Source organism: Staphylococcus sp. 11262D007BW, from assembly GCF_053547815.1.
In genome coordinates this window covers 1672477-1730147 of record NZ_JBPWPJ010000001.1, presented here as the reverse complement: position 1 = coordinate 1730147, position 57671 = coordinate 1672477, and the positions used below count along the sequence as shown (strand labels likewise).

General features: G+C 36.1%; 53 protein-coding genes (2 of these 53 only partly in view). 32 read left to right on the top strand and 21 right to left on the bottom strand.

Features of this window, described 5'->3' with window-relative positions:
• Positions 1-643, top strand: partial view of an NAD(P)-binding domain-containing protein gene (locus tag ACEE93_RS08655; RefSeq protein WP_449155866.1) — the 3' portion only. It extends 497 nt beyond the left edge of the window; 643 of the gene's 1140 nt are visible here — the last part of the coding sequence; the start codon falls outside the window, past its left edge; the stop codon is at positions 641-643.
• A 44-nt stretch (positions 644-687) separates the two neighbouring features.
• Positions 688-1068, top strand: a complete 381-nt coding sequence (locus ACEE93_RS08650) for an NUDIX domain-containing protein (RefSeq protein WP_449155867.1) — start codon at positions 688-690, stop codon at positions 1066-1068.
• Between the two features lie 190 nt (positions 1069-1258).
• On the opposite strand, the gene ACEE93_RS08645 is transcribed toward ACEE93_RS08650, so the two are convergent.
• Positions 1259-1648, bottom strand: a complete 390-nt coding sequence (locus ACEE93_RS08645) for a hypothetical protein (RefSeq protein ID WP_449155868.1) — start codon at positions 1646-1648, stop codon at positions 1259-1261.
• Positions 1649-1800: 152 nt separating this feature from the next.
• On the bottom strand, positions 1801-2856 hold the full coding sequence (locus tag ACEE93_RS08640; RefSeq protein ID WP_449155869.1) for a PucR family transcriptional regulator: 1056 nt from the start codon (positions 2854-2856) through the stop codon (positions 1801-1803).
• Between the two features lie 409 nt (positions 2857-3265).
• Here ACEE93_RS08640 and ACEE93_RS08635 point away from each other — a divergent pair, with 409 nt between their 5' ends.
• Complete coding sequence (locus ACEE93_RS08635; protein WP_449155870.1) at positions 3266-3409, top strand: LPXTG cell wall anchor domain-containing protein; 144 nt, start codon at positions 3266-3268, stop codon at positions 3407-3409.
• Between the two features lie 110 nt (positions 3410-3519).
• Here ACEE93_RS08635 and ACEE93_RS08630 read toward each other — a convergent pair whose 3' ends face one another.
• Positions 3520-4308, bottom strand: a complete 789-nt coding sequence (locus ACEE93_RS08630) for a putative hydro-lyase (RefSeq protein ID WP_449155871.1) — start codon at positions 4306-4308, stop codon at positions 3520-3522.
• Between the two features lie 152 nt (positions 4309-4460).
• Between ACEE93_RS08630 and ACEE93_RS08625 the strand changes: the two genes are divergently transcribed.
• A complete protein-coding gene (locus tag ACEE93_RS08625; RefSeq protein ID WP_449155872.1) occupies positions 4461-6101 on the top strand; it encodes an alpha-keto acid decarboxylase family protein in 1641 nt (546 codons plus the stop codon).
• A 161-nt stretch (positions 6102-6262) separates the two neighbouring features.
• Complete coding sequence (locus tag ACEE93_RS08620; RefSeq protein WP_449155873.1) at positions 6263-6973, top strand: HAD family hydrolase; 711 nt, start codon at positions 6263-6265, stop codon at positions 6971-6973.
• Positions 6974-7055: 82 nt separating this feature from the next.
• On the opposite strand, the gene ACEE93_RS08615 is transcribed toward ACEE93_RS08620, so the two are convergent.
• The 5 genes from ACEE93_RS08615 to ACEE93_RS08595 all read right to left on the bottom strand — a co-directional run bounded on the left by ACEE93_RS08615 (position 7056) and on the right by ACEE93_RS08595 (position 12822).
• Positions 7056-7484: a 6-pyruvoyl trahydropterin synthase family protein gene (locus ACEE93_RS08615; protein ID WP_449155874.1), complete on the bottom strand. Its 429-nt coding sequence runs from the start codon at positions 7482-7484 to the stop codon at positions 7056-7058.
• Between the two features lie 48 nt (positions 7485-7532).
• A complete protein-coding gene (locus ACEE93_RS08610; protein WP_449155875.1) occupies positions 7533-8138 on the bottom strand; it encodes a GNAT family N-acetyltransferase in 606 nt (201 codons plus the stop codon).
• 169 nt (positions 8139-8307) lie between these two features.
• The gene (locus ACEE93_RS08605) at positions 8308-8736 is read right to left on the bottom strand and encodes a pyridoxamine 5'-phosphate oxidase family protein (RefSeq protein ID WP_449155876.1); all 429 of its coding nucleotides are present in this window, start codon (positions 8734-8736) and stop codon (positions 8308-8310) included.
• A gap of 71 nt (positions 8737-8807) precedes the next feature.
• Entirely contained in the window at positions 8808-10196 is a 1389-nt protein-coding gene (locus ACEE93_RS08600; protein WP_449155877.1) for an alanine/glycine:cation symporter family protein, read from the bottom strand.
• A gap of 679 nt (positions 10197-10875) precedes the next feature.
• The gene (locus ACEE93_RS08595; protein WP_449155878.1) at positions 10876-12822 is read right to left on the bottom strand and encodes a fructose-1,6-bisphosphatase; all 1947 of its coding nucleotides are present in this window, start codon (positions 12820-12822) and stop codon (positions 10876-10878) included.
• Between the two features lie 297 nt (positions 12823-13119).
• Here ACEE93_RS08595 and ACEE93_RS08590 point away from each other — a divergent pair, with 297 nt between their 5' ends.
• The 3 genes from ACEE93_RS08590 (at position 13120) to srtA (ending at position 16511) form a co-directional block, all read left to right on the top strand.
• Complete coding sequence (locus ACEE93_RS08590; protein ID WP_449155879.1) at positions 13120-14304, top strand: MFS transporter; 1185 nt, start codon at positions 13120-13122, stop codon at positions 14302-14304.
• A gap of 179 nt (positions 14305-14483) precedes the next feature.
• On the top strand, positions 14484-15752 hold the full coding sequence (locus tag ACEE93_RS08585; protein WP_449155880.1) for an MFS transporter: 1269 nt from the start codon (positions 14484-14486) through the stop codon (positions 15750-15752).
• A 159-nt stretch (positions 15753-15911) separates the two neighbouring features.
• On the top strand, positions 15912-16511 hold the full coding sequence (srtA, locus tag ACEE93_RS08580) for a class A sortase SrtA (protein ID WP_449155881.1): 600 nt from the start codon (positions 15912-15914) through the stop codon (positions 16509-16511).
• 51 nt (positions 16512-16562) lie between these two features.
• On the opposite strand, the gene scdA is transcribed toward srtA, so the two are convergent.
• The 5 genes from scdA to ACEE93_RS08555 form a co-directional block, all read right to left on the bottom strand.
• Positions 16563-17237 (bottom strand): iron-sulfur cluster repair di-iron protein ScdA, encoded by a 675-nt coding sequence (scdA, locus tag ACEE93_RS08575; protein ID WP_449155882.1) that lies wholly within the window; start codon positions 17235-17237, stop codon positions 16563-16565.
• Between the two features lie 124 nt (positions 17238-17361).
• A complete protein-coding gene (locus ACEE93_RS08570) occupies positions 17362-18057 on the bottom strand; it encodes an amino acid ABC transporter permease (RefSeq protein WP_449155883.1) in 696 nt (231 codons plus the stop codon).
• A gap of 12 nt (positions 18058-18069) precedes the next feature.
• A complete protein-coding gene (locus ACEE93_RS08565) occupies positions 18070-18750 on the bottom strand; it encodes an amino acid ABC transporter permease (RefSeq protein WP_449155884.1) in 681 nt (226 codons plus the stop codon).
• Complete coding sequence (locus ACEE93_RS08560; RefSeq protein ID WP_449156501.1) at positions 18740-19594, bottom strand: transporter substrate-binding domain-containing protein; 855 nt, start codon at positions 19592-19594, stop codon at positions 18740-18742. Before ACEE93_RS08560 ends, ACEE93_RS08565 begins: the two co-directional genes overlap by 11 nt.
• Positions 19591-20343, bottom strand: a complete 753-nt coding sequence (locus tag ACEE93_RS08555) for an amino acid ABC transporter ATP-binding protein (protein ID WP_449155886.1) — start codon at positions 20341-20343, stop codon at positions 19591-19593. Before ACEE93_RS08555 ends, ACEE93_RS08560 begins: the two co-directional genes overlap by 4 nt.
• A 210-nt stretch (positions 20344-20553) precedes the next feature.
• Here ACEE93_RS08555 and ACEE93_RS08550 point away from each other — a divergent pair, with 210 nt between their 5' ends.
• Entirely contained in the window at positions 20554-21645 is a 1092-nt protein-coding gene (locus ACEE93_RS08550) for a Glu/Leu/Phe/Val family dehydrogenase (RefSeq protein WP_449155887.1), read from the top strand.
• Between the two features lie 834 nt (positions 21646-22479).
• On the opposite strand, the gene ACEE93_RS08545 is transcribed toward ACEE93_RS08550, so the two are convergent.
• The 3 genes from ACEE93_RS08545 to pflB all read right to left on the bottom strand — a co-directional run bounded on the left by ACEE93_RS08545 (position 22480) and on the right by pflB (position 26790).
• Positions 22480-23541 carry a PTS transporter subunit IIC gene (locus ACEE93_RS08545; protein WP_449155888.1) on the bottom strand — a complete coding sequence of 354 codons (1062 nt, stop codon included), beginning with the start codon at positions 23539-23541 and terminating at the stop codon, positions 22480-22482.
• 217 nt (positions 23542-23758) lie between these two features.
• Positions 23759-24514 carry a pyruvate formate-lyase-activating protein gene (pflA, locus tag ACEE93_RS08540; RefSeq protein WP_449156579.1) on the bottom strand — a complete coding sequence of 252 codons (756 nt, stop codon included), beginning with the start codon at positions 24512-24514 and terminating at the stop codon, positions 23759-23761.
• A 26-nt stretch (positions 24515-24540) separates the two neighbouring features.
• The gene (pflB, locus tag ACEE93_RS08535) at positions 24541-26790 is read right to left on the bottom strand and encodes a formate C-acetyltransferase (protein WP_449155889.1); all 2250 of its coding nucleotides are present in this window, start codon (positions 26788-26790) and stop codon (positions 24541-24543) included.
• Between the two features lie 281 nt (positions 26791-27071).
• Here pflB and ACEE93_RS08530 point away from each other — a divergent pair, with 281 nt between their 5' ends.
• The 3 genes from ACEE93_RS08530 to ACEE93_RS08520 all read left to right on the top strand — a co-directional run bounded on the left by ACEE93_RS08530 (position 27072) and on the right by ACEE93_RS08520 (position 29502).
• Positions 27072-27731, top strand: coding sequence for an NAD(P)-binding oxidoreductase (locus ACEE93_RS08530; protein ID WP_449156500.1), 660 nt, complete (start codon positions 27072-27074; stop codon positions 27729-27731).
• A 163-nt stretch (positions 27732-27894) separates the two neighbouring features.
• The gene (locus ACEE93_RS08525) at positions 27895-29046 is read left to right on the top strand and encodes a hypothetical protein (protein ID WP_449155891.1); all 1152 of its coding nucleotides are present in this window, start codon (positions 27895-27897) and stop codon (positions 29044-29046) included.
• A 198-nt stretch (positions 29047-29244) separates the two neighbouring features.
• Complete coding sequence (locus ACEE93_RS08520; RefSeq protein ID WP_449155892.1) at positions 29245-29502, top strand: hypothetical protein; 258 nt, start codon at positions 29245-29247, stop codon at positions 29500-29502.
• Positions 29503-29604: 102 nt separating this feature from the next.
• Here ACEE93_RS08520 and sdaAA read toward each other — a convergent pair whose 3' ends face one another.
• Genes sdaAA through ACEE93_RS08505 form a run of 3 tightly spaced genes read right to left on the bottom strand, consistent with a single transcriptional unit; the run spans position 29605 to position 32258 of the window.
• Positions 29605-30504: an L-serine ammonia-lyase, iron-sulfur-dependent, subunit alpha gene (sdaAA, locus tag ACEE93_RS08515; protein ID WP_449155893.1), complete on the bottom strand. Its 900-nt coding sequence runs from the start codon at positions 30502-30504 to the stop codon at positions 29605-29607.
• Positions 30505-30522: 18 nt separating this feature from the next.
• Positions 30523-31200 carry an L-serine ammonia-lyase, iron-sulfur-dependent subunit beta gene (gene sdaAB, locus ACEE93_RS08510; protein ID WP_449155894.1) on the bottom strand — a complete coding sequence of 226 codons (678 nt, stop codon included), beginning with the start codon at positions 31198-31200 and terminating at the stop codon, positions 30523-30525.
• 14 nt (positions 31201-31214) lie between these two features.
• Entirely contained in the window at positions 31215-32258 is a 1044-nt protein-coding gene (locus tag ACEE93_RS08505) for a PTS sugar transporter subunit IIC (RefSeq protein ID WP_449155895.1), read from the bottom strand.
• Between the two features lie 434 nt (positions 32259-32692).
• Here ACEE93_RS08505 and ACEE93_RS08500 point away from each other — a divergent pair, with 434 nt between their 5' ends.
• Positions 32693-32872: a hypothetical protein gene (locus ACEE93_RS08500; RefSeq protein ID WP_449155896.1), complete on the top strand. Its 180-nt coding sequence runs from the start codon at positions 32693-32695 to the stop codon at positions 32870-32872.
• Between the two features lie 106 nt (positions 32873-32978).
• Here the strand turns inward: ACEE93_RS08500 and ACEE93_RS08495 are convergent, their stop codons facing one another.
• Positions 32979-34466 (bottom strand): aldehyde dehydrogenase family protein, encoded by a 1488-nt coding sequence (locus tag ACEE93_RS08495; RefSeq protein WP_449155897.1) that lies wholly within the window; start codon positions 34464-34466, stop codon positions 32979-32981.
• Positions 34467-34956: 490 nt separating this feature from the next.
• Between ACEE93_RS08495 and ACEE93_RS08490 the strand changes: the two genes are divergently transcribed.
• The 10 genes from ACEE93_RS08490 to cobA all read left to right on the top strand — a co-directional run bounded on the left by ACEE93_RS08490 (position 34957) and on the right by cobA (position 44491).
• On the top strand, positions 34957-35961 hold the full coding sequence (locus tag ACEE93_RS08490; protein WP_449156499.1) for a PTS transporter subunit IIC: 1005 nt from the start codon (positions 34957-34959) through the stop codon (positions 35959-35961).
• A 116-nt stretch (positions 35962-36077) separates the two neighbouring features.
• Positions 36078-37592, top strand: coding sequence for an SLC13 family permease (locus ACEE93_RS08485; protein ID WP_449155899.1), 1515 nt, complete (start codon positions 36078-36080; stop codon positions 37590-37592).
• A 132-nt stretch (positions 37593-37724) separates the two neighbouring features.
• Positions 37725-37910 (top strand): hypothetical protein, encoded by a 186-nt coding sequence (locus ACEE93_RS08480; RefSeq protein WP_449155900.1) that lies wholly within the window; start codon positions 37725-37727, stop codon positions 37908-37910.
• Between the two features lie 156 nt (positions 37911-38066).
• The gene (locus ACEE93_RS08475) at positions 38067-38882 is read left to right on the top strand and encodes a formate/nitrite transporter family protein (RefSeq protein ID WP_449155901.1); all 816 of its coding nucleotides are present in this window, start codon (positions 38067-38069) and stop codon (positions 38880-38882) included.
• A 112-nt stretch (positions 38883-38994) separates the two neighbouring features.
• Positions 38995-39537 carry a GNAT family N-acetyltransferase gene (locus tag ACEE93_RS08470; protein WP_449155902.1) on the top strand — a complete coding sequence of 181 codons (543 nt, stop codon included), beginning with the start codon at positions 38995-38997 and terminating at the stop codon, positions 39535-39537.
• 128 nt (positions 39538-39665) lie between these two features.
• Positions 39666-40382: a sirohydrochlorin chelatase gene (locus ACEE93_RS08465; protein WP_449155903.1), complete on the top strand. Its 717-nt coding sequence runs from the start codon at positions 39666-39668 to the stop codon at positions 40380-40382.
• Positions 40375-40845, top strand: a complete 471-nt coding sequence (locus ACEE93_RS08460; protein WP_449156498.1) for a precorrin-2 dehydrogenase/sirohydrochlorin ferrochelatase family protein — start codon at positions 40375-40377, stop codon at positions 40843-40845. Before ACEE93_RS08465 ends, ACEE93_RS08460 begins: the two co-directional genes overlap by 8 nt.
• Positions 40838-43243 carry a nitrite reductase large subunit NirB gene (gene nirB / locus ACEE93_RS08455; RefSeq protein WP_449156497.1) on the top strand — a complete coding sequence of 802 codons (2406 nt, stop codon included), beginning with the start codon at positions 40838-40840 and terminating at the stop codon, positions 43241-43243. Before ACEE93_RS08460 ends, nirB begins: the two co-directional genes overlap by 8 nt.
• A gap of 4 nt (positions 43244-43247) precedes the next feature.
• Positions 43248-43559 carry a nitrite reductase small subunit NirD gene (gene nirD / locus ACEE93_RS08450; RefSeq protein ID WP_449155906.1) on the top strand — a complete coding sequence of 104 codons (312 nt, stop codon included), beginning with the start codon at positions 43248-43250 and terminating at the stop codon, positions 43557-43559.
• Entirely contained in the window at positions 43550-44491 is a 942-nt protein-coding gene (gene cobA / locus ACEE93_RS08445) for a uroporphyrinogen-III C-methyltransferase (RefSeq protein ID WP_449155907.1), read from the top strand. Before nirD ends, cobA begins: the two co-directional genes overlap by 10 nt.
• An 89-nt stretch (positions 44492-44580) precedes the next feature.
• Here the strand turns inward: cobA and ACEE93_RS08440 are convergent, their stop codons facing one another.
• A complete protein-coding gene (locus ACEE93_RS08440; protein WP_449155908.1) occupies positions 44581-44751 on the bottom strand; it encodes a hypothetical protein in 171 nt (56 codons plus the stop codon).
• A gap of 175 nt (positions 44752-44926) precedes the next feature.
• Here ACEE93_RS08440 and ACEE93_RS08435 point away from each other — a divergent pair, with 175 nt between their 5' ends.
• From ACEE93_RS08435 to ACEE93_RS08395, 9 genes are all read left to right on the top strand, one after another.
• Positions 44927-47470: a 5'-nucleotidase C-terminal domain-containing protein gene (locus ACEE93_RS08435; protein WP_449156496.1), complete on the top strand. Its 2544-nt coding sequence runs from the start codon at positions 44927-44929 to the stop codon at positions 47468-47470.
• A gap of 187 nt (positions 47471-47657) precedes the next feature.
• Positions 47658-51329, top strand: a complete 3672-nt coding sequence (locus ACEE93_RS08430; protein ID WP_449155910.1) for a nitrate reductase subunit alpha — start codon at positions 47658-47660, stop codon at positions 51327-51329.
• Positions 51319-52875 carry a nitrate reductase subunit beta gene (gene narH / locus ACEE93_RS08425; protein ID WP_449156495.1) on the top strand — a complete coding sequence of 519 codons (1557 nt, stop codon included), beginning with the start codon at positions 51319-51321 and terminating at the stop codon, positions 52873-52875. Before ACEE93_RS08430 ends, narH begins: the two co-directional genes overlap by 11 nt.
• Entirely contained in the window at positions 52868-53443 is a 576-nt protein-coding gene (narJ, locus tag ACEE93_RS08420) for a nitrate reductase molybdenum cofactor assembly chaperone (RefSeq protein ID WP_449155912.1), read from the top strand. Before narH ends, narJ begins: the two co-directional genes overlap by 8 nt.
• Positions 53436-54113, top strand: a complete 678-nt coding sequence (narI, locus tag ACEE93_RS08415; RefSeq protein ID WP_449155913.1) for a respiratory nitrate reductase subunit gamma — start codon at positions 53436-53438, stop codon at positions 54111-54113. Before narJ ends, narI begins: the two co-directional genes overlap by 8 nt.
• Positions 54114-54128: 15 nt before the next feature.
• A complete protein-coding gene (gene nreA, locus ACEE93_RS08410) occupies positions 54129-54590 on the top strand; it encodes a nitrate respiration regulation accessory nitrate sensor NreA (protein WP_449155914.1) in 462 nt (153 codons plus the stop codon).
• Positions 54590-55624 (top strand): sensor histidine kinase, encoded by a 1035-nt coding sequence (locus tag ACEE93_RS08405; protein WP_449155915.1) that lies wholly within the window; start codon positions 54590-54592, stop codon positions 55622-55624. The genes nreA and ACEE93_RS08405 overlap by 1 nt, the downstream gene beginning before the upstream one ends.
• 17 nt (positions 55625-55641) lie before the next feature.
• A complete protein-coding gene (nreC, locus tag ACEE93_RS08400; RefSeq protein ID WP_449155916.1) occupies positions 55642-56292 on the top strand; it encodes a nitrate respiration regulation response regulator NreC in 651 nt (216 codons plus the stop codon).
• 296 nt (positions 56293-56588) lie between these two features.
• Positions 56589-57671: the 5' portion of a nitrate/nitrite transporter gene (locus tag ACEE93_RS08395; RefSeq protein WP_449155917.1), read on the top strand. The gene runs 90 nt beyond the window's last position; 1083 of the gene's 1173 nt are visible here — the first part of the coding sequence; its start codon is at positions 56589-56591; its stop codon lies beyond the right edge, outside the window.

Below are 57671 nucleotides of genomic sequence, written 5' to 3'. Positions count from 1 at the left end.
CATTCACCAACATAAAATTAATCTTGATGTTCAAGCCTCTCACGTTGTAGGCAGTGGTATTTCAGCTGCACATTTAGCGATAAAGTTAGTTAAACAGTCGAAGCAGTGTATCCATTTATGGATTAAAAAACCATTTGAAGTACACGATTTTGATGCAGACCCAGGTTGGTTAGGACCTAAAAATATGAATAATTTTAATAAAGAAACACAATTGCAAAGAAGAATTGAAATTAATCGACAAGAGCGCCATAAAGGTTCACTACCTAGGGATTTATTTATGCAAATTAAGCATTACGAGAAACAAGGAAAAATCATAATTCATAACACACCTATTGAGCGATTAGAGAACCATCACATCATATCTCAAGAGTCTTCAATAAAATATGATGGAATTTTTTTAGCGACAGGATTTTCATTAGATTTAATGAAACAACCTTTAATACAAGATTTAATTCAAAAATATCAAGCGCCATTAATTCAAGGATTTCCAGTGATTAACGAATCATTAGAATGGTTGCCGAATATATACGTTTCAGGAATGCTTGCAGATTTAGAATTAGGTCCTTTTGCTCGAAATATTATGGGAGGACGTCAAGCGGCTAAAAAGATTGCACAAGTATATACCTCTCAAAACCCTTCATAAATGCTATACTAAACATATAAAAAATGTAATAATGGGGGCCAATTATGATTCGTTGTGTATGTTTAGTAGATATGAGAGGAGATTACTTAAGATTAGTTCAAGTACGCCATAGAGATAAAATGTATTTCCCGGGTGGTAAAATTGAACCTGACGAAACGTTAGAAAATGCATTAATTAGAGAGCTTCAGGAAGAATTACAGCTTGAATTAAAAGCGGACGACTTAGAGTTTATCGGTAAAGTTGTAGGAGAAGCGTATCCCCAAAAGAATGAATTAACTGAGTTGAATGGTTTTAAAACAACTTTTCCTATTGAGTGGGATAAAGTTGCTATTGATGCTGAAATTACTGATATCGACTGGGTTCATAAAAATGATCAAGCACGTATTGCCCCAGCAGTATGTACGTGGATTGATACTTTCGGTTAATTATATACAAAATAGCGGGACTGAGACATAAAGCGCTAATGCTCTGGGAAAACGATTAACGGTGTCCCAAAAGCAGGATTTTCGGCAGAAAGTTCACGATTCGCCAAAATTTGAAAAACAATTTTAGCTCTTCGTTCGCTTCTGCTCAAATCCTGAACGCTTTTGTCCCAACCTCGCTATGATTAGTATATTATTGATCGATTTTGTATAAATTAGGATGAATCCCAAATTGTGGTAGGTCAAACCCAATGGTATAAACAGTAGCTTCTTTGCCTTCTTGTATGGATTGTTGTTTGGCTTTGCTATCAAACTTTCCTCTTAATAAAATATCCGTATTTTCTATTTTAACTGTGTTGTGTTGTTTATCTTCTAATTCTATAAATTGTGTCTTACCTGTTGAAAAGGAATGATTTTCTTTATATTTTTCGACTACGACCCCTTTATAAGTATGTCGATTGAATTCCGGTATCACAGTGCCCATGCCAATAAATAATATTAATAGTATGAGCGCTCCAACAAATATAATTTGGAGTGTTTTTTTACCTATACGGTCCATAATACGGTACATAAATGACTTCAAAGTTAGCGCCTCCGTTTATTATTCTCTTCTATTATAAACGAAAACAATAAAAATAAATATATTCTGATATTAATGTTTATGTGTTAATTCATAAAAGATTTGAGAGAGTCTAAGTAAAACAATACCATCTATAGTATTTGGATCCCATTGTGTCAGGGTATTAATTTTTTCAGTCGATAATTTAATGTATTACGATGAATGTATAAATCTTGTGCTGTTTTGAGTTGCTTTCCGTGATTTTTAAAATAAGTTTGTAGGGTTTCGCTAAGGTAATTGTCTTTACCTAAATGTATGATTTTTTGATAATTATCGATTAATGCCTCTTGTTTGGTACTAAGTTGCTTTAATATATTGCAACAAAACACTTTCAGTTCATTTTCGCGATAACAATGAATACCTTGATAGACGCCCGTAGACTGAAGAAATGTTTTGAGTTCCACTGCATTTTTATAAGATTGGACTAAGCCATGAACGCCTGTATGAAAGTTCCCAATGGTTACTAAGGCTACATCATCAAACCATGGGCATTCTTCTGTATCTTTAATAAATTGTTTTAAGTCTTTTTCATTATCTGCTCGTGTAGCTTCACTTTTAAATATAACTACGAATTCTTGTGGTGACACTTTTAACATATCATCATTTGGCATACACCATTTTTGAATTGCTTCTCTTATTGCGTTTAATTTTGTTTTACTGGCACTTTTAATAATAATATTAACCACTGCAATAGGTTGGTCGAGTCCCAATAAAGATTTAGTATGTTGTTTATCATATTTTTGAAGGTCCAAGTCTTGATTGAAAAGGATATGAGACAACATTTGTGTACGTGACAGTAAAGAAGTATATGAATTTTGTAGTTCAATATCCTGCGCAATTGTAAATTCTGCGTATGTTTTAATTAGATGTGTATGGGTTCGAATATCATTAGGATGTCCTTTAACGATAATCGTCCCATATATCTCATTTTTATAAATAATAGGTATCGTTACACACGGATCTTGTGTATTCCAAATCGATAAATTCTCCTCTTCAACTTCTATAGGTACTTTTCGTTTTATTGCTACTTTGGCAATCGCATTCATTTCCCCCAATCCTTTTTTATTGGAGGATCGGGTCACTTCTCCCTCGTTATTTGTGACAAGAATTTCTGATTTTATAATCTCTGAGGCTTGTTTTAAAAACTTATCAGCCCAAATATAGTTAACCATTATAACTTCCCCCTAATGATAACGTAGCATTATCCCCTTAATAAATAGTGTGATATTACTCTTATTATGCCATGTGTTAAAGCTATAATCATTATGCGTTTTAACAAATTTTAATGGCATGCAATTAATATTAACAATACTGTAATAACCTTTAATATCAAGGGATAAACTTAAATTTAATTATTTATTAAAAATCATACTTCATTATAAAAATTGAAAAATAAATGTATTTATATTAAGGGTAGAATGTCCTTAATTATTTAAAATGTATATAAAAGTACAAAAATTGAGTTCACATAACAATGTAAAAGTAAGAAATCTTTCCGGTCAAAGAACAATTCTAATTCAAGAAAATCGCATTTCCCTAATAGGAAGAAGAAATATTAGATGGTAATCCAAAGGTATTAGTGTGAAAAAAAACGAGGATACAGAAGCATTACCTGAAACTGGAGGAGCTCACAACAATAACGGTACGTTATTTGGTGGACTTCTAGCTGGATTAGGTGCAATCTTCTTAGTTGGTCGTCGTCGTAAAAAAGACAATGAACAATAAACAATTGAAGATTAAACAATGATTCAGTTTTAAACCAAAAAAGGTCGATGAAAATTATAAAATTTTCATCGGCCTTCTTTTATTACGAAACTTTTATACAAAAAAGCGTATTAATTTTTAATACTAATATCTTTTTTATCAGTGATGAGCATATATCCTGGTGCATGAGTAATAACGAGATCAGGTTTTGTTTCAATTGCAACTGATTGAGGGGTTACACCACATGCCCAAAAAACTGGTATCTCATCTTTATATATTTGAACGGGCTGACCAAAATCAGGCTGAGTTAAATCTTTTATACCAATTAATGAGGGGTCACCTATATGAATAGGTGTACCATGAGTGGAACGATAATGACTAGTGATTTCTGTTGCTTGAATGGCTTGTTGACGTGTCATAGGTCTCATACTGACTGTAATTGATCCATGAAAAATGCCAGCAGGTGTTGTTTCCATGTTTGTGATGTACATTGGTACGTTATGTTGTTCTTCTAAATGACGTACGGGAATATTTGCTTCTAATAAAGCGTGTTCAAATGAAAAACTACAGCCTATTAAAAAACTAACCATATCCTCATTATAAAAAGAGGCAATATTATTCGTTTCTTCAATAAACTTTCCTTGTCGATAAATGCGATAATGTCCTACATCGTATCGAATATCTGCGGTAGGTGCAAAATTAGGGAAATTGACCTCACCATCTTCTGAAACATCCAATAAAGGGCAAGATTTTGGATTTCTATGACAAAACTTTAAAAAATCGTAAGCATAACGTTTAGGTAATATCACAACATTGGCTTGAATATAGCCATTTGAAATACCACTAGTAGGCTGATTGATTTCACCATTACGAATTTTTTCGCGTGCTTCCTCGGGTAACAGATTTTTAAGGTCTAACATAAACGTGCCTCCTTATACATAAGTTGTATAAAGTATAGCGCTTAACCCAAAAGGATACAACTTAAGTTAAAGGTCAATAATATTGACTCATTTTTCTACGACATGTACAATAAAAATATAGAGATAGATAAAACGAAAAGGTGGCGTTATAAATGAAAAAAAGAATTGGTCAATTTATGTTCGATGAAATTGCAAAACATAATGTAGATAAAATTTTTGGTGTGCCAGGTGACTTTAACTTAACATTTTTAGATGATGTTATAGCTCACGAACAATTAGAATGGGTTGGAAATACAAATGAATTAAATGCAAGTTATGCTGCCGATGGGTATGCTCGTATTAATGGGTTAGCTGCAATGGTAACTACATTTGGTGTAGGAGAATTAAGTGCTGTAAATGGTATAGCTGGTTCTTATGCTGAACATGTTCCAGTTATTGCCATTACAGGTGCACCAACAACAAAAGTTGAAGAAGCAGGTAAATATGTACACCATTCTTTAGGAACAGGTACATTTGATGATTATCGTAAAATGTTTGAACACATTACGACTGCTCAAGCTTATATCACGCCGGACAATGCTTTAACGGAAGTACCACGTATTATTCAAGCAGCTATTCAAGATAAACGTCCAGTGCATGTCCATTTACCAATTGATACTGCAATGGTTGAAATAGACGTCCCAGACAATATTGAATATCCACAAGCGCAACAATCAGATGTCACTTCAATCATTGAACAAGTAAAATCTAAACTTGATAATGCGCAACAACCAACGCTTATTGCGGGTCATCAAATTAATAGTTTTGGTCTACATGCTGAAGTAGAACAGTTAGCAGAACGCATGAATTTACCAGTTGCTCAATTATTATTAGGTAAATCAGCATTTAATGAAACATCAGCACAATATATGGGTATTTATGATGGTGAAATCGCAGAACCAAATATTAAAGATTATGTAGATCATAGTGATTGTGTGATTTTATTAGGAGCAAAGCTAACAGATTCAGCAACTGCTGGATTCTCACAAGGCTTTTCAGATGATAAAGTGATTGTTTTAAATCATAAAGATGTTCAAATCGGTAATGAAACAACGAATGAACCTTCATTACCTGAAATTGTATCAGCACTTGATCAAATAGATTATCAATATACAGGTGAATTTCCAAAATATGAATGGCCAAAAGAAAAAGCGTATGACCTTAATGATGAACCACTTACACAAGAAAACTACTTTAAAGTGATGCAAGATTTCATCCGTCCAAATGATGTTATTTTAGGAGAACAAGGTACGTCATTTTATGGTAGCTATAGTTTAGCTTTACCTGAAGGTGCTACATTTATTGGCCAACCATTATGGGGTTCTATTGGTTACACATTACCAGCAACCTTAGGTACACAAATTGCGGATCAAGATCGTCGTAATATTTTATTGATTGGCGATGGCTCATTACAATTAACAGTGCAATCCATTGCAACAATGATTCGTCAAGATTTACACCCTATTATTATTGTAATTAATAATGATGGTTATACAGTAGAACGAAAAATTCACGGTGAAGAAGCACCTTACAATGATATTCAAATGTGGGATTATAAAGCTTTACCAGCTGTATTTGGTGGAAAAGATGTCCCAACCTACGATGTGAAAACATCACGTGAATTACAAAACACGTTGACTGAAATTGAAAATAATCCAAATCAAATGCATGTGGTAGAAGTTCATATGGCTTATGACGATGCACCAGAAAAATTAGAAAAACTGTCAAAAGCTTTTGCTAAACAAAATCAATAAAGCCATAACCAAAAATGACGATTGAAGATGAGGTTAGCGAGGATGAGACATGAAGTGTTAATGCTTTTGTCTCAACCTTGTTAACCTCCTTTTTTATGAATACATAAGGACAGGTTTATAGTGTAAAATAATATAAATAATGTTTAAGGGGGAGAAGGGTAATGATTAAAGCGATTTTATTTGATTTAGATGATACACTCTATGATCAACTACAAGCGTTTCAATATGCTTATTACCGTCATTTTGCGGATAGTGATATTGGGGTTGAACGATTATATCGTCATTTTAGGATGTATAGTGATGAGGTCTTTCAAGCTACGCAAAATGGACAAATGGCCATTGATCAGATGCATATTTATCGTATTTCTCAGGCAGTGAAGGATTTTGATATTGCGTTACCACAACAAAAAGCAATGCAATTTCAAAAAGATTATGAGTATGCACAAAAACATATTCAATTATCGCCAACGATGATTTCGCTACTTAATCAATTAAGTGAGACAGATATCAAGTTAGGAGTAATTACAAATGGAGAATCTGACCGTCAACGTGCTAAAATTCAAACGCTTGAACTAACCACATGGATACCTGACGCCCATATTTTGATTTCAGCAGAACAAGGCGCTACAAAACCGGATTTGGCTATTTTTGAAAAAGCAATGAATGTATTCAGTTTAAAAAAAGAAGAGCTTGGTTATGTAGGAGATCATTTTGAGAATGATATTGTGGGAGCGAGTCGAGTAGGATGGCAGACGATATGGTTCAATCGTCGGCTACAGCCTAGTCCACAAGGTGAGGGCCCGTCTTATTTATATGTAGAAGATGAGTCAGAATTGGCATCGGTTATACAGCAAAAGTGGATGGCAAATTAAGTCATATACGGTGATATCAATGGATGACTGGATTGAGTTTTTTAACGAAGCGTTGCTCAATCCGAGTCTTCCTTCACGTATATTACTGAGCCATAATATTTCGCGTTAATTTGATACCTTGAGTAGGCGTCTCATAAAGTGTGATGCTATTCAGTGAGACATCTTCTGGTAAATATTCATTAAAGCGTAACCATATCCAATGTGCAATATTTTCAACAGTTGTATTCATATCAGGTAACGTATCATTTAATAATTGGTTGTCTAATAAAGGTTCTAAATATGCTTCATACACTTTATCTATCACATTAAAATCAACCGCTAATCCTTGATCATTGGTTTTTGACCATAATTCAATTGTTAATTGATAGTCGTGATTTTCAAGGTCAACGTGGCTTGATTCTGAAAAGTAAATTCGATTATCGCACGTAAAATTAAAATGTTTTACGACAAGTAATGTTTTATGATGTCGTGCAAAGTGTTGTGGTGGTTGTACATGGTCAAATTTTGACATGGGTGTTCCTCTTTTCTTAAAAATGAATGTTTTTGTTTCCTAAATTCTTTATATCTCTTTTAACATGCGATGTAAATGGTAAGGTGATTCATTAATATCATTGACGATTTTAAATCCATTTTTTTCGTATGCGCGAATGGCTTTATAATTATCTTGTTTAACAGTTAAAGATAACTGATTGTAACCTAAATGACGTGCGAATTGCTCAACATGTTTAATCAGTTGAGTGCCAAGCCCTTGACGATGGAACTCGGGTTTAATAGCTAATAAAGAAATATGATATTCACCTTGATATCCTTCTTCAAGCGCAAGTAAGGATTTAATTTCTTTAAAATAGTGGTAAAACTGCTTCAAAATATGCCAGTGACGCATTTTAATTAACTGCCATACCGTATGCTTTTCAACACGTTCTAATTCAGTTACAGGTAACGCTGTAATAAGGCCTGCTACGTGACCATCAACTTTAGCTAACCAACTATATTGATAACTAAATCGATTATTGCGCGATTGCCATAAGCGGTTCAATCGATGATAAATGTTATCTAAATGATTTGTACCTGTAATAGGGTGCGTCATCTCTTCCATAGCGAGATAACTTAAATAACCTGCTTCGGGAAGTTCTGGATAGGCAGGTGTGATTTCCACATGTGTCACAATAAAACCTCCAATTATATCTCTCTAAGTTATTAATACCCTTATTAAAAGAATCAATAAACGTTTAAAAATCAGTGCCGCATTGATGATGTAATTGATGAAACTGCTTCAATTAAAAAAGAAAGATTAGAGGCGCGGTGCTCTCCAATCTTTCCTTAATTAACTATTATTATAATTGGCTTACATCGATTGTGACAGGTGCCTTTTCATCTTCTAAGTTAAGTAATGTGATGCGAGAAGGTAGGACACGCAATACAACTAAGTCTGGATCATTTTTAGAATCAAAGAATGTTTTATCTTGATTTTGCCATAACCAGTTAATTGTATGCTGATTTGTGACGATTTCAATTTCACCTTCGATTTCGATGTAAGGTTGTTGATGATTTTCTTCATATCCTAATAAAACATGAACATAAGGATTTTGTTTGAGTTCTTCAATCTTGTCTGTTTTTTTGCTTGTTTTTGTATATAACTCAATATCGTCATTATAGAAAATCATGTAACGACTGTTTGGTTTATTATTGATTGCAGTTGAAAGTACACCAATGCGTGCGTTATTTATGACTTGATTAATTTGATCTTTCACTTGTTGATCCATAATATATCACCTCATTATATATGTACCCGGTTCACATTATGAATAACAAAAGTGCATCACATAAAATATCTTTAACCTAACTTATTATTAATAGATGGTTTAAAGTAATCTTCTGTTAAAGATTTAACCACTTTGTATAGGAAAAGAATACCGATTAAGTTTGGAATCATCATTAAGGCGTTGGCAATGTCTGCAAACAACCATACTGTACGTAAATTGGCTACTGTACCGATGAATGTTGCAACGACATAAACGACACCATATAACATGACAAAGCGTAAACCAAATAAGTATTCGAAGCATTTTGCACCGTATACAAACCATGCAATAATCGTTGAGAAACCGAAGAATATAACAGATAACGATACAACATATTCTCCAAGTGTTCCTAAACCTGCTCCAAAGGCCATACTTGTCAATGCACCAGCTTCAAGGTTAGGGTCGTGTGAAACACCAGATAATAATCCGCCTGATGGATCCCAGAAACCTGTTACAAGTAATACTAAAGCAGTCATTGTACATACAACGATTGTTACAATGAAAGTACCTGTCATTGCTACAAGTGCTTGGATAGCAGGATGTCCTGATTTTGCATTACCTGAAATCAATGCGACAGTACCAAGCCCAGCTTCGTTCGAAAAGATCCCTTTAGAGACACCATTTTGAACGGCTTGCATTACCATAATACCTGAGAATCCACCTGCAGCTGATACAGGTGTAAAAGCATATTGGAAAATTAAACCGAAAGCTGGAATGATTTTGTCATAATTGATAAGTAAAATAGTAACGGCTGCACCAATATAGAAAATGGCCATCATTGGTACGAAAAAGCCTGCCACACTACTAATACGTTTTAATCCACCAAAAATAATTAAAGAAATTAAAATCACAAGGACAATACCTGTAATCACTCCAGGCACATTAAAACTTGTCGTCATCACGTCGGCGATCGTGTTTGATTGTACACTATTACCAATACCTAAGGCTGCAAATGCGCCAAATATCGCGAAAGCAATCGCTAAAAATTTAAAACGACTCCCTAGTCCTTGTTCTATGTAATACATCGGTCCACTTGAATATTCACCGTTTTTGTTTTTAACACGATATTTCATTGCGAGTAATGCTTCTGCATATTTGGTTGTCATCCCTAATAATCCGACAACCCACATCCAAAATATGGCTCCGGGACCCCCTAATGTCACGGCAGTAGCCACACCTGCGATATTACCATTACCAATCATACCAGCAAGAGATGTCATCAATGCTTTGAAGTTACTAATATCACCCGCGCTGTCTTTTTCTTTTTTATCCGGAACAAATGCTAATTTAAAAGCATGTAATAATTTTGTAAACTGCATCCCCTTTAAAACAAATGTTAAAAATAACCCAGTACCTGTTAGTAAAATTAGACTGGGTGCTCCCCATAATACACTACTAATTTTCTCTAAAATATCATACAAGCTTAACCCCTCCAGTTAATTAACGCCATAAGTAAACGCTTTCATTATTATATTATATGTTTTTCTCTCTGTAAAATGTATCTTTCAAATAATAGGGTAAAAATGGTGGTGTTTTGAATATATGTAGTATGAAAGATACATACTTATTAAATTTGATAGGTCTCTAAAAAACGCCACTTATAAATTTTACACTTATGATGGTAAAAATGCGAATGTAAACAAAAAAGGATTTAATTTTATTTAATGAATAAACGCATAAAGTAATATATAGACTGATGTCAGGTAGGTTTAAACTTCAATTTTGTATATATTATTTGAGATTTTAAATGAAAGAGGGGATATATCGGTGGAATATTGCTTAAACTTATCGTTTTGATTATGAAGGTTCGCACTGCAAAACGCGCAACAAAAAGAGCGTCTCACTAAAACCAAAAATCGGTTTGAGTGAGACGCTCGATTTTGCTTCTAAGGAAAGGTTCGCCTGCTCACTTTCGTTCGCATGCATAACGTGCACTAACTCACTTACGTTCGAAGTGTTCGTAAGTACTCCACACTTTTTTTATAATCCGGCTCCAGAAAGCTGTCCCCTCAACAAAAGCCCAGGGCGCATCAATTTGAGAACCAATTGTTGCTTCCTGGGCGATTTTGCTCGGGGCCAACCCGCTTTCTTCCGCACTCTTTATTTCATATAGCGATAGGCCATGAGTTCTTTGAGCATGTCTATTTCTTTTTGAAGGGCTTGTCCTTTGTTGGTGTCTCGGATTAGTTTGCGTTCGAGTTCTTCATCGACGACGCGTCGGATGGAGAGTTCATCTTCGCCCGTTTCTAATACGTTCTCTTTAGAGTTGAATTCTTGATGGGCAACGAGTTGCATACCGAAAGAATTATAAAGTAGGGTATAGCCTGCGATGCCGGTTGTTGATTGATAGGCTTTTGAAAATCCACCGTCGATTACGAGCATTTTACCATTGGCTTTGATTGGATTTTCGCCTTCTCTTTCTTTAATAGGTGTGTGCCCGTTAATAACGCGTCCTTGCTCTGGGTCCATGCCAAATTCTTGTAGCATTTTTTTAACCATTTGTTCGTCTTCACGTAAATGATAGTATGGGTTTTTAACTTCTTTATGTGTTGTTTTATCACTAATAAAATAGCGCTCAAATGTTGTCATAGCACGTTTTCCGAATAGAGAAGAGTATTTCCCAGTCCATAAATACCATACTAAATCAGTGGATAAATCATCTTCTACGTCATTGTGTTCATAAGCAATACGCACATGTTTTTCAAATTCATCGATTAACTGACAGCCTGAGAAAAATGTACCGTCAATGTCCATGCCTTCCATTTCGCCTTCTTCATCGACAGGTATACAACCATGAATTAAAAGGTTGCCGTTATAACGTAAATAAAGGTTTCCTTTTTTCATTAAAAAGTCGATATGACGACGTAATTTTTCTGATTCTTGAAATGAAATTAATAATTTATCAATGACCTCTTGTTCTTCTTCAAGCAATGCGGTTGGATTTTCCGGGTCAATGGTACTGAAACACGTATGTTCTAAAGGATAAGTCACACCATCAATGTCTAGTGTATTATTTTGATAATCTACATGATCAAGGACTAAACGTGATGTCATTTCAAATTCTGGGCGACGTTTGATAATAGGTGCCTCGAGTTTAAATTGAATCATTGCGATAGCTTGATGAATTTTTGTGATTTGTAATTTTTCTGATTCAGAAGGTGCTTTTTCAGGATGTTTTTTAGGGCGAAAAGCAGGGTTATCGCCATAATACTTTTCGGCAAGGGTAAGTAATGGACGTAAGTTAATACCATAAGCATCTTCAATAATGTCTAAATTATCGTAACGTGCGCAGATGCGTAAAAGATTAGCTAAACATACTTTTGAACCTGAGAAAGCGCCCATCCATAAAACATCGTGGTTACCCCATTGTATATCCACAGAATGGTAGTCAATTAGCGTATCCATAATTTTGTCAGGCAGTGGACCACGATCATAAATATCGCCAACAACGTGTAAATGATCGACAACTAAACGTTGAATTGTATTGGCTAAGCTAATAATAAGTTTATCGGCTTGATGTAATTTAATGATTTGTTGCATGATGTTTTGATAGTAATTGTTTTTATTGTTGTATTTGTTACTTTTATATAACAACTCTTCAATGATAAAAACGTATTGTTGTGGTAAAGCTTTTCTTAATTTTGAACGTGTATATTTTGAAGAAGTGTATGTAATGATTTCCAATAATTGAGGAATTGTGCGTTCGTACCATGCATTACATGCTTCTTTTGTTGGCAGTTCGTTTTTAATACGTTTGATTTTATCTTCTGGATAGTAAACAAGGGCGATAAGTACATTAATATTTTCTTCAGAAATACGTCCGTCAAAAATATCGTGAATTTTGGCTTTGACATTACCTGAGCCATTTCTCAAAACGTGCTGAAAGGCATGGTATTCCCCATGTAAGTCACTGACAAAGTGTTCTGTCCCTTTAGGAAGTTCTAAAATTGATTCGAGATTAATAATTTCAGTAGCTACTTTTTCTTCAGAATCAAATTTTTCAGCTAATAAATCCAAATATTGCTTTTTGATATCTTGATCAAGCATATGTCTTCCACCTTTTCTTTATTTTAAATTGGCACTAAGGGTGAGGTTGGAACCGTTGATTGGGCCTTTACCTCAATAGCTATCAATGCGCTATGAATATGTGCTATATGCAGTATAAAACGGTTACATGCAACCCTATCATTACCTATTAAACCATATTCAATATATGAGTTAAATAAGAAGGCGTTTTTTATTTATGCAAATTAAATTGTAAAAGATATTGATTTTTAAGCTCACTTTGATTAAAATAGGGCTATTGGTTAGCCAGGCAAACTATTTTTTGAAAGGAGTAAATAAATGTCTTCACAATCACAAAAGTTGTTTACAAAGGATTATATTATTAATTTCAGCGTTAGCTTTCTAACGTATTTAACGATGTATTTACTGATTGTCGTTATTGCTAAATATGCTATGGACGTTTATGACGTGTCAGCGAGTGTGGCGGGCTTAGTCTCTGGTATTTTTATTGTCGGCTCATTAGTAGGACGTTTTGTCACTGGACGCTTCATTAATGCGATAGGCCCGAAAAAGATTTTAATCGTTGGCTTAATATTATTTACGATAACGCAAAGTTTTTATTTTATAGAAGGTTCCCTCATATTTTTAATTATTACGAGATTTATAAATGGATTATGCTTAGCCATTGCGACTACTGCAACAGGTACAATTGTTGCTATTATTTCACCAGCTAGTCGACGTGCTGAAGGGATTAGTTTATTCAGCTTGAGTTTAGTTTTAGGTGCGGCAATCGGGCCATTTATTGGTTTATACTTAGCTACTCAGTATCCCGCATTTGTATTATTTACTGTATGCGTGGTAATTGCAGTAATTGGTTTATTGATGTCATTATTTGTTCGAGTAGATTTTGAAGTGGAACCACTAACGGCTGAAGATAAATCGTTCCGTATTTCTCAATTTATCTCTATACCAGCAGTGCCTATTGCTTTAGTGGTGTTAATATGCGGTATTGGATATGCGTCTGTATTGTCATTTATTCAAATTTACGCAGAAGGATTGGATTTAGCACAAATAGCTAGCTATTACTTTATTGCTTATGCTGTAACGTCTATTATTACGAGACCTTTTGTAGGTAAATTAATGGATCGTTACCATGAAAATGTTGTCGCTTATCCTGCATTAGTCATCTTTAGTCTTGGTTTACTTGTATTAGCTATTACTACAAATGGATGGCTATTGCTCTTATCAGGTGCCTTATTAGGTATCGGCTACGGCAGTATGATGGCGGTAGGAAATGTCGCTGCTGTGAAAGTGTCTGATAGAGACAAAGTAGGGCTAGCGACTTCTACCTTTTATATTGGTTTAGATGTTGGTATCGGGTTTGGACCGACACTACTTGGTTTAATTACACCAACACTTGGTTATCGAAATATGTATTTAATTGTCGGTATACTGCTATTTTTAGCGATAGGTCTCTACTGGTTGATTCACGGTAGACGTCGTAATGCACGCAGTTATTCATAATGAGATGTACTCACGTTAAAATGGGCTTCATAACGCCTGTTTTAGCGTGATTTTTTTATTAATTGCACATTAATTTTGTGATATTTTGCACATTATTGTAACCGTTTTCGATATGTGGTATTATCAGAAGGCTAATTGAATTGGTCATCTGATGACCAAATGAAAGTGGGGTATATAGTATGAGTCAAAAAAGAACAAAAATACGTTGGATGTTTGCAGGTTTATTCTTTCTCATCGGTGTCATTGCCTATATGGATAGGGCGAACTTATCTTATATCGCAAAACCTATGATGGAAGACCTCAATCTAACGAAAGCACAATTTGGATTATTAGGATCATTTTTCTCATTAGGGTATGCATTAATGCAAGTACCAGCTGGGTTTTTAGCGGAGAAAAAAGGACCTAAAAAAATGTTATCAATCGCATTAGTATGGTGGAGTGCTTTTACGATTTTAACAGGTATCGTTAAAAACCACGGTTTATTATTCTTAGTTCGTTTCTTATTTGGTGTGGGAGAAGCGCCAATGTATCCATCGAACGCAGTATTTAATACGTACTGGTTTGGTAAAAAGGAAAAAGGACGTGCGTCTAGTGCGTTATTAGCAGGGTCTTATTTTGGACCGGTGTTGGCGCCATTTATCACAATTGCCATTTACAATGCATTTGGTTGGCAAGCTGTCTTTTACATTTTTGGTGCAGTCGGATTTTTAATTGCGATTTTATGGGCTATTATTGCGAAAGACTTACCAGAACATCATAAAATGGTAAATGAAGCGGAGAAACAATACATTTTAGAGAATCGCGATGTCGTAGAAACAAAAGGGTCTACACCTTGGGGCATCTTCTTCTCACGTTTTAGTTTCTATGCGATTGCTGCACAATATTTCATTGTACAATTTGTGATTAACCTTTTCTTATTTTGGTATCCGACGTATTTAATTGAAACTTTCAATATAGATGCGATTACAATGAGTAAGATGGCAGGGATTCCATGGTTGTTAATGTTTATTTTAATCATGGCTGGCGGTGCGATTTCTGACCGTATTTTAAGTTCTGGTCAGTCGCGATTTGTGGCACGTGCCTCTATTGCCATTGCAGGTTTTGTAGTATTTGGTATTTCATTATATTTTGCAGTGTCAGCACAAACATTACCACTTAATATATTCTGGATGTCATTATGTTTAAGTGGTATTGGGTTATCAATGGTTATGAGCTGGGCGTCTGCTACAGATATCGGCCGAAACTTTTCAGGTACAGTTTCAGGTTGGATGAACTTATGGGGAAATATCGGTGCGATGTTAAGTCCGATTTTAGCTGGATATTTAGCACAGTTTCTCGGTTGGCCAACAACGTTACGTACGATGTTAATTTTAGTCGTGATAGGGATTATTTTCTGGTTCTTTGTTAAACCAGATCACCCATTAGTTAAAGAAGAAAGCAAAGCATAATCATGTTGAGTAAGGGATGTATCTTATCGTTTTATGAATGATAAAACGGGTTAGGGAGAGGTACATCTTTTTTTTTATTTTATTGAAAGCATAACGATTTTAATTTGTGTAGAGTGTGATAAAATAAGCTTAAATATATAATGAGGGGCGTCTAACACGATGGAAAAATGGTTGATGCCGATAATTGGGATTGTCCTGATTGTTGGTGGTATTTATTTAATATTTAAACCAAAAGTGGATGCATTTTTCATTCACCAAGACAATGAGAAAAAAGTAGAAAGTTACGAAACGAATGCAAATGAAGCAGATACGTCAAATGAATCCAAAGCACCGGAAATACCTAAAGATAAGTCACAAGTGGCTGGCGTTTTAGAGGTACCATCTGTCGATATTAAAGAGCCTGTGTATCCTGGACCTGCTACACCAGAACAACTTGATCGTGGTGTGAGTTTTGCTGAAGAAGACGAATCATTAGATGATCAAAATATTGCTATTGCAGGCCACACAGATTATGCGTTGAATTATCAATTTACGGATATGCATGAGGCGAAAAAGGGAGACGACGTTACTTTTACAGTAGGCAAAGACAAGCGTCGTTATAAAATTACGTCTATACGAGATGTAGATCCGTATGAAGTGGAAGTATTAGACGAAATGAATAAAGACAAAGATCAGTTAACGCTCATTACTTGTGATGATTATGATGAAGAAACAGGTACATGGTTAACAAGAAAGATTTATGTTGCAGAAGCGGTATAAAAATGTAGAGGTTGAGACACCATTTATTAGGTGCTCAACCTCTTTTGTTTGTTATTGTGTGAGTTTTGGGAATAATACATGGTTTTCTAAGTGAACGTGTTGATGTGTTTCTTTTTCCAATGCTTCAAGACGGTGATACACTAAACGCCAAGTACCACATGCTTCCATTGGCGGTTGGAAGTCATTTGTGAGGGCACGCATTTGTTTTAATTTTTCACCTGCACCGTCGTGATCATCTACTAGAGATTGGATGGTTTCATCTAAATCTTCTACGTGTGTCCCGTTATATGCTTGAATTAATTTTGGGAATGACACGTCGTCTTCTTCATCTGTGTGGGTTAACATGGCTTCTTTAAAAACATCATATACCTCTTTAAGTTCGACAAGGTAAGGGTGGTTTGGACCATGGACACGAGATAACTTTGTGACATAAGGTGTGAGTTGTTTGAACTCTTCTTTTAACGGTTCGTGATAACGCGATTGAATATATTGAATTAAAGAAGGCACATTGAGATAGTCAGGATTCATGCCTTCTCCTTGTACTTTTGATGCTTCTTCAAGTTCCTTCATTAATGTATCTAAATCAACGCGTTTGTTATTTTCTGCAGCTTTTTCAATTTCGATTTGACCACCACAACAAAAATCTATGCCATATTGACGAAAAACATCTGCAGTTTTTGGATATTGTGTCACCACGTCGGCTACTTTTTCAGTTTTCTCAATCATTCTAAACATCCTCTCCACATAGTATCATTATCTTTATCATACAAAGATTGTGAGAAATTGAACATTAGGGAAAAGGATATTTTTATCAGTGGAAAACGATGAATATATTTTCCTTAAACAAATCCTATGCCTTTACTCTTAAATATTGCGTTGTACGGCGTTCGATACGGTGGAAGAGGAATTCTAAGAAAATAGCTAATCCCCAATAAAAAATGACCGCTACCGTATAGACTTCTACAAAGCGATATCCTTCATTAGCAATGACCTGACTTCGACCAATAATTTCAGGAATTTGTATCGCAAAAGCGAGAGACGTGCCTTTAATCAGCATAATAAACTGGTTTTCAATATTTGGTAAAGCGTAGCCAAATGCTTGTGGCAAAATGATGCGACGATACATTTGCCATTGTGTTAATCCTAATGTTTGAGCTGCTTCATATTGACTGTTTGGCACAGAAAGTAAGCCACTCTTAATGCTTTCAGATAAATAACTAATCGCGTGAAAGCTAAAGGCAATACATGCGAGTACAAGCGGTGGCATTAAATCTGGGTCAATCGACGTCGTAAAATGGGTATTTAGCCAGATAATCAATGCTGGTAGGCCGTAATAAAAAATAAATAATTGCACAATGAGTGGTGTACTTCTGATAAAAGAATTATAAACCGTAATGCATTGACTCAACACCTTTACATTTTTAAATTGTATCCATGCAAAGAGACTTCCGATAATTAACCCTACTATCATAGCAATCAGCGTAATGAGCAATGTATAAGGTAGCCCTTTGAGTACATCTAAAAATGTATTGATCATAAATTGCATCGTGGCACCTCCTTAAGCTTGATATGGTTTATTTGTAAGTTTAGAAATCCAGGTCATAACCCCTTGAACAATTAAGGCAAGTGCCCAGTAAATAATGGAAATAACGATATAAACTTCTAACATACCTAATCCATAATTATTACCGATAATCAGTTGCACTTGGCCCATCATATCGATAATCCCAATGGTAAATGCGAGTGATGTATCTTTGATGAGTTCTATAATTTGAGTCGTCAGGTTAGGTAACATATTTCTTAAAGCTTGTGGTAACACGATACGTCGCAGAATGTGTGTATAACCCATACCGACTGTGAGACCAGCTTCTATTTGGCTATATGGTACAGAGTAAAACCCAGCTTGCATAATAGTAGAAAAGTAAGCTCCTGTATGCAACGTAAACGTTAAAATAATAAAAAATAAACGACTCCATTGATTAATATGAATACCAATCACATCTAATAGTTGAGGCAAGGCAAAATAAACTAAAAATAATTGTAAAATGAGTGGCGTACTTCTACTAAAAGATAAGAAAATACGCACTAACCCATTAAGTATCGGAATGTGTTTAATACGAATTATCGCTAGCAAGAGACCGAGTACAAATGCCAATACTAGTGAAACGATAATCATGACTAATGTAATCGGTAGTTGTTGTAGGACTTGTTGAAATAAATCTAACCAATTAGTTTCCATCTGTATTGACCTCCAATGCCGCTTTCTTTTGGTTAATTGTCTCTAAATCTTGATAAATGTCGATATCAAAGTATTTTTGAGATAATTGTTGTAACGTGCCATCTTCTTTTAACTCCTTAGTGGCTTGATCAATATCATCATGAAGTTGTTGATTTTTCTTGTTGTAAACGATATGAATAGGCTCTTTTGACACAATGCCACCAATTTTGACGTCTTGTTGTAACGCTTCTTGAATGGCAGTATACGTATTCCAGTTAACAAACATAGCATCTCTACGTTGCTGTGCGACCATTTTGAGACTATCTCCATTTGATGGACTTTGAATGATATCAAGTGGAATCTCATGCGAATGAGCGTCATTATATTGTGATAAGATCGAGTATAATCCGCCACTCGGTGCCATAGGCGTGAGTTGTTTATCAGTAAGGTCATCTAGTGTATGTATCGTTTGATTATTCTGATGCACTGCAAGCATAGTTAAGGAATAACTATAGGGTTCATCTTGATATAGAAATTGTGCCTCACGTTCTGGCGTTTTAAAGAACCAATTGATGCCCATATCAAACTTACCGGCACCGATACCAATAAGGTTTGATTCTTCTTGTCCCACTTCATATTCAAAATTGTACTGCGGTAATTTTTGTTCGAGTAGTTTCATATAGTCCATATCTAAGCCGACAAAATCATTGTTGTCATCCGTATAAAGATAGGGCGGATTGACTTCAGCGGACAGTGCGACCTTCACTGTTTTTTGTTTAGATGATGGGTCTTCTGAATTTGTGCTACAGCTTGCTAATAGGATTCCTATGAAAATAATAGATAAGTATTTGAATAATCGTGTCATAGTGTCACCTGTTTGTTATTTTGAATCCGATCAAGAAATTGATTCACACGTGAATTATGAGATTCATTTAAAACATAATGGGGTGTACCTTGTTCAATAATCTTGCCATGATCGATAAAAATGATTTGATCTGCTACCTCTGCCGCAAATTGAATTTCGTGTGTGACAAGGGTCATTGTCATACCTTGTTGTGCAATAGATTTGATAAGGTTAAGGACACTTGTAATAGATTCTGGATCAAGTGCTGACGTCGGTTCATCTAGTAATAATAAGTGTGGATCTAACGCGAGTGCTCTAATAATACCAATTCGCTGACTTTGTCCTCCCGATAATTGAATTGGATATTGGTTAGCATGTTGTTTTAAATTCACTTCTTCTAAGAGTCTAAAGGCAATCTCTTTGGCTTCTGACTGACTTTTCTTTTGGCCATAAATAAGGCCTTCTGTAATATTTTGAAGTGCTGTTTTATTTTGAAATAAATTGTAATTTTGAAAGACCATAGCAGATTGTTGACGAAGTTGTTTAATCTCTTTGCGTTTAGCCTGTTCAAAATCGACTTGATAATTGTTAATTGCGATTCTCCCGGATTGAGGTTGCACGAGTGCATTTAATGTTCTAAGTAAGGTTGTTTTACCAGAACCACTCGGGCCAATTATAGCTGTCACTGAACCTTGTGCTTGCGTAAATGAAATATCGTCGAGCACTTTATGATGGTGGTAAGCATGATGTAAATGATTGACATGTAACACAAAACATTCCCCTTTCTTGACATAAAGTTATCACAATTAGCCTTATCGGTAAAGTCGGGATTTAATTTAAATGAAGTTAATTATAAAAAATGAATCAATTTGAGTAGTATCGCACATCGTTTTAAGACCACGAATGGATGCAACATGTTATGATAGATAAGGAAAGGGAAAGTTCATAGGTATTTGAGAGAGATATAGGAGGAATTATATATGATCTTTGAAAAAATGGAGCAATCTGATTATGAACAACTTGTCTTCTGTCATGACAAAACAAGTGGTTTAAAAGCGATTATTTGTATCCATGACACAACACTAGGACCTGCATTAGGTGGTTGTCGTTTTTGGAACTATGAGACAGAAGACGATGCGATTGTCGATGTGATGCGCTTAGCTAAAGGTATGACTTACAAAAATGCGGCAGCTGGCTTAAATTTAGGTGGCGCAAAAACAGTCGTAATAGGTGATCCAAAAAAAGATAAATCAGAGGCATTTTTCAGAGCATTAGGCCGTTATATTAATAGTTTAGATGGTCGCTATATTACAGCCGAAGATGTCGGAACAACAGTAGAAGATATGGACATGATCTATCAAGAAACACCGCATGTATGTGGTATTAGTGAATCATTTGGTTCTGGTGGTAACCCAAGTCCAATGACAGCACTAGGTGTATATTATGCGATGAAACGTACTGCCAAAGAAGCATTTGGTAGTGATAGTTTAGAAGGAAAAACGATTGCGGTCCAAGGTGTAGGTAATGTTGCATATCACATGTGCGAATACTTACACAAAGAAGGCGCTAAATTAATCGTTTCTGATATTAATGAAGAAGCGGTGCAACGTGCAGTAGACGACTTTGGTGCACAATCTGTTGATACAGAAGAGATTTATAGTGTCGATGCTGATATTTTTGCACCATGTGCTTTAGGCGGTATCTTAAATGATAATACAATTCCAACGTTAAAAGCTAAAGTAGTATGTGGTAGTGCGAATAACCAACTACTTGAAGAAGATAAACACGGTCAAATGTTAAAAGATCGCGACATTATGTATGCACCAGATTTCGTAGTAAATAGCGGTGGTGTTATCAACGTATCTGATGAATTACAAGGATATAATCGTGAACGTGCTACGAAAAAAGTAAAAGGTGTTTACGATCAAATGGATAAAATCTTTACAATTGCGAAAGACGAAGATATTTTACCACTTCAAGCTGCAGAACGTTTAGCAGAAGATCGTATTGAAGCGATGATGCGTGTGCACAGCAAATTCTCTTCAAAACCAAATAATCAAATTCAATCATAATTAAATGATTAAAGAAAACAGTGAGGTTTAGTGTGTTAGCACTAGACCTCATTTTTTTAGGTAAAACATTTAAAAGGGTTTCGATTACGAGACTTCTAAAGGGTGACTTATGAGGATCAGGCGTTTAAAAATACTGGTTGCACCTTAACGCCTCGCGTTACTGAGCATTTCGAACAAATGTGAGTTAGTGATCAGTATGCATATGAACGCGAGTGAATAGGTGTTCCTCTCTATGCCAAAGAAGTCTCGGCTAAGGTGGCAATCAGTGGAAAGTGTCTCGAAATCAAGAAAGCACTATATCCAATTGACTGTTTCTTAATGTTTATTAAACAATCATTTTAAATGGATTCGATTGCGAGACTCCTAAAGGATGACTTATGAGTATTAGTAATTAAAAAACTGATTGCACCTTAACGCCTCGCGTTTCTAGGCGCCTCACCTCAACTAATTTTGTCTTATATAAAAATGTTAAATAAGAAGACAAAATGGATTTTCGGTTTCGGCTTTATGCCAAAGAAGTCTCGGCTAAGGTAGCAATCAGTGGAAAGCGCCTTGAAACTAAGAAAGCACTATATCAATTGATTGATTCTCGATGTTTATTAAACAAACATTTAAAAGGATTTCGATTATGAGACTCCTAAAGGATGACTTATGAACATAGTGAATTACGTCATCCTTACACATACGAACGTGAGTGAGTAGGTGAACCTTAATTTATAATCCGGCTTCGTGCTGCAAAACTCTCAACAAAATGAGACACTTCACTAAAACCAAAGATCGGTTTGAGTTCAGCGCTCGATTTTGCTCGGGGCCAAACCGCTTTCTTCCGCACTTTTAGGTGTTGGCGGTGAATTTGAAGATGTCTGAGTTATATATTTTAAAGATATGTGATAAGAGGTAATGGATGATGGTGCCGCTGATTAAAGGGACGATGATGTAAACGAATAGTACGAGTGCTAAGTTAATAAGGTTACTATCCATGAGTTCAATGGCTTTTATCGGGCCAACTAATCCGACTAACCCGAATCCGGCTGTTTCTTTTGTACCTTCAATACCAACGAGTGCGCCTACTGCACCTGTGATAGCAGCTGTGAGTCCAATCGGTAATAAGATGATTGGATAGCGGATGGCGTTTGGCATCATCATCTTCATCGCACCTAGTAATATAGCAATTGGCACGCCAACTTTATTAACACGTAATGTGCCAATGAATAAAACAATGGCAGTTGTCGCAACGCCTATAGCAGCAGCACCAGCCGCTAATCCTGATATACCAATCGCCAAACCAACTGCGATCGTCGATACTGGTGAAATAATAATAAAAGAAAATAAAACAGCAATTAAAATACACATGAGTATAGGTTGTAAGCTTGTAAATGTATTAACAATTTCTCCAATAGCTAGTGTTAGTTGGCTCACATAAGGAAGTGTCATCATACCAATAAAGCCAGGGATTCCACCCACAAGTATAGGCAATAGAATAATGTTTAAACTCCCAAATTTACCATCAAGCCATAATACGAGTAAAACAGCAATGGCAGCAGTGATCATCGTGTTGATTAAATCACCAATGCCTACAATTTGCCAACCTGTTTCAGTGACTTTGGCTGCACCTGAGCCTACAAAAGCAGCAGCGCCCACAATAGCCGTGCTCATCGGGCTAAGTTTAAATTGTAAAGCAATTAATACACCCACAATCACCGGAAGCGCATATTGAATGCCTAAGACGACTTGGTGAAGGGTACTAAAAATAGAAGCATAGCGGCTTAAATATTCAAAAAGTCCGCCTAAAACAGCATTAGGAATAAGGCCAACGATAATCGCAATGGCTAATCCATTTAATACATTGAAAGTAAACTGTTTAATTGTAAAGGTTTGATTGTTTGTTTGTGTCATAGTAGTTGATACTCCTAACAATGGATTTTTAAAAGTTAATAGTTATTATGGCCTAGAGCTAAAAGAAATTCAACATTATTTTTAGAAAACTCTAACTTTTTACTGGTTTAGTATCCTATTAATTTGTATTTATAAATGCATAAAATAAAAGATACTTATCTAAGGGGGAAGATAAGTATCTTTAGATTGTAATAATAGGAGTATGATTTCGTTTTAATTATTGTGAGATGGGCGTTTTTCCTTTGAAATTAACGTACTCATATGCTTTTTCAACATCGCTATCACTAGGCGGGCAGACATTATTAAGTTGGTAGGGGATACCAAGTGATTCCCATTTGTGAACGCCAAGTTGGTGATATGGTAATAATTCAAACTTTTCGACATTATCAAGTTCATTTATAAATTCACCTAACGCGCGCAAGTCTTCGGGGGCATCAGTAAGACCTGGTACAAGTACATGACGAATCCAAATAGGTTGTTTTCGTTCGGATAGATAGCGAATATAATTTAAAATATGCGTATTCGAACGGCCGGTTAACGCTTTGTGTTTTTCATTTTGAATGTGCTTAATATCAACCATCATTAGGTCTGTGTAGGGTAAGAGTTGATCAAAGTGTCTTCTAAAAGCTTCTGTGTCATTTGCACACCCTAATGATGTATCAATGCAGGTATGAATACCATGCTGTTTTAATGATTTAAAAAGTTCTTTAATAAAGGGCATCTGTAGTAAAGGTTCACCGCCGCTTAGAGTAACGCCACCTCCTGATGCACTAAAATAAGGCTGATAAGGAAGAATTTCTGTTGTTAATTCCTCTACAGTGGCTTCTCGAGATGCGTTTTTTATATTCCATGTGTCAGGGTTATGGCAATATAAACATCTTAATAAGCAGCCCTGTGTAAAAATAATATAGCGTAGACCTGGACCATCTACAGTACCTAAACTCTCAACAGAATGAATGTAGCCTTTCATTATTTCTCCCTCATCTTTCTACCTTTTATTTACATTGATTCATGGAATGTTCTTGAAATAACATCGAGTTGTTGTTCACGTGTTAATTTAATAAAGTTGACTGCATAACCTGAAACTCGCACGGTTAATTGCGGATATTCTTCAGGGTGTTCCATGGCATCAATTAAAGTGTCTCGGTTAAAGACGTTAATATTTAAGTGATGTCCACGTTGTAAAGCGTAACCATCTAAAATACCTACTAAATTGTGTTGTTGTGTATATGATTCTTTACCGAGTGATTTAGGAACGATACTAAATGTATTTGAAATACCATCTTTACAACAATCGTAAGGTATTTTAGCCACTGATGATAGGGAAGCAAGCGCACCATGATCATCACGGCCATGCATTGGGTTAGCACCAGGCGCAAATGGTTCGCCAGCTTTTCGTCCATCTGGTGTGTTGCCGGTTTTCTTACCGTACACCACGTTTGATGTGATTGTTAATACACTCATTGTATGCTCTGAATTTCGATATGTTTGATGTTTACGTAACTTTTGCATAAAGCTTTCGACTAGTTGAATGGCGATATCATCAACGCGTGCATCATTGTTACCATATTTTGGATAATCGCCTGTTGTTTCAAAGTCTACCACAAGCCCATTGTCGTCACGGATTGTGCGAACTTGACCATATTTAATTGCTGATAATGAGTCAGCTGCGACTGATAATCCGGCGATACCAGTGGCCATTGTACGATGCACATCAGTATCATGTAATGCCATTTCGATACGTTCATAGCTATATTTGTCATGCATATAATGGATAACATTGAGTGCATTGATATACACGCCAGCAAGCCATTCCATCATCGCATCGAATTGTTGATATACTTCATCATAATCTAGCACTTCTGAAGTAATAGGGGCGAAGTTTGGTGCTACTTGTACGCCAGATTTTTCATCTTTACCACCATTAATAGCATATAGTAATGTTTTAGCGAGATTAGCGCGTGCACCAAAGAATTGCATTTGTTTACCGATACGCATAGCAGAAACGCAACAAGCGATACCGTAATCGTCTCCATAACTTTCACGCATTAAATCATCGTTTTCATATTGAATTGCGCTTGTTTTAATACTCATTTTTGTACAATAGGTTTTAAAATTTTCAGGTAGACGTGTTGACCATAATACAGTCAAGTTTGGTTCAGGTGCAGGTCCTAAGTTGTCTAAAGAATGTAAGAAACGGAATGAGTTTTTAGTGACCATATGACGTCCATCGATACTAACCCCACCAATAGATTCAGTAACCCATGTAGGATCGCCAGAAAATAATGCGTTATATTCTGGTGTACGCGCGAACTTAACAAGACGTAATTTCATAATAAAGTGGTCAATAATTTCTTGTACTTCAGATTCTGTGATGCGACCATCTTGTAAATCTCTTTCAGCATAGATGTCTAAGAATGTCGAAGTACGTCCTAAACTCATTGCAGCACCATTTTGTTCTTTAATGGCTGCAAGATAAGCAAGGTACAACCATTGAACGGCTTCTTTAAAGTTTTCAGCAGGTCGACTTAAGTCAAAACCGTATAATTCACCAAGTTGTTTTAGCTCGCTTAAAGCGCGATATTGTTCAGAAACCTCTTCACGTAAGCGAATGATGTCTTCCGTCATTGTAGTAGAAAGTTGATTGAAATCTTTTTGTTTTTCTTCCATCAAGAAATCAATACCATATAATGCGACACGGCGATAATCTCCAATAATACGACCACGGCCATAAGCATCTGGTAATCCAGTGATAATACCAGCTTTTCGACAAGCTAACATTTCTTTAGAATAGGCATCAAATACGCCTTGGTTGTGTGTTTTGCGATAGTCTGTAAAGATATGTTCAGTTTCCTTATCAAGTTCATAACCATATGCTTCACAAGCAGCTTTAGCCATTCGAATACCACCAAATGGTTGCATTGATCGTTTAAATGGCTTATCTGTTTGTACACCGACAATTTGTTCGAGAGATTCGTCTAAATAACCCGCATTATGAGAGGTGATTGTGGATGGTACTTTAGTATCCATATCCCACATCCCACCCCGTTCGCGTTCTTCTTTTGTTAAGGCCATGACTTGATCCCACAATTGAGTGGTTGCTTCGGTAGGACCAGCTAAAAACGCATCATCACCTTGGTAGCCTGTATAGTTGAGTTGAATAAAGTTACGAACATCGATTTGGCGTGCCCAACGTCCCGTTTTGAACCCTTCCCATGCATTTCGTGTTTGTTTACTATTGTGTATCATAATAACCCTCCAATCAGTGTGTTCAACTTTTCACAAACAGTGTAACATCATTTGTGAATTAAATCACTATAAAGTGTAAGCGTTTTAAGAAGTGTCATAATTTAGTTTTATTTTGATTGAAAAGTTGTCACAATTATGAAAATAAATTTATAAGTATATTAATGGTTATTGTGTTTTAAATGGTTGATAAGATTAATATTAAATCGTTTATGAGCAAAGCGGTTCAATGTTTAGGTGAGAATGTACTATGATGGTGATAAAGATACAAGGAGGTTGAAACTATGGCTAAAACAATTATTTTAGGTGCTAATGGCGGTGTAGGCCAACACCTTGTTAAAAAGATGAAAGCACAGAATGAGGATTTTGTGGCAGGTGTCCGTCAATCCTCTCAAAAAGAAGCATTAGAAGCTGATGGTATTAAAGCTGAACTTGTAGACGTAGCAAAAGCATCTATTGAAGAGCTTGCAGAGCAATTTCAACAATATGATCAAGTTATTTTTTCAGTAGGTTCTGGTGGTAGCACTGGTGCTGATCAAACTATTATTGTTGATTTAGATGGTGCTGTAAAAGCCATTAAAGCTAGTGAAAAAGCGAACGTTAAGCACTTTATTATGGTTTCAACATATGACTCTAGACGTGAAGCGTTTGATGAGAGTGGCGATTTAAAACCTTATACAATCGCTAAACATTACGCAGATGATTATTTAAGAAACAGTCAACTGACTGCGACAATCGTTCATCCAGGTGCATTAAAAGATGACCCTGGTACTGGTAAAGTAGATGTGGCTGCTATTTTTGACCAACCTGAAAAACGAGAAATTCCACGTGAAGATGTTGCAAGTGTGCTATATGAAGTAGCCACACAAGCCGACCATCAAGGAAAAGAATTTCAAGTATTAACAGGCAAAACACCAATCGCTGAAGCGTTAAACAATCTGTAAATAGATATTGAGTTTACCCTCTGATATGGACTTAAAGATTATCCATATTCAGAGGGTTTTTATTTGTTAAATTTTCATGAACACTTTGCTAGCTATTTCCCTTACATATTAAAAACGTTAAAATAGAAGTTAATTAAAATAATAATATAGGGTGAGAGTCACGATGAAATTTAATGATGATATAGAGCAAATGTTAGGGGAGCTGTCGGACAAAGAACGGGCACAGTTTGAAAAAGAAATGAGTTCATTATTCAAAGATAATATGGATAGCTTTTTAGAAATGTCGAAAAATAGTATTACTGTGCTAATGTCAGACTATAAAGTAGACGATGTAAAAGCATTGTGTAAAGCACACGATATTAAAGGTTATTCAAATTTAAATAAAGACGAGTTATTACAGCACTTTATTGAGTCATTAGTAGATGAGACGTACTTCAAACAAGAAGTTGCTAAGATGACTAAAGCGCAACAACTTGCTTTGGTTATGACAGCTGAGATGAATGAGAGATTTGATGCGATTGTTACACCTGTTCAATTTGACGATACCTTCTTAATGTTTAGTATTGATGAAGGACACGGATACTACAGCCTACACTTACCGGATGAAGTGAGTGACAAAGTTCGCCAATATATTCAACAAGATGAGCACCTACGTCAAATGACATTAGCTTATCAATTATTAGTAGCGTCTTCTAATTTATATGGATTATTCTCTTATACGCAACTTCAAAATGTATATCGTCATTATTTAGGAGTTGCGTATAGTTTAGTCGACATACAAAACTGGTTAAAACGCGTTGAATATGTGAATCCAGAAATGACAAGCTTTAGAGTCGTTAATGGTTTAATTGCAAGCAAAGGATTACAATTTGAAGAAGCAGAATATCCTTATTTCTTAAAAGAAGCTAAATACTATATGCCAGAAACGATAGATGCATTTTTAACTTATGAAGACAATGTATATGGTATCGATGATGAAACAGAAATGAATTTTATGGCATGGGTGGAAGAAAATACACTTAAACATAATCAATCAAATGTGAATGCGATAGAATTGTCTGTTGAACTATTAACGATGATGAAACATGCAGCTTCCTTTGATATGATTCAATCTATATTAAATTCCTTAGTTGATGATGGTGTATTACGTCAACGTGTAAAACAAACTGGCAAGAATGTCGTAAAACCTATTTTTATGAATATGCGTAGTTGGATGTACCATGGATATACTGTGGAAGAATATATTGATCTGATGAATCAAAATGAACGTCATCAATTTAGTAACGTTATTGATTTTAATCAACATAGAAAATAGATCAATGGTTTTAAAAAGTAAGAGGGTAGAAGCTTATCATTAGGCTTCTATCCTCTTTTATAGTTATCAATGTATTTAACAAATTGATTTACAGATGAGAATTTTCTGAAAAAGGGTGTCTTTTCAATTTAAAAAGTGGTATAACTATAAATAAGGCTATAAGGGGATGTATTTTAGCTTACAAAGGGGATGAGATAGATGCTAAAAAGATTAGGATTCATATTTTTAGCAATGGTGATTACAACCACGATTGCTGAAACATACTTAATTGCAGGTACATGGCAGTATCTCTTAATGCAATCAATGGCATTAAGTTGTATTCTCTTTTTTATTTATCATTTTATCGTATTTCAAAGAGCGCAACGAAAAAGTCATCAATCTGAAGAGGATAAGTGGCTATCGTCACAAGGGTCTCAAGAAATATACAATGAACAACCACTTAAAAAGATTAAATAATAGGGGAGAGGTCCTTGCATAAATAAAACCCTTATGTAAGCGTCATATCTTACATAAGGGTTTGTTTAACTACACTTTAGATTACTGCTCTAAATGAGTGGATTATGAGAAGACTTCATCTTTACTTGATTCACCAAAGATTTTTTCTTTGATTGCTTGTCCTGTTGGTGTACCAGCTAGGCCGCCGATACCTGTTTCACGTAATGATGAAGGTAAGTTACGACCAACTGTATCCATTGCCATAATTACTTCATCAACTGGAATACGGCTTTCAACACCTGCAAGCGCTAAGTCTGCAGAGATTAATCCGTTACCTGAGCCGATTGCATTACGCATTACACATGGGATTTCTACAAGACCAGCTACTGGGTCACATACAAGGCCTAATAAGTTACTTAAGCTGATTGCGATAGCATGACCAGATTGTGTTGGTGTACCACCGAATGTTTCAACAGCAGCAGCTGAAGCGATAGCAGATGCTGTACCAACTTCTGCTTGACAACCACCTGTCGCACCAGCAACTGATGCGTTGTTTGCGATAATCATACCGCACATTGAAGCAGAGAATAAGAATTTAAGCATTTGTTCATTGTCTAGATTATGTGATTTTTCAAGTTTGAATAACACACCAGGAATTGTACCCGACGAACCAGCTGTAGGTGTTGCACAAATAATACCCATCGCAGCGTTCACTTCATTTGTAGCAATCGCACCTTCTACAGCTGAAATCATGTCATAGCCTGATAATGCATGATTGTTTTGGTTATATTCATGAACTTTAATTGCATCTTGACCAGTGTAACCAGTTACACTTTTTACGCCTTCGCCAGTTGTACCTTTTTCAACTGCATCGCGCATTGTATCAAGATTGTGTTGCATCATTTCAAAAACTTCTTCACGTGACATGCTACGTGTTTCCATTTCGTGTTCAATCATGATTTCTGAAAAGCTTTTATTGTTACTTTCTGCATATTCTATTAATTCTTTCATAGTATCAAACATTATGATCTGCCCCCTCAATTACTGAATGTACGAGAAGTTTAAGTCACTATGCTCTTGTCTTAAATCTTCTAATAATTCGTCTTTAATACCTTTATTTAAATGTAAAGCAAGTAAGCATCGTTCACCGCTCATTGTTTTAATTTCTTCGTTAATGTCTACGTTCTTTTCAACAAGTTCATTAATTAAGTGGTTGATTTTTGAAATACCATATTTACCATCAATTACAAGTAAGTTTGGTGTATGTGATAATAAGATACACATATCATTAACGTGAATACTTTTAACTTTAAAAGCACCACCACCAATTGAAATACCATTTAATTCAACGTGACGATCACCTTTTTCAATAATGATTAATGCGCAGTTAGGGTGTTCGCCTAAGCTTGAACCTTGTTCTTCAATGAATTCAAATGGAATACCTTGTTCTTTAGCAATCTTAGTTGAATTTTTAATACGTTCATCAAATGTACTAAATCCAAGTAATCCTCCGATGATTGCTAAATCTGTACCGTGCCCTTTATGTGTTTCCGCAAACGACTCATAGTAATGAACTTTAATTGATTCAGGTGTATCACCCAATACAGCTCTTGCTGCTTGAGCAATTTTAACTGCACCTGCAGTGTGTGAACTTGAAGGTCCCATCATAACAGGACCAATTATATCAAATGCACTTTGGAAATCCTTAGTACGTGCCATAATTCATCGTCTCCTTAGCTAACTTGATTTTCTACTTTATTTGATTGTTGCATTTTAACACCGAAGTTTTTCTTGTTCATGATTGTTCCAATGATCATACCTAAGATGATACTTACAATTGCTACAATAATAACTGTAATAATAACTCTCATTGAGTCGTTAAAGCCTAATGCAACAATTGGACCAGCGATTGGTGTTGCCATACCTGGTTGGTTGACTACAATACCCATCGCAGTGATGATTAGACCATTGACCATACCTACAATCGCATTTGCACCATACAATTGAAGTGGGTATTTAACGATTGTATCAATTTGAGTTAATGGTTCAACCGCAACAGCGAATGCTTTACCTCTGTTACCGATTTTAAGTTTTCTAAACATATTGTAGTTAACAAATGAACTACCCATACAGCCTAAAGCACCAATTGCCATTGGAATACCTGTTAAGCCTAATAAGCTTGTAAATACCATTGAACTTAATGGTGTCATACCAACTACTGGTACGATGGCACCAATTACAAGTGCTAATGCATAAGGGTTATCGTTACCAACCGCAGTTACGGCTGTACCGATTTGTTGTAATACGGCAGTGACACTTGGTGAAACAATAGCGGCAATACCGTATGTAATTGCTGGAGATAATAAGATAACTACAATTAAGTCAATTCCCTCTGGAACATGTTTTTCCAGTGCTTTTAAACCAAATGCTACAATGTATGCAGCGATAAATGCTGGTAATAATTTAAAGTCGATTAGTACAAGACCAGTTAGTACGGCAAATACTGGATTAACTCCGAACTTTAAACACGTTAAAATACCAACTGCGATACCGCTTAATCCACCGGCGAAATCACCAAGTTGTGTGAAATACTCACCTACTTGACCAGGTATTGTACCTCCAATCGCATATTTTAAGAATGCTTCTGGTAAGAAAGACGCACAAGCTGCCCCAGATAATGCTTGTAAGCTGACTTTACCATTCGGTGCAAACTTTAAAAATAAAGTCATTGCTAATAGCACGACAAGTAGCGTGCCTATCCCTAAAATAAAATCCATATTCTTTTCCTTCTCTCTTCTGTATAATTATTTTTTGTTTTTCTTTAACGCACCACAATAATAAAGGGTTTTGAAAACGTATGCAACCCCTTCATATAGCATGTTATAGCTTAACAAAAATTAACATCAGATTTAAATAATATATTTATTTAGTTTGTGAATTTTTTTTTATCGAAACCTTACAACACCGCAACGCTTTGAAGCTTCTTCACATTAACGTAGTAAAGCAAAAGGGTATATTAACATAATTTGACAATTTTATGACAATCAAAAGTTCTAATGTTAACAATTTTCAGGAAGTTTAAAAATTGTAGTTCAAAATATATTTGTATGAAATTTTTGTGAAATAGTTCGCAAAACGCTACTTTTATACTGCGCTTTTCGTTATAATGAAGTTAAGGAAAGTAAAATAATAATTAGAGGAAGTGGTTAGGATGAGAGAAACAATCAACGCACTAATCCATTCTGAACAAGGCAGTTATGAAATTTATCTACACACAGGTATTAGTCAAGGTATTATTTTTGATTTGCGTGCAGGTTATCGGTCATTAGATGATATGAATCTTAAAGATGCCGAAAGTTTGTATAACTATGCTTGTCGTATTTTAGCCTAAAATAATTTAACTTAAACATCTTCATTAAAACTGAAATTTTTCATTAATAAAGAACGTCCCGCATATGATTGTGATATGCGGGACGTTTTTTATAACTAACACTTACTTAGAATAAACCTTTTGGCTCATTGCTAATATCAATATAAATGTTTTTAACTTGTTGATAATTTTGGATCGCTGCTTTATAAGTTTCGCGACCAATACCAGATTTTTTATAGCCTCCGAATGGTGCGCCTTCAACGACTTGATTATATGTGTTAATCCAAATACGACCAGTACGTACATTTTTAGCGATATTTAAAGCGCGATTGATGTTAGTTGAGAAGACGCCACCTGCAAGACCATAGTCTGAGTCATTAGCGATATCAATGGCTTCTTGGTCGTTTTTAACTTTGATTACAGTTAATACAGGACCAAAAATTTCTTCTTGTGCTAACTTATTGTCATTATTATCTACTTCAATAATAGTAGGTTCAAAGAAATGACCTTTGTCTAAGCCATTGTCAGTGATGCGGTTACCACCCACTAAGATATTAGCACCATATTCTTTAGCATAGTCAATATAGCTTTCGATTTTATCAATTTGTTGTTGACCTGTTTGAGAGCCCATTTGTGTGTTGATATCTAGAGGATCGCCAACTTTGATATTTTTGAATGCTTCTACTAATTTAGGAACGACTTTATCATAGATATCTTCGTGTACAAGTAATCTAGATCCTGCACTACAAACTTCACCTTGGTTAAACAAGATACCTAGTTGAATACCTTCAAGCGCTACATCTAAATTAGCATCGTCTAAAATAATATTGGCACTTTTACCGCCTAATTCTAATGTCGCTGGAACAATACGTTTAGCGCCTGCTTCAGCTACTTGATAACCAACATCTGTTGAACCAGTAAATGATAATTTATCTACACCTTCATGGTTAAAGATTGCATTACCAGATTCTGAACCTTTACCAGTTACAACATTGACAACACCAGCTGGTAAAACCTCTTGGAAGATTTTAGCTAGTTCTAATAAACTTAGTGGTGTTGAAGAAGAAGGTTGGATGACAACAGTGTTACCTGCTGCTAGTGCTGGTCCAAGTTTCCATGCTGCTAATAACATAGGGAAATTCCATGCTACAACAGCACCAACTACACCGATTGGTTCATGTTGAATTAAACTCATTGTATTATCATCAATATTATTTAATGTACCTTCATCTAAATCTGCTACGCTACCAAAGTATTGATAATGTCTTGCAGCTAAAGGTAAATCCATTGTAGATGATTCGCGAAATGCTTTACCTGTATTTAATGTTTCAACAGTTGCTAAAAAGTCATTCTTTTCAGCGATTTTGTTGTGAATTTCGCGTAATAAGTTTGAACGTTCTTGTTTTGATTTACGACTCCATTCAGGAAATGCTTTCTGTGCTGCTTGGACTGCTCTGTCAACATCGCTCTCGTTTGCTTTTGCAACTTTTGATAGTTGTTCACCAGTGGCTGGGTTGTATACATCAAGGTATTCACCTGATTGTGGTTTTACAAATTCACCACCGATAAATAATTCATATTGATCAGCAATATAATCTCTAATATTAACAGTCATAAAGATAACCTCCCTTGAATTGATGTCCGTCACTTGGAATACGTTTCACTTTAGCATTGAGTGACATTTATAATCTAACTTCATTTTAACGGGCATATAAAAAAAGGGAAACTAATATGACTTATTGAAAGGATAGTGCGTAACATTTTTGATGATATATCGTACTCAAGTACTAGTTAAAGTCCAATCTAACGTCCGATGTGAGGATTGAATATCTGAGGTATAGTATAGACAGAACAGTTCAATAACTATTCCCTTTCTATTTAGAACTGTTCACCAATAGAGTGAGACAAACCAATAACCAATCAAATCCTAAAACCTCCTTAAAAGATTATAAAAGGACAAAGTTGATGAGAACGCTAATGCACTTACCCCATGCATTAGCGTTTATTTTTTGAACATAAATTTAACCATTATGTAAAATAGCGCTTCAATAATATATGGTAAGATAAACGGTATATTAATGAATACATATGTAGGGGATGGATATATGAAAAAGTTGTTATATCGTTGGTTTATTGAAGGACTAAGTTATATGACATTAGGTCTTTTTGGTTCTTTAATTATAGGATTAATATTAGACACAATCGGTAATCAAACATTAATTCCTCAATTAAATTTACAATTTTTAGTCGATATTGGTGAAGTGGCACAAAGTTTAACAGGGGCGGCAATAGGGGCTGCCATTGCTTATGGATTAAAAAGCAAACCGCTCGTTGTTTTTTCAGCAGTCATTGTGGGGACGCTCGGCTATGATACGTTTGGAGGCGGTCCTGTAGGTGCGTTTGTCGCTACTATTGTCATTGTAGAAATGAGTCGCCTCTATGCCAGTAAGACGAAGATAGATATTATTTTAACCCCATTATTGACGTTGGTAATTGGTGGTCTCGTTGCGAAATTTATAGGTCCAGTGTTAAATCAATTGATGACAGCATTAGGTGAAATTATTAATGCTGCAACGACGCAACAACCTTTAATTATGGGTATCATCGTCGCCGTGATTTTTGGTTTATGTTTAACTGCACCCATTTCAAGTGCAGCCTTAGCATTAATGTTAGATTTATCAGGTCTTGCGGCAGGAGCGGCGACAATTGGTTGTGTCTGCCAAATGGTTGGGTTTGCGGTTACAAGTTATAAAGATAATGGCGTAGGAGGACTTATTTCCATTGGTATAGGTACAAGTATGTTACAAATGCCTAATATTCTCTTAAAACCAATTATTCTCATACCGCCTACACTAGCCAGTGCGATCATTGCACCTGTGATGACTGTATTGTTCCCGATGACTAATAATGCAGCGGGTGCAGGCATGGGCACAAGTGGGTTGGTTGGACAAATTATGACAGTTTATACAATGGGTCATTCGTTTCAAACCTACCTATTAATTGCTATTTTCCATTTTCTTTTACCTGTCATTGTGACAAGCTTAATTTACATTGTTATGGCCAAACGAGATTGGATTAAACCGGGAGATCAAACGATCAATATGGGATAAACAGTATGACTAATTGTGAAAACATTGTGGCAATTGTGTCATGTCGGTTTTGAAGAGCGCTATTATTGATAGAATGAAATTAAGCAAATGACAAAAAACAAGAGGGGTTGTCACAAATGAGTAAAACGACAAACAAATCGTTTAAACCAGTTTGGCTTATCATTAGTTTCATTGTATTGATTGGTATACTATGTCTTCCGACTTCTAGCGATTTACCTGTCATGGGTAAAGGGGCGTTAGCCATTTTAGCGTTTGCAGTGATTTTATGGGTGACTGAAGCTGTAAGTTATCCTGTCTCTGCTACGATGATTTTGGGGCTAATTATCCTAATACTCGGGTTTAGCCCAGTACAAAATTTGACGGAATCGTTAGGAAACCCAGAAGGATCAGGTAGCGTACTAACAGGTGCAGACTTATTCGGTACAAGTAACGCGTTGAAACTTGCTTTCAGCGGATTTTCAAGTAGTGCTCTTGCGCTTGTTGCTGCAGCTCTATTTTTAGCGACAGCCATGCAACTGACTAACTTACATAAGCGGATCGCTTTATGGGTGTTAGTGTTGGTGGGGAATAAGACGAAAAATATTGTAATTGGTGCCATTTTAGTCGCAATTATTTTAGCATTCTTCGTACCTTCAGCGACTGCTCGTGCTGGCGCAGTAGTACCTATTTTACTAGGCATGGTAGCTGCTTTTGGTGTCTCTAAAAATAGTAAAATGGCAGCTTTACTCATTATTACAGCTGTTCAAGCGGTATCTATTTGGAATATTGGTATCAAAACGGCAGCTGCACAAAACATCGTCGCGATTAATTTTATCAATGGGCAGTTAGGGACTGATGTGTCATGGGGTGAATGGTTTTTATATGCAGCGCCATGGTCTATCATTATGTCGATTGTCCTTTATTTTGTGATGTTAAAAGTTATCCCTCCAGAGCGACAATCCATTGATGGGGGGAAAGCATTAGTGAAACAACAATTACAAGAATTAGGACCGATTAAACCACAAGAATGGCGATTGATTGTTATTTCAATCATATTGTTAGTAATGTGGTCCACTGAAAAGGTCTTACATCCTATTGATTCGTCTTCAATCACAATTATTGCTTTAGCGGTCATGTTGATGCCTAAAGTAGGTATTATGAGTTGGAAAGAAGCGGAGTCACGTATTCCATGGGGAACAATTATTGTGTTTGGTGTCGGGATTTCATTAGGAACTGTATTGTTACAAACGAATGCAGCTCAATGGTTAAGTGATAAAACATTTGGCTTAATAGGCCTTCAAGGGATGCCGATAGTGGCGACGATTGCGATTATTTCTTTATTTAACATTCTTATTCATTTAGGCTTTGCGAGTGCGACAAGTTTAGCATCGGCACTTATCCCGGTATTTATTTCGTTGACTTCTACACTTCAATTAGGCGATAACGCGGTAGGATTTGTGTTAATTCAACAATTTATTATTAGTTTCGGATTTTTATTACCTGTCAGTTCGCCTCAAGGTATGTTGGCTTATGGTACTGAAACCTTTGAAGTAAAAGACTTTTTGAAGGTTGGTATACCCCTCACAGTGATCGGTTATATTTTAGTCATTATCTTTAGTATGACGTATTGGAAATGGGTCGGCTTACTTTAATCAATTTTTTTAAAGATATAAAGTTGTCATTTGATTGTCAAAATTATTGAGATTATTTATAAAAAAACAGTGTATAATAGAAATGGAATTATTATAATCTTTTATAAGTGATATGTAGTGGAGGTTATGGTCATGAATAAACGATATATGAAAGTGTTAGTGTTATACATTTTAAGTAGTGCGATTGCTGCCACAGTGGGCAAATCACTTTCTTTAAAACGTTGCACTAAATGGAGCGTTGAAACTGCGGTAGGCTTTGCTGTATTTTCATGTGGCTTAAAATGGATGAAAAAAGCAAAAACAAATCGCGAGTCATAAGGATAACAATATTATAATTGGTGAAAAATGTTTAGGTCGTTACAATGTTCAAATTCCGTTGTAACGGCTTTTTTCTATGTAAATATACTGTTATATGATGTAAAATAGCTATGTTCACTTTATTCTTTAATTTTTAAATTTATTGGAGGTTTTATAATGGGGATTAATAAGCCATCAAAATCTGTAAGCGATTCATTCTCATCTCGTGAAACAGTTGAAGGTATTGTGAATTCTGTAGCAATGAAAGAAGTTATGTTAGATCGTGCGATGCCACGCTACATACTTAAATCAATGATGTCAGGCTTTTTATTAGCGATCGTGACAGTGTTTATGCTTGCTATTAAAACACAAATGGACGGGGCATTACCTGGCGTTGTTAATTTAATGGGAGCTCTTGCATTTAGTATTGCATTAGTTTTAATCGTATTAACACACTCTGAGTTATTAACAAGTAACTTTATGTTTATGACAGTGGGAATGTATTACCGCACTGTTTCAATAGCTAAGTCAATATGGTTATTTATTGTTTGCTTTATTGGGAATATTTTAGGCGCATTTGTCCTATTTATTTTACTTTATTTTACTAATGTCATGACACCTGAAATGATTGCTGCTTTAACATCAACTGTAGATGCTAAAACAATCGAACCAACTTGGGGTGCCATTTTAGTTAAAGCGATTTTCGCTAACTTTTTCATTAACATTGGTATTTACGTTTCTCTACAATTTAAAGATGGTTTATCAAAAACATTCTTTATTGCTGTAGGGGTTATTATATTCGTATTTATGGCATATGAACACGTTGTTTATAACGCAGGTCTTTTTGTTGGTATGCTATTCTATAACATTGACGCATTAAACTGGTTAGGCGTACTTAAAAACCTTGTATTTGCGTTTATTGGTAACTATATCGGTGGCGGTATTTTAGTAGGATTATTATTTGCTTACTTAAACGGCTCACACAAAAAATAATATATCACTATCAATCCAAGTCATTTCACATATGAGCGGTTCAAATAGTTTAAGCCTTATGCGATTTTTGGTAATCTAAAAGCACTAAAAAGTACTTAAAGGCGGTGTGATTATGGCTAATGAAACAATTAGATTGGCAACTTTACAAGATGCTGAAGCCCTACAACAGTTGATGTATCGCGCATTTACACCATTAAGAGAAGTGGGCATTGAATGGCCATCTGTTAATGCGGATATTGAGATGATAGAGAAAAACATCAAGTATAATTCAGCGTTTGTTTTAGAGAAAGACGGACGTATCATTTCAACGTTGTCTATTCGATATCCTTGGGAACCGAAAGATCCAGTTTCTAAATATCCATTTGTATGGTGGTTTGCGACGGATCCAGATTTTGGAGGTCAAGGCTATGGTAAAAAGGTCATGCGTTACGTTGAAGAAACGATACTTCGAGATACACTAAAAGCACCGGCTGTGGTTTTAGGTACATCAGGACGTAAAATGGCTTGGTTAAAAGATATGTACGAAAATCATGGATATGATGTCTTTTTTGAAAAAGAAGATGATACTGGCGATGTGAGTGCGATGATGGTGAAGGTGTTAATACCTGAACGATATAATGCAGATTTATTAGCACCGCCACCTTGGGCACAATAAATATCGTTTAAAATAGGGAATTCCCTGTCTCATTAAGGTAGGGGATTCCCTATTTTTTAATTTCTTGTGAATTCAATCACAAAAATACCGTGAAATATTTTACAATATAAGTGAAAGGAGGGAATTGATTGCAAAAAGTTATTTTAGTTATTCATGGCATGAGAACAGGCAAACTGAATCAAACATTACATCAATTTACTGAATCGGTTTTTAAGGACACAGACATTCATTATGATATTGCTTTTTTAGAAAGTGAGGAAGCGTCTTTTGAACATTGCTTACGTCATAATATTGAACAAGGTTATACACAAATAAAAGTGGTTCCTCTGATGTTGTTTACGGCATCGCATTATTTTGAGGATATTACTTCCATTTGTGAAGAGTGGCAACATGAAAGACCTCACCTTCAACTAACGGTTACCCAACCGCTAGGCACGCATCCATTAATGAGTAAGTGGGTACAATCGCAAATCACCCGTTATCAAGATTTGATAATATCAAAAACTGCTATTGTCGTGTTGGCGCATGGCAATAAACGATTTAAAGAACCAGACGAGGCGCTTAAAAAGATTACGCAACAACTTCATTCTGATGAATTGCCGTGTTATCCGGCCATGGTGTATGGTGATCTGCAATTTGCTGATGTATTACCGACATTAGATACAGATTATGACCGATTAATCATTATTCCATTCTTTTTTTATGATGGATTTTTGGTGAATAAAACAAAGCAACGAATTGAAGCATTACATTTAAATGCAGACGTTACATTTACGTCAGCAATCAATTTTCATCCGATATTAAAAGATATAGTGATGGACCGAATACTTGAAAAGGATGAGTGATGTGTATCCAATACAACTTAACTTAACAGATAAACATGTGGTGATTATCGGTGGCGGTCAAATCGCATGGCGTAAATTGAGTAAATTAAAAGCAGAACATTGTACGATTGATGTGGTGAGTCAAACATTTAATAGCGATTTTCGTTCGTTTCATTGGCCTGATCACATTCGATGCATTGAAAAAAGTTATGAGCCAAGTGATATTCAAGGTGCAGATTTAATTATTATTGCGACAGATGATGGTGCTGTTAACGACCGTATTTGTGCTGATGCAGCACCTCATCAATGGGTCAATCATACAGGTGATCGCCATCAATCTGATTTTTATAATATGGTAACGGTTCATCATGACGGTATCACATTCAATATTAGTTCTAATGGAAAGTCTATTCACAAAGCACAGAAGTATGCAACGCGAGTCAAAGCATTTTTAGAGACGATGGAGGAAGATATTAATGGCTAAAACAAAATTATTAATGATTGGTAATGGCATGGCGGGCGTCAGAACAATTGAAGAAATATTAGAACGTGATCCAGATCAGTTTGAGATAACCATTATTGGTAAAGAACCGTATCCCAATTACAACCGCATTATGTTATCGAATATTCTTCAAAATAAAATGACCATCGAAGAAACGATTATGAATCCATATGAATGGTATGAAGAACATAATATTCGATTAATCACAGGAGATAAAGTTGTAAAAATTAATAGAGATGAGCAAAATGTTGAAACGGAACAAGGTAAAGTCGTTGAATATGACAAAATGATCATCGCAACGGGTTCTAACTCGTTTATTTTACCTATTGATGGTTCTCGATTAGACGGAGTTATCGGTTTTCGTACGATAGATGATACTGAAAAGATGATAGAACTTGCCCAAACTAAGAAAAAAGCCATTGTCATTGGTGGTGGATTATTAGGATTAGAATGTGCGCGTGGCCTTGTAGATCAAGGTATGGACGTGACTGTTGTTCATTTAGCCGAGTGGTTAATGGAAGTTCAATTAGACCGCAAAGCTGGGGAATTGTTAAAAGCTGATTTAGAACAACAAGGCATTCGCTTTGAGCTTCAAGCTAACACTCAAGAAATACTAGGGGAAGATCATGTTGAAGGAATTCGCTTATCAGATGGTCGCGTCCTTGAAACAGATATGGTCGTGATGGCTGTAGGTATTCGTCCAGTTACTAAAGAAGCTAGAGCTGCTGGGTTAGAGATTGGCCGCGGTATTGTAGTGGATGATTTTATGAAAACAAGTGATCCTCACATTTATGCGGTTGGTGAATGTGCTGAACATCGTTCTAAAGTATATGGCTTGGTTGCGCCACTTTATGATCAAGGAAAGGTACTTGCTGATCATATTACTGGAAGACCAACAGATGGCTATCAAGGTTCAACAACATTTACGTCGTTAAAAGTATCCGGTTGTGATTTGTTTAGTGCGGGTCAAATTGTTGAAACAGAAGGCATTAGAGGTATTGAGACGTTTAATAGTGTCGATAATATTTATAAAAAAGTATTTATTAAAGATCGTGCTATCGTCGGTGCGGTATTATATGGAGATACCGAAGAAGGTAACCGTTTTTATAATATGATGAAAAAAGGCGATACGATTGATGATTACACATTAGTCTCTATTTTACATAAAGCAGGTGAAGTAGACGCTATTAGTATTGCTGATATGGACGATGATGAGACGGTTTGTGGATGTAATGGTATTTGTAAAGGTACGATTGTCAATGCAATTCAAGAACAAGGGCTTACCTCAGTGGATGAAGTTACTAAAGCCACAAAAGCAGGAAATTCTTGTGGTAAATGTAAACCACAAATTGCAGAATTATTAGAATATACATTAGGCGATGATTTTGTAGCAGGGGCACCAACAGGTATTTGTGCATGTACGGACTTAACGAGAGATGAAATCGTAACTCAAATTCGTAAAAAAGGCCTTAAAACATCTAAAGAAGTACGCTATGTATTGGACTTTAAAGATAAAGGTGGTTGTCCTAAGTGTCGTCCGGCCATTAACTATTACTTGAACATGATTTATCCACATGATCATGAAGACGAAAAGGCATCACGTTTTGCTAATGAACGCTATCATGCCAATATTCAAAAAGATGGCACATTCTCTGTGATACCGCAAATGCGTGGCGGCGTCACAGATGCTGATCAGTTGATTCGCTTAGGTCAAGTAGCTAAAAAGTATGACGTTCCATTAGTGAAAGTCACTGGTTCTCAGCGTATCGGTTTATATGGATTGAAAAAAGAAGAACTACCAAAAGTATGGGACGATTTAGGTATGCGTTCAGCTTCAGCGTACGCTAAGAAAACACGTTCAGTTAAAAGTTGTGTCGGTAAAGAATTTTGTCGATTTGGTACACAATTTACGACAAAATTAGGTATTCGTCTTGAAAAAATCTTTGAATATATTGATACACCGCATAAATTTAAAATGGGTGTGTCAGGTTGTCCAAGAAGTTGTGTCGAATCAGGCGTTAAAGATTTTGGGGTGATTGGTGTAGAAAATGGCTTCCAAATCTATGTTGGCGGTAATGGTGGTACAACAGTAGAAAAAGGCGAATTCTTAACTACTGTAGAAACTGAAGATGACGTAGTGAAATTATGTGGTGCTTTCATGCAATACTATCGTGAAACAGGTATCTATGCAGAACGTACTGCACCTTGGTTGATACGTCTTGGTTTTGACAATGTTAAAGATGTTATTTTAGATCCTGAAAAACAAAATGAATTATTTGAACGTGTGATGGAAGCCAAAGCAGCAGTCGCAGAAGAACCATGGCAACAAATTGTAAATGATGACTTGAAACAAAAAATATTTGAAGTTGAGAAGGTGTAAAACTATGTTACAAGAAAAAGTAAAAGTGGCACATATATCAGAACTCGAACCGCTCATTGGGAAAAAAGTGGTCATTAATGATTTAACAATTGGGTTGTTTTTAATGGAAGATGGAGAAGTGCGTGCGGTGAATAACATTTGTCCACATCAACAAGGTCCTTTATCAGAAGGGACAGTAAGTGGTCACTATGTGTATTGTCCATTACATGATCAAAAAATTGATTTAAATACAGGAATGGTACAAGAGCCTGATGAAGGATGTGTGGAGACTTACCCAGTTGAAATAGTAGATGGAGACATCTTTATATGTCTTTAAATAATTCTTCAAAAGTTTATTTAGTGGGTGCTGGACCTGGGCACCCACTTTACCTTACACGAAAAGCAGAATGGTGTATTAGACAAGCAGACGTCATTTTATATGATCAGTTGGTTAATCCATTTATATTACAGTTATCAAAACCAAGTGCAGAATGGATTCATGTAGGCAAAACGCCTTATACAAAATACATTAAGCAAGCACGCATTAATCAATTACTCGTAGATAATGCTCAAACATATCGCACAGTGGTACGGTTAAAAGGGGGAGATCCTGCAATATTTGGTCGTGTCACAGAGGAAGTAGAAATATTAAAAACACATCATATCTCTTATGAAATTGTACCCGGTATTACAGCCGCGAGTGCAGCTATGAGTCAACTAGGTCGTGGATTGACTGAAAGAAATATTTCAACTTCCATTACATTCACCACGGGTCATTTTAAAAATAATGAAGAAAATGAGATTGATCTTACAACGCTAGAACATAATGGGACCCTTGCGATTTATATGGGTGTAAAACGATTGCCACAACTCGTTGACCAAATCGAAAAGCATATTAAAAAAGATTTACCTGTTGCAGTGATTTTTAATGCAACGTGTTTGAATCAGTATATTGTGACAGGAACGGTCACTTCAATCGTTCATCAAATTCAACAATTGCCAGAACGGTTGGGACCTGGTGTAACCATTGTTGGAGAGGTTGCAAGAAATCTTAGTGCAGATGAGACGCTGCCGAATACACCACCTCCAACGGTATTATTAAAAGGTGACAAAGAAGCATGTCTCATGAAAGCGTATGAGTTATATGAGGAAGGGATTCGTGCATTTCTCGACTACCGAGAGGATAGCGCAATACATCCTTCGCAACGTGAGACGATACAATCACTCATAGATCAATCGACTGTTAGTGAAATCATTGATATTTCGTAACATGATTAAGTCTACTTTTAAATTAAGATGAGGCAGGAGAACGCTTTAATGATTTCCTCGCCTCATTTTTAATATTTAATCCCCACCTATTAACTTGTTTTTGAATCAAAACACGCTTTACAATAAACCGTTTGCGTTTTAGCCCAATTTTTCAAATGAGTTATTCCGTTTAAGTCAGACACATTGGTATGAATGAAAATTTGATCTCCTTTTTCTAATTTCTTGTTACAGTTAGTACACTTTAATTCTACTAAAAACATCCATATTCCTCCTTGTTTATGAGTTGATATGAGTATATCTATTTGCTCTGAGTTTGTAAAAATATATTGAAATTCAAGGGTTTACCAAAAATATAGGTGATTTTCACAATCTTTTAATTTTTATTGTACTAAATGTGCTAGGATAAATGAGAATACATTAAGAGGGAGGATTTCAATGAGGAATCGGTTATTTAAAGTCATGTTATGCATGTGCTGTATTATTTGCGGCATGGTTGTCTTTCATTTTACATCTGTTAAAGCTGCCGAGACAGATGTATCTGCCGAAGCATCATCAGATACTTTAGTGCAATCTGGTATGTCACCAGCACAAGATAATAATGACGCACAACAAACAGAATTGACACAGCCGAGTGCAAATAACACACCAGTAGAGGAAGCGGCTAACACAACGAATCAGCAAGACGCAGTGACTGCTGATGAAGATACCGCACCTATAGCAACAGCACCCAAAGCTCAGGTTGAAACAGATAAGGTTGCTGACTTAAACACCAAGGAAGACGACTCAGCGTTAGAACCAACTTCTTCACAATTAAATGAAGCACCGTCAAACGACCCAAAAGAAGAACAACTGGAGGAGTCATCGGCACTTCAACAAGATGTCACTGTTCAGGAAACAGGGCAAAATGTGGCGCAACCCAATGAACCAACTACGCAATTACGTGCAGCGACTGCAACTGATAACGCAACAACGACTCAACCTACTACATCAAAACGGACTATTTTACATACAAATGATATGCATGGTCGTATTGTAGAAGAGGATGGCAGTGTTATTGGTATGCCAAAATTAAAAACATTAAAAGAGCAAACTCAGCCTGATTTAATGGTAGATGCTGGGGATGCTTTTCAAGGATTACCACTTTCGAATCAATCGAAAGGTGAAGAAATGGCTAAAGCGATGAATGAAGTCGGCTATGATGCGATGACAGCTGGTAACCATGAATTTGACTTTGGCTATGATCAACTTAAAAAGTTAGAAGGTATGCTTAATTTTCCGATTGTAAGTGCCAATGTTTACAAAGATGGAGAGCTTGCATTTCAACCTTCTACGGTGATAGAAAAGAATGGTTTAAATTATGGGGTGATTGGCGTGACAACCCCTGAAACGAAAACAAAAACAAGTCCCAGTGGTATTGAAGGCATTACTTTTGATGATCCTTTACCAAGTGTGACACGTGAAATGGATCGCTTAAATGGACAAGTGGATACATTCGTCATTTTATCTCACCTTGGTATTGATGAAACCACACCTGAAAAATGGCGCGGTGACTACTTAACCCAACAATTAAGTCAAAATAAAGCTTATCAAGTGCCTATTTTCGTGATTGATGGTCATTCTCATACTGTTTTAGAAAATGGTCAAACATATGGCCGAAATATTTTAGCGCAAACTGGCACAGCTTTAGCTAATGTCGGACAAATTGCGTTCAATCACAATAAGGGGCAAATTGATCAAGCGACAGCGTCTTTGATTTCTGTAGAAGATGTGAAAGATATCCAACTGAATGCGGCACTACAAGCGCAAGTGGATAAAGCTAATCAAGCTTATTTAGAGGAAACATCGAAAGTTATTTTACCGAATAATACGATTGAATTTAACGGTGAACGCGAGCAAGTACGTACAGGGGAAACGAATCTCGGTAATGCGATTGCAGACGCGATGGAAGCATACGGTCAAGATGGTTTTAGTCACCCATCTGATTTTGCAGTCACTAATAGTGGTGGCATTCGTGCCTCGATTTCAAAAGGTGAAGTGACATTGAATGATATTATTACTGTATTGCCATTTGGAAATACGATTGCACAAGTTCAAGTCAAAGGGTCAGACGTATTAAAAGCATTTGAACACAGTCTTGGTGCACAAACTGTGGATAAAGAGGGTCAAAAACAACTTGCAGCGAATGGCGGTTTGTTACAAATATCAAACGCTGTCCGTGTCTATTATGATATTGATCAAGAAGCGGGACAACGTATTCGAGAAGTTCAAGTTTTAAATCGACAAACGCATCAATTTGAACCACTTGATTTAAATCGTACCTATTACATTGCGACAAATGATTTTACAGCATCTGGTGGCGATGGATTTGATATGTTAGTAGGGCCTCGTGAAGAAGGGGTTTCTTTGGATCAGGTCTTTGCAGAGTATTTAGAGTCTGCTGATTTATCACAATACGATACAACAGAAGCGACAAGAATGATTAATGGCGAACCAAATGCTACAGATACATCAGCACAAGTAGACCCATCTGTAGATACATCTACAAGCACTAATGACATAGAAACATCTGTTAGCACTCAACAACCCACTGTAACAACAGAGACACAAGCAACTGCGCAAAATGTGATGCCATTTCCAGGGGCGTCTATCTCAACAGAGCAGGCATCTTCTGCAGAAACATCAATTCCAATACAACATATTGCTCAAGCTAATGCGGAAATAGCTAATGATTTCCCGGGGAATATGCATCACGATACGTCATTAGAGACGCATGCAAATGGAAAGTCAGCCATGGACAGTAACATGAAACAAGTTACAAATGGCGTAAACCAATTCAACACAACAGCACCAGAGACTCAACATGACCAACATCAATTACCTGACACTGGCACAACACAAAATATACCAGTAGGAGCGGGGATCGTTCTTATTGGTGCAGGACTTTTTGTCATACGACAACGTCAAAGAAAAGTTAGTTAAATCAATAAATACTTTAAAGACTGAAAGAGCAGCGCGAGCTTTTTCAGTCTTTTTTGATCTTACGCTGTATTTCAAGACAATAGGGATTCCCTTAGTTGAAATAGGTAATTCCCTAATATCGTGAAAAGATGAACAAATGTAGAATAGTAGTTAACAAGGAAAGCTATGCGTATTGAGGAGGATGAACATGGCAAAATTTGGGTTAAATTTCTTTAAACCAACTGAAAAGTTTAACGGGAACTGGTCAGTTTTAGAACATAAAAGTCGTGAATGGGAAAAAATGTATAGAGAAAGATGGAGTCATGACAAAGTCGTTCGTACTACTCATGGTGTGAACTGTACAGGGTCATGCTCGTGGAAAGTGTTTGTGAAAAATGGTGTGATTACTTGGGAGAACCAACAAATTGATTATCCAAGTTGTGGCCCAGATATGCCAGAGTTTGAACCTAGAGGATGTCCACGTGGTGCATCTTTCTCATGGTATGAATATAGCCCATTACGAATTAAATATCCTTATGTAAGAGGAAAATTATGGGAATTATGGACAGAAGCTTTAGAAGAATATCAAGATCCAATTAAAGCTTGGGCTTCAATTATTGAAGATGACGAAAAAGCCCGTATTTATAAAAGTGCTCGCGGAAAAGGTGGTCATATACGTGCGAATTGGAGAGATATCTCACAACTTATCTCTGCACAATTAATTTATACAATTAAAAAAGATGGACCTGACCGTATTGCAGGGTTTACACCTATTCCAGCGATGTCGATGATTAGTTATGCTGCTGGGGCGCGTTTTATTTCATTACTTGGTGGCGAAATGCTTAGTTTCTACGATTGGTATGCCGATTTACCACCTGCTTCACCACAAATTTGGGGTGAGCAAACAGACGTACCTGAATCAAGTGACTGGTACAATGCTTCTTACATTATGATGTGGGGTTCTAACGTACCATTAACACGTACACCAGATGCGCATTTTATGACAGAAGTACGTTACAAAGGTGCAAAAGTAATTTCTGTGGCACCTGACTATGCGGAAAACGTAAAGTTTGCGGATAATTGGTTAGCGCCAAATCCAGGTACAGATGCAGCAGTTGCACAAGCAATGACACATGTTATTTTACAAGAGTTTTATGAAGATACGCCTTCTGAGATGTTCATCAACTATGCAAAACAATATTCTGATATGCCATTTATTATTCGATTAGATCAAGATGCTAAAGGCTATAAAGCGGGACGTTTCTTACGTTCAAGCGACTTTGGTGGTACGACTCAAAATAGTGAATGGAAACCAGTTATTTTAGACGCATTCACTGATTCTATTCAAGTGCCTAACGGAACAATGGGTCAACGTTGGGAAGATGACAAACAATGGAACCTTAAACTTGAAAATGAACAAGGTCAATCAATTGATCCAGTGTTAACAGTAGCGAGTGGCTCATATGAATTACAAACAATTCAATTCCCTTATTTTGATAACGATGGTAATGGTGTATTTGAACGTGTCATTCCAGTTCGTAAAATGACTTTAGCGAATGGTGAAGAAACATATGTCACAACAATTTATGATTTAATGGCCAGTCAATACGGCATTAAACGTTTTGGTCATCAGTTAGAATCTACAGGATTTGATGATGCGTCATCATTCTACACACCAGCTTGGCAAGAAAAAGTAACAGGAGTGAAAGCATCACTCATTACACAAGTCGCACGTGAATTTGCGCAAAACGCGATTGATACAGGCGGCCGCTCAATGATTATTATGGGTGCAGGTATTAACCACTGGTTTAACTCAGATACGATTTATCGTGCGGTATTAAACCTTGTGATTTTATGTGGTTGCCAAGGTGTGAACGGCGGAGGCTGGGCACATTATGTTGGACAAGAAAAATGTCGTCCAATTGAAGGCTGGAATACAATTGCCTTTGCGAAAGACTGGCAAGCACCACCACGTTTACAAAATGGTACAAGCTGGTTCTACTTTGCGACAGATCAATGGAAATATGAAGAATCAGGTGTCGATCGTTTAGCGTCACCATTAGCAGAAAATATTAAGTTACAACACCCAGCAGATTACAACGTATTAGCAGCGCGTAATGGCTGGTTACCATCTTATCCGCAGTTTGATCGCAATAGCTTGTTATGGGGCGAAGAAGCAAGAGATCGTGGAGAATTTACGAATGAAGCGATTTTACAACGTGCGATTGACGATGTGAAATCACGACAAACAAAATTTGCTATTGAAAATCCTGGTTTACGTAAAAACCATCCAAAAACATTATTTGTATGGCGTTCAAATTTAATTTCAAGTTCTGCTAAAGGTCAAGAATACTTTATGAAACACTTATTAGGTGCAAAATCTGCACTTATGGCTGAGCCGAACTTAACAGATAAGCCTGATGAGATTGAATGGAGCGAGGATACAGTTGGTAAACTTGATTTACTAGTATCACTAGACTTCCGTATGACAGCTACACCACTGTATTCAGATGTCGTTTTACCGGCAGCAACATGGTATGAAAAACATGATTTATCTTCTACAGATATGCATCCATTTATTCATCCATTTAACCCGGCTATCGACCCATTATGGGAATCTCGTTCAGATTGGGATATTTTCAAAACAATTAGTAAAACGTTCTCTGATATGTCAAAAGTGCATTTAACTGGCACATATAAAGATGTTGTGACATCACCACTTGCACACGATTCAAAACAAGAAATTTCGCTTGCATATGGTCAAGTACACGATTGGACAAAAGGTGATGTTGAAGCCATTCCAGGAAAAACAATGCCAGGATTTGCGATTGTTGATCGTACTTTTACAGATGTATATGACAAGTTCGTTTCAGTAGGACCTTTACTTGAAAACGGTAAAGTTGGCGCACATGGTGTGAGTTTCTCAGTTAAAGAAGAATATGACGAATTACGCAGCATGGTGGGCACTTGGGAAGATGAGACAGTGAAATCGAATAAACCACGTATCGATACAGCGCGCAGAGTCGCAGATGTCATATTAAATGTTTCTTCCGCTTCAAATGGTCGTGTGTCTCAAAAATCATATGAAGATTTAGAAGCACAAACAGGAATGGAACTTAAAGATATTTCAGCTGAACGTGCGTCAGAAAAAATTACATTCTTAAATATTACATCACAACCACGTGAAGTCATTCCGACAGCTGTTTTCCCAGGTTCTAATAAACAAGGACGTCGTTATTCACCATTTACAACGAATATTGAACGTCTAGTGCCATTTAGAACGTTAACAGGACGTCAAAGCTACTATATTGACCATGAAGTGTTCCAACAATTCGGGGAAGCATTACCAGTGTATAAACCGACATTACCGCCAATGGTATTTGGTACGAAAGATAAAGAAGTTAAGGGCGGTGTAGATGCGCTTGTACTAAGATATTTAACACCGCATGGTAAGTGGAATATCCACTCAACATATCAAGATAACCAACATATGTTGACGTTATTCCGTGGAGGCCCAACAGTATGGCTTTCAAATGAAGATGCAGCACAATATGATATTGAAGATAATGATTGGTTAGAAGTATATAACAGAAATGGTGTCGTAACAGCGCGTGCCGTCGTATCTCACCGTATGCCAAGAGGTACAATGTTTATGTATCACGCACAAGATAAGCACATCGAAACACCAGGATCTGAAATTTCAGGTACACGTGGTGGTTCACATAACGCACCAACACGTATTCACTTAAAACCAACACAATTAATGGGCGGTTATGCTCAAATCAGTTATTCGTTTAATTATTATGGACCAATTGGAAACCAACGTGATGTTTACGTTGCTGTTAGAAAGATGAAAGAGGTGGATTGGCTTGAAGATTAAAGCACAAGTTGCAATGGTATTAAACTTAGATAAATGTATCGGGTGTCATACATGTAGTGTAACGTGTAAAAGTACTTGGACTAACCGTCCAGGTGCTGAATACATGTGGTTTAACAACGTCGAAACAAAACCAGGGATTGGATATCCTAAACGTTGGGAAGATCAAGAACATTATAAAGGTGGATGGACACTTAATAAAAAGGGCAAACTTGAGTTAAAATCCGGCACACGTCTTAATAAAATTGCTTTAGGTAAAATTTTCTACAATCCTAATATGCCAGTCATCAAAGACTATTATGAACCTTGGACATATAACTATGAACATCTTACAACAGCGAAAGACTCTGAACATTCACCTGTGGCAAAAGCCTATTCAGCAATGACTGGAGATCGTATGGATATCGATTGGGGGCCAAACTGGGAAGATGACTTAGCAGGTGCACATGTTACTGGCCCACAAGATCCTAATATTCAAAAAATTGAAGAAGAGATTAAATTTAATTTTGATCAAACATTTATGATGTATTTACCACGTTTATGTGAACATTGTTTAAACCCAAGTTGTGTCGCATCTTGTCCATCAGGTGCAATGTATAAACGTGATGAAGACGGTATCGTTCTTGTCGACCAAGATGCTTGTCGTGGATGGCGCTACTGTATGACAGGATGCCCATACAAAAAAGTATATTTCAACTGGAAAACAAATAAAGCTGAAAAATGTACATTCTGTTTCCCACGTGTTGAAGCGGGTATTCCGACAGTTTGTTCTGAAACATGTACAGGTCGTATGCGTTATTTAGGTGTTTTATTATATGATGCGGATCGTGTTCAAGAAGCAGCATCAGCAGAAAATGAACAAGATTTATACGAAAAACAACTTGATTTATTCTTAAATCCATTTGACGAAGATGTGATTGAACAAGCAGAAAAAGATGGTATTTCACAAGAATGGATTGAAGCAGCACAAAACTCTCCAATCTATAAATTAGCCATTGAATATAAATTAGCGTTCCCATTACACCCAGAATACCGCACAATGCCAATGGTTTGGTATTGCCCACCATTAAGTCCAATTATGAACTATTTTGAAGGTAAAAATTCAGGTAATAATCCAGATGCGATTTTCCCTGCTATTGAAGAAATGCGTTTACCTGTTCAGTATTTAGCAGAATTATTTACTGCTGGTGATACGACAGCAGTAAAAGGATCATTACAACGTATGGCAATGATGAGAAGTTATATGCGTGCACAAAATACTGGACGAGAATTTGATACGTCACGTTTAGAGCGTGTGGGCTTAACAGAACGCCAAGCTAAAGATATGTATCGTTTACTAGCGATTGCTAAACACGAAGACCGCTTTGTGATTCCGACTTCACATAAAGAACAATACATGGATACGTATGCAGCACAAGGTAGTCAAGGTTACGGTGGAGAATACTTTGGCGCAAATTGTGATGGATGTGGCGTTCCAGTAGGTGCTGGCGGTAAATCTGGTAGAGAAATCTACAACGATAACTTCTATGGAGGGATTTTCCGTGATTAACCTTGAAACGTTGAAATACTATAAAGATACGTTGGGGTATATGAGTCAACAATTAAGTTTCCCGGAAAAGTTAACCTTCCATCCAAAAACATTCGAAGATATTTTCACTGAGGATCACCCAGCGTATCCTCACGTGAAACAATATCGAGCATTAATGTATGAAAAAAGTTTATCAGAAATTAAAGCACTGTACACAGATACATTTGACTTTAACAAGAAGACCACTTTATATATGACTTTTAATAAATTTGATACTCAAAAAGAAAGAGGGCAAATGTTAGCGAAACTCAAAGTTTTATATGAAATGTTTGGGTTAGAAATGCCGTCATCTGAGCTTTCAGATTACTTGCCATTAATGTTGGAATTTTTATATGCTGCAGAATTTGATGGCGATGATCGAGCACAAGAAAATACACAATTGCTCATTATGATTATTGAAGATGGGACTTATCCGATCATGAAATATTTAGAAGAAAAAGGAAACCCATATAGTCATTTAATTCGTGGCCTCCGTGAAACGTTAAAACGTTGTATCGTACAAGGTAATGAGGTGACGCAAAATGTTTAATCAGTTTCTATGGGTAATATTTCCTTATCTTTGCTTAGCCATTTTTATCATTGGTCATATTGCGCGTTATAAATTTGACCAATTTTCATGGACAGCAAAATCAAGTGAGTTTATTGAAAAAAAACGACTTAAATGGGGCAGTTTGATGTTCCATTTAGGCGTGATACCAGTGTTTTTTGGTCATGTCGTTGGTTTATTGGTTCCAGCAAGTTGGTTAGAAGCAGTAGGTGTAAGTGATCATTTATATCATATTGGAGCCGTGTATATTGGTAGTATTTTTGGTATAATAACGCTTATTGGAATGTTTTTATTAACTGCACGACGTATTACAAAACATAACGTACGTCGATTAAGTTCGGCGTCAGATATATTTGTTAACTTATTATTGTTACTTATTGTTTTCGTTGGCTGTTATGCAACGTTAGTAACAAATGTGACAACACCAGAGTTTGATTATAGACAAACAATTTCAATTTGGTTTAGAGGACTATTTATGTTGAGTCCTGATGCAAGTTTAATGACACAAGTTCCACTTGCATTTAAATTACATGTGCTGTTAGGATTTACGATTATGGCTTGTTGGCCATTTACACGCTTGGTTCATGTATGGAGTGTTCCTTTATCATATGCGAACCGTAGCTATATTATTTATCGTAAGCACAAAGTCTAAGATGGAGTGATGACCATGGAACAGATTGATGTTACGCAACATGACTATCAAGATGAGCTAGATACATTGCGTCGTGAATATCAATTTGACTTTGCTGGACTTGCCTTACCAATGGAAGATCATGTAGGCACTAAAATAAAGTGGCGTTTTGTTTCGGGAAACATCAATGATAGATATCAACGTATTATACTGCGTCATGGTCGAGGAGTAGCAGGTAACGTGATGAAAACAGGAAAACCTATGATTATTCGCGATGCTACTCAAAATGATATTCAAAATACTTTGTTTAATTTTCCAATTATTATTAGTGAGGCCTTAACGTCTCTTATTGCAATACCGCTTTGGCACAATCATCGTGTTAAAGGGGTGTTGTTATTTGGACAACGTGATGGCAAACCATTACCTGAAATAGCGCAACATATTTCGCAAATTAAAGGAATTGGACAATTAACAAGTGAAGATAAGGTGATTTCATAGTGAAGCAACAAACTGATGAACTATCGCAATTATTGAGTGCTTATTATCAAACGACGTCTGAAATGATTATATTTATTGATCGACATGGCAAGGTGATTTATATGAATGATGCGGCAAAACGTGTCATTTCACCAGATAATACGCTTAGTGAACCTTCTCATTCTATATGCGGACGATGCGAAGGGCATACCAATGAATATGGTATTCAAACTTGCTATAATTGTTTTTTAGAATCAGATACGATTGGTAATACGACGTTTCAAGTCTTTATGAGAACGACAGATAATAAGGTAGAACCTTTTACTGCTTCTTATCAAACGATTGATGAAGCGCGTCAAATCAAGGCGTTTACATTACAAAATGTCACACCTCAATTAGAACGCCAAGAAAAAGTGTATCAACGTGATATGATTCAAAAAACTATCGCTGCGCAAGAAAATGAACGAAAGCGTATATCTAGAGAATTACATGATGGTGTCGTTCAAGAATTAATTAATGTAAATGTTGAATTACGATTATTGAAATATCAAGAAGATATGGATGCATTAATGGAACAATCCAAAAATATTGAAGGATTAATGAGTAAGTTAATTGATGATATTCGAAATCTTTCGCTTGAATTGCGACCTTCTTCATTAGATGATTTGGGACTTAATGCAGCATTTAAGTCCTATTTTAAACAATTAGAAAATAATTATGGGGTTATTGTTAATTATCATTTCGATGTTGGAGATGAACGTTTTCATAATGAAGTAGAAACGGTTGTATATCGTATTGTTCAAGAAGCGGTATTTAATGCCATGAAATATGCAGCGGTTGATTCAATTGATGTCAATGTACACAGAGATCAAAACACGTTGTTTGCTGAGGTTTCTGACCAAGGATTAGGGTTCGATCCAAGTGATTCGCCAAAAGGGTCAGGACTTGGTTTATATGGTATGAACGAACGCGCAGAGTTGGTCAATGGCAAGTTAAATATTGAGACACAAAAAGGTAAAGGTACGATTGTGACATTAGAAGTACCGATTTACTAAAGTGAGGGGAATAATAGATGAAAATCGTAATTGCAGATGATCATGCTGTTGTACGTACAGGGTTTTCCATGATACTTAATTTTCAAAGTGATATGGAAGTTGTAGGGACTGCAGCAGATGGTGGCGAAGCCTATCAAAAAGTGATGGAGCATAAACCAGATGTTTTAATTATGGATTTAAGCATGCCCCCTGGCGAATCAGGTTTAATTGCAACAAGTAAGATACTGGATAGTTTTCCTGAAACAAAAATACTCATTTTGACAATGTATGATGATGAAGAATATTTATTTCATGTATTACGTAGTGGGGCGAGTGGCTATATTTTAAAAAATGCACCAGATGAACAGTTGTTATTAGCCATTCGTACAGTGTATAAAGGTGAAACATATATCGATCCGAAAATGACAACCTCACTTGTGAAAGAATTTGTTCATTCGTCAAAAAGCGATGAGTATTCAAACGATCCATTTAAGATTTTATCTAAAAGAGAACTTGAAATTTTACCGTTAATTGCTAAAGGCTACGGCAATAAAGATATTGCTGAAAAATTATTTGTTTCTGTTAAAACGGTCGAAGCACATAAAACACGTATTATGGATAAGCTTGACTTAAAATCAAAACCAGAATTGGTCGAATTTGCGCTTAAGAAAAAATTACTCGACTTTTAAATGATGAGAAGGATGCTTCACTTTTAAAGGCAGTTCAGTCAGTGAGTTTCATTAGTAGTCGTTGATTTATTTAGTAAGTAAGAGCCACGCACATATGTAGTGAACATTACATGATGTGCGTGGTTCTTTTTGTTTTTTAGCGATAGTGAACTCATCGAAATAGGTATAGGGATACACCTTAAAGATATTAGGGGAAATCCTTATGTTATTAATTTCACAATTAATATAGACTATGGTTAAAGGTAATTAATGACATATTAAAGTGAAATTATGAAGAAAGAAAAGGTGAATGAACAATGAAAAAATCGAGTGGAGGTTTGCAGTTAGGCATTCAAACGCTAAGTTTAATCGCTGGATTTATGGCATGGAGTATTATTTCTCCATTAATGCCTTTTATCTCACAAGATGTTTCAATCTCGCCCGCACAAACATCAGTCGTGTTAGCAATACCGGTTATTCTTGGTTCAATTTTACGTGTACCATTTGGTTATTTAACGAATATCATTGGTGCAAAATGGGTGTTCTTTGCAAGTTTTATCATATTACTTGCACCGGTCTTCTTACTCAGTGAGGCAACCACTCCTGGTGCATTAATGTTTGCAGGGTTCTTTTTAGGTGTTGGTGGCGCAGTATTCTCAGTAGGTGTTACATCAATTCCAAAATATTTCTCTAAAGATAAAGTTGGATTAGCCAACGGTATTTATGGTATGGGGAACTTAGGGACTGCCGTATCATCATTCTTAGCACCACCTATTGCAGGTATCATTGGTTGGCAAAATACAGTACGCAGTTATTTAATTGTAATGATTATATTTGCACTTGTTATGTTTTTCTTAGGTGACAAAAAAGAACCTAGAGTGAAAGTGCCATTAATCGATCAATCTAAAAAGTTATTAGCCAATTATAAATTGTATTACTTAAGTTTTTGGTATTTTATTACATTCGGTGCATTTGTGGCATTCGGACTATTCCTACCAAACTATTTAGTAGCTCACTTCGATATTAACGAAGTTGACGCAGGTATTCGAACAGGTGTCTTTATTGCGATAGCGACATTACTTCGTCCTCTAGGCGGTATATTAGGAGATAAATTTAGTGCCGTAACAATGTTAAAAGTATTCTTTGTATTAATGATTATCGGTTCATTTATTTTAGGTATTTCAAGTGAAATTATCTTATTTACAATAGGCTGTTTAACAGTAAGTGTTTCTGCAGGTATTGGCAATGGTCTTGTCTTTAAATTAGTACCATTTTACTTCAGCAAAGAAGCAGGTGTGGCAAATGGTATTGTCTCAATGATGGGCGGCTTAGGTGGTTTCTTCCCACCAATCGTGCTGTCAATCGTAGCTGGATTAACAGGTAGAAGTAACTTAGCATTC

Coding starts and splice junctions, on each gene's coding strand:
- ACEE93_RS08650 (WP_449155867.1), top strand. CDS start 688: ATGATTCGTTGTGTATGTTTAGTAGATATGAGAGGAGATTACTTAAGA.
- ACEE93_RS08640 (WP_449155869.1), bottom strand. CDS start 2,856: ATGGTTAACTATATTTGGGCTGATAAGTTTTTAAAACAAGCCTCAGAG.
- ACEE93_RS08630 (WP_449155871.1), bottom strand. CDS start 4,308: ATGTTAGACCTTAAAAATCTGTTACCCGAGGAAGCACGCGAAAAAATT.
- ACEE93_RS08625 (WP_449155872.1), top strand. CDS start 4,461: ATGAAAAAAAGAATTGGTCAATTTATGTTCGATGAAATTGCAAAACAT.
- ACEE93_RS08620 (WP_449155873.1), top strand. CDS start 6,263: ATGATTAAAGCGATTTTATTTGATTTAGATGATACACTCTATGATCAA.
- ACEE93_RS08615 (WP_449155874.1), bottom strand. CDS start 7,484: ATGTCAAAATTTGACCATGTACAACCACCACAACACTTTGCACGACAT.
- ACEE93_RS08605 (WP_449155876.1), bottom strand. CDS start 8,736: ATGGATCAACAAGTGAAAGATCAAATTAATCAAGTCATAAATAACGCA.
- ACEE93_RS08595 (WP_449155878.1), bottom strand. CDS start 12,822: ATGCTTGATCAAGATATCAAAAAGCAATATTTGGATTTATTAGCTGAA.
- ACEE93_RS08590 (WP_449155879.1), top strand. CDS start 13,120: ATGTCTTCACAATCACAAAAGTTGTTTACAAAGGATTATATTATTAAT.
- ACEE93_RS08585 (WP_449155880.1), top strand. CDS start 14,484: ATGAGTCAAAAAAGAACAAAAATACGTTGGATGTTTGCAGGTTTATTC.
- srtA (WP_449155881.1), top strand. CDS start 15,912: ATGGAAAAATGGTTGATGCCGATAATTGGGATTGTCCTGATTGTTGGT.
- scdA (WP_449155882.1), bottom strand. CDS start 17,237: ATGATTGAGAAAACTGAAAAAGTAGCCGACGTGGTGACACAATATCCA.
- ACEE93_RS08570 (WP_449155883.1), bottom strand. CDS start 18,057: ATGCAATTTATGATCAATACATTTTTAGATGTACTCAAAGGGCTACCT.
- ACEE93_RS08565 (WP_449155884.1), bottom strand. CDS start 18,750: ATGGAAACTAATTGGTTAGATTTATTTCAACAAGTCCTACAACAACTA.
- ACEE93_RS08560 (WP_449156501.1), bottom strand. CDS start 19,594: ATGACACGATTATTCAAATACTTATCTATTATTTTCATAGGAATCCTA.
- ACEE93_RS08550 (WP_449155887.1), top strand. CDS start 20,554: ATGATCTTTGAAAAAATGGAGCAATCTGATTATGAACAACTTGTCTTC.
- ACEE93_RS08545 (WP_449155888.1), bottom strand. CDS start 23,541: ATGACACAAACAAACAATCAAACCTTTACAATTAAACAGTTTACTTTC.
- pflB (WP_449155889.1), bottom strand. CDS start 26,790: ATGATACACAATAGTAAACAAACACGAAATGCATGGGAAGGGTTCAAA.
- ACEE93_RS08530 (WP_449156500.1), top strand. CDS start 27,072: ATGGCTAAAACAATTATTTTAGGTGCTAATGGCGGTGTAGGCCAACAC.
- ACEE93_RS08525 (WP_449155891.1), top strand. CDS start 27,895: ATGAAATTTAATGATGATATAGAGCAAATGTTAGGGGAGCTGTCGGAC.
- ACEE93_RS08520 (WP_449155892.1), top strand. CDS start 29,245: ATGCTAAAAAGATTAGGATTCATATTTTTAGCAATGGTGATTACAACC.
- sdaAA (WP_449155893.1), bottom strand. CDS start 30,504: ATGTTTGATACTATGAAAGAATTAATAGAATATGCAGAAAGTAACAAT.
- sdaAB (WP_449155894.1), bottom strand. CDS start 31,200: ATGGCACGTACTAAGGATTTCCAAAGTGCATTTGATATAATTGGTCCT.
- ACEE93_RS08505 (WP_449155895.1), bottom strand. CDS start 32,258: ATGGATTTTATTTTAGGGATAGGCACGCTACTTGTCGTGCTATTAGCA.
- ACEE93_RS08500 (WP_449155896.1), top strand. CDS start 32,693: ATGAGAGAAACAATCAACGCACTAATCCATTCTGAACAAGGCAGTTAT.
- ACEE93_RS08495 (WP_449155897.1), bottom strand. CDS start 34,466: ATGACTGTTAATATTAGAGATTATATTGCTGATCAATATGAATTATTT.
- ACEE93_RS08490 (WP_449156499.1), top strand. CDS start 34,957: ATGAAAAAGTTGTTATATCGTTGGTTTATTGAAGGACTAAGTTATATG.
- ACEE93_RS08485 (WP_449155899.1), top strand. CDS start 36,078: ATGAGTAAAACGACAAACAAATCGTTTAAACCAGTTTGGCTTATCATT.
- ACEE93_RS08480 (WP_449155900.1), top strand. CDS start 37,725: ATGAATAAACGATATATGAAAGTGTTAGTGTTATACATTTTAAGTAGT.
- ACEE93_RS08475 (WP_449155901.1), top strand. CDS start 38,067: ATGGGGATTAATAAGCCATCAAAATCTGTAAGCGATTCATTCTCATCT.
- ACEE93_RS08470 (WP_449155902.1), top strand. CDS start 38,995: ATGGCTAATGAAACAATTAGATTGGCAACTTTACAAGATGCTGAAGCC.
- ACEE93_RS08460 (WP_449156498.1), top strand. CDS start 40,375: ATGAGTGATGTGTATCCAATACAACTTAACTTAACAGATAAACATGTG.
- nirB (WP_449156497.1), top strand. CDS start 40,838: ATGGCTAAAACAAAATTATTAATGATTGGTAATGGCATGGCGGGCGTC.
- nirD (WP_449155906.1), top strand. CDS start 43,248: ATGTTACAAGAAAAAGTAAAAGTGGCACATATATCAGAACTCGAACCG.
- cobA (WP_449155907.1), top strand. CDS start 43,550: ATGTCTTTAAATAATTCTTCAAAAGTTTATTTAGTGGGTGCTGGACCT.
- ACEE93_RS08440 (WP_449155908.1), bottom strand. CDS start 44,751: ATGTTTTTAGTAGAATTAAAGTGTACTAACTGTAACAAGAAATTAGAA.
- ACEE93_RS08435 (WP_449156496.1), top strand. CDS start 44,927: ATGAGGAATCGGTTATTTAAAGTCATGTTATGCATGTGCTGTATTATT.
- ACEE93_RS08430 (WP_449155910.1), top strand. CDS start 47,658: ATGGCAAAATTTGGGTTAAATTTCTTTAAACCAACTGAAAAGTTTAAC.
- narI (WP_449155913.1), top strand. CDS start 53,436: ATGTTTAATCAGTTTCTATGGGTAATATTTCCTTATCTTTGCTTAGCC.
- nreA (WP_449155914.1), top strand. CDS start 54,129: ATGGAACAGATTGATGTTACGCAACATGACTATCAAGATGAGCTAGAT.
- nreC (WP_449155916.1), top strand. CDS start 55,642: ATGAAAATCGTAATTGCAGATGATCATGCTGTTGTACGTACAGGGTTT.